Source organism: Amycolatopsis sp. NPDC043885 (assembly GCF_056435685.1).
In genome coordinates this window covers 225,208-279,996 of sequence record NZ_JBWKEA010000003.1, presented here as the reverse complement: position 1 = coordinate 279,996, position 54,789 = coordinate 225,208, and the positions used below count along the sequence as shown (strand labels likewise).

The window sequence follows — 54,789 nt, the reverse complement described above, 5'->3', positions numbered from 1 at the left end:
TCACGTCGGCCTCGTCGGCGGCGAAGGCCTTTGGTGACACCTATCTCAAGGAATTCATCACCGCGCCCATGCCGCTGGTGGCGATCCTGTTCGTGATCGGCCTCGCGCTGATCAACTTCCGCGGGGTCTCCGAATCGGTGAAGACCAACGTGGTGCTGACCTGCATCGAGATCGGCGGTCTGCTGATCATCATCGGGGTCGGCGTGTGGGCGGTGCTCAACGGCAACGGGGACGCGTCGCGGCTGGTCGAGTTCGACACCGAGAACCAGACGATGCTGGTGGCGATCACGTCGGCGACGTCGCTGGCGTTCTTCGCGATGGTCGGTTTCGAGGACTCGGTGAACATGGCCGAGGAGTGCAAAGACCCGATCCGGATCTTCCCGAAGGCGATGCTGTGGGGCATGGTCATCGCCGCGACCATCTACATCCTGGTCTCCGTGACCTCTTCGCTGCTGGTGCCCGCCGACGAACTGGAGGCCGCCAAGAGCAGCGCGCTGCTGAAGGTGCTCGACGTCGGGGCTCCCGGTTTCCCGCGCGAGATCTTCTCCGCGATCGGTCTCTTCGCGGTCATCAACTCGGCGCTGATCAACATGCTGATGGCCAGCCGTCTGCTCTACGGCATGGCGAACCAGCGGATCATCCCGAAGCAGCTGGGCACCGTGCACCCGTTCCGCCGCAGCCCGTGGGTGGCGATCGTGTTCACCAGCCTGATCGCGATCGGCCTCGTGTCCTTTGTGGACATCAGTGTGCTCGGTGGTACGACGGCGTTGCTCCTGCTGGCGGTGTTCGCCATCGTCAATGTCGCGGTCCTGGTACTGCGCAAGGAGAAGGCGGCGCACCAGCATTTCCGCGCGCCGACGATCATCCCGGTGCTGGCCGCGATCTTCTGTCTCTACCTGGTGACGCCGCTGTCCGGACGACCCGCGCGCGATTACAAAGTCGCCGCGATCCTGCTCGGCGTCGGCATCGTGCTCTGGGGGATCAACTGGCTCGTCATGCGGGCCACGCACAAGGAAGAGGACCGGCAGCCCGTCGAGCCGCCGGTCGGCTAGCCGCGGCTGAGCGACTGGTACTCCACCGGGCTGTGGGCCGAGAACACGGTGACCTCGTCGGCGTGTTCTCGGCTCAGCTCCCGCAGCCGCTCGACGTTCTCCAGCCGCGGCTTGCGCAGCGTCTGCACCATGTTCTGGAAGGCGGTCATCCCCGGCGGGCAGTGCGGCTTCACGGGATCCATCTGGCCATGGAAGAAATACGCGTCGCCCGCGTGCAGCAGCCAGCCGTCGCCGGTGTCGACGGCCACCCCGGTGTGGCCCTTGGTGTGGCCCGCGAGCGGTACCAGCAGGATCTCCGGCGGCAGGCCCTTCAGCTCGCGGACGGCCTGGAAACCGAACCAGTCGTCCCCGGCCTCGTCGTACATGCTCCACAGTGGACGGTGGGCGAACTGGTTGGCGCGGAACCGCAGCTTCTCGCTCTGGTTGGCCGGTGACGTCGCCGCGTCGTGCTCCGCGGTGCGGACGTGCACGACGGCGTTCGGGAAATCCGCGAGCCCGCCCGCGTGATCGACGTCGAGGTGGGTGCAGATGATGTGCCGGACGTCTTCGAGCTTGTGGCCGAGCGCTTCGACGTGGTGCGCCGCGGTCTCCGTCTCGACCGGTTTCGCGCCGACCATGAGCGTGAACGGCGTGCCGAGCCACGCCCCGGGATTCTCGACGCCCTTGCGGCCGAAACCGGTGTCCACGAGTACGAGTCCGTCGCCGGTCTCGATGAGCAGGCAGTGCGCCACCAGCTCCGAGCGGCGCAGCAGGCCGGGCTGGCCGTCGAGCAGCCTGCCTCCCGGTGCCCGCATCGTGCCGCAGTTCAGGTGGTGCACCTTCATAGCCTGCTCCTCTGGCTGAGCCGTTCGAATGCGGTGGCGTCGTGCGCGGCGAACACCGTCACCTCGTCACCGTTGTTACTGACAAGTTCGCGCAGCCGGCGCTGGTTGTCCAGTCGTGCGGTCTTCTCCGTCTGCATGTACGACTCGAAGAAGCCCAAGGCCGGAGGGATGTGCGGATTTCGCTCCAGCTCGCCGCCGTGGAAGACGGCGTCACCGGCGTTGAGGAGCCAGCCGTCGCCGGTGTCGACCGCGACGCCGGCGTGCCCGCGGGTGTGCCCGGCGAGGGGGATGATCAGGACGTCCGGGACCCCTTCGAGTTCGCGGACGGCGTCGAAACCGAACCACGGCTCGCCGTCGGCGCGGTACGACCTCCACAGTGGACCGTGGCTGAACTGGACCTTCCGGTAGCGGCTCGCCTCCTTGCGGTCGATCGGCTTCTCCAGCGCCTGAAGCTCGCGATCGTGGACGTGGACCCGCGCCTGAGGGAAGTCGACGAGCCCGCCCGCGTGGTCGAGGTCGAGGTGGGTGAGCACGATGTCGCGCACGTCGGCCGGGTCGAAGCCGAGCTTGCGGATCTGGGTCGTGGCGCTGAGGTCGTCGTCGCTGTCGGGGTGGACCAGCCGGACGAAACCGGCGCCGAGCCATTCGACCGGGCGGGTGACGGTCGGCGTTCCGACACCGGTCTCGACGAGCACGAGCCCGGTGTCGGTCTCCAGCAGAAGACAGTGACAGATCAGTTCGGCGCGGCGGAACAGACCGGGCCTGCCGTCGATGAGCTTGCCGCCGAGCGGCCGCATGGTTCCGCAGTTCAGGTGATGGACGCGCATCAGGACAGCTCCCGTTCGAGGGTGGCACGGAGGTGAGGGGCGATCGCGCGCAGCGGCGCGGTGTCGTGCAACGTCTTGGCCAGCAGCAGACCGCCCTCGATGGCGGCGAGGACGACGGTGGCCAGGTGATCCGCCTTGTCGGTGTCGAGCGCGCCGGCGATGACGGTGTGCCAGGACGTGTAGCCATCGGCACAGGCCTGACGGATCGCCTCGCTGTCACCCGACGCGTCCAGCGCGACCGTCGCGAGCGGACAGCCGCGCTGGAAATCCGACTCCTCCAGCGAGGTCGCCAGCGCTTCGACCACGTTCTCGATCCCGGTGACGACGTCGGGCGCGTTCGTGGCGATCATGCGCAACTGGTCGCACAGCCGGTCGGCGGACTGGCGGATGGCCTCGGCGGCCAGCTGCTCCTTGCCGCCGGGGAAGTGGAAGTAGAGCGATCCCTTGGGCGCGCCGACGGCGGCGACGAGCTGGTTGAGACCGGTGGCGTGGTAACCCTGCTGGTGGAAGAGCTCGGCGGCGGAATCGAGCATGCGCTGCCGGGTGTCGGTGCGGCGGACCATGCGACCGACTGTAGCTCAAACTATGACGACCGGTCTAGTAAGATTGGTTTACACAAACCCTCTTCATTCAGAATATTTGTGTAAACTGGTCGGTGAACCGATCGGTGCTCGAAGGGAGCGGACATGGTCGACTCGGCCCAGTTGCTCCCGGTCGCGCGGGCGGCGCATGTTCTGGACATTTCACGAGAGCGTGTCCGCGAACTCGTGCACGACGGCAGGCTGGACGCGATCCGGATCGGCCGTGAGCTGCTGGTCGACGCGCGGTCGGTCGAGCACCGGAAGAGTGTGGTGAAGCCCGCTGCCGGACGGCCGCTCTCCGCTCGGATGACGTGGGGTTTCCTGTGGTCGTTGAGCGGCTATCGGCCGTCGTGGATCTCGCCGTCGGAACGCGTCCGGCTCAAGCGCTACGCGCGGGAACGCGAGCCTGTCCAATGGCCGCGCCTGCTTTCCGGCCGCGCGCGCGTCCATCGTGTGCGGATGCTGGCCGGGCCGCTCGCGCGACTCCGGGACGACCCGCACGCCGTCGTCAGCGGGCCTGTCGCCGCGGGGCGCCACGGCGCCGACCTGATGGCGGGCAGCGGCGATGAAGAGTTCTATGTGGACGCCGCCCGGTTCGACGAACTCGCGCGGTCACGCCGGCTCCGGCTGGACAGTGCGGAACCCAACGTCGTGATTCGTGTTCCTGCCCTGTCCGGTGTGCTGCGCCCGCCGGGGGCCGGAGACCTCGCGATCCCGGCGGCCGTCGCGGCGGATCTGCTCGACGCCGGGGATGAGCGTTCTGTCCTTGCGGCACAACAACTTCTCACTCGTTTGGGCGGGGTCGTGAGTGGCGATTCAGGTTAGAACCCGAATCGCCATTCACGATCACCGCGACCAGCTAGGCGGCGTCCTGTAAATCTACGCCTCCTCAAGTGTCCACAAAGGACGCTTTTGCTGGCCGAAATGTTCGCTTGATGCTCGTATGTACGGTTTTCAGGTGGAGTCGTGAGTGGCAAGGAGGGTTCTAACCCTCTTTATCACTCACGACCCCTTTGTGAAACCACTCAAATCGGCCTAATCGGGCATCTTCGCCTCGAAGAAAGGCCTTTGTGGACATCTGTGCCGCCGACGGCGTCCCGCAAGTGATCGTGCAGCCGGAGCACGTCGCGAAAGCCACGTTCGCGACGCCTGATGTCCCGAAAATGGCTTTCGCGACACCTGGGCGTGAAGACCGCGAACCAACCTGCAGGACAGCCCCTGGTCGCTAGACGCCGATCGCGGACGCTGATCCGCCGAACTGTTGCCGCAGCTCGCGTTTGAGCAGCTTCCCGGACGCGTTCTTCGGCAGTTCGCCGACGAAATGCACCGACTTCGGCACCTTGTGCGCCGCCAGCGAGTTCTTGGCGAACTCGATCAGTTCAGCTTCCTCGACGGGTTCCTTCGCCACGACGACCGCCGCGATCGCCTCGATCCAGCGTTCGTGCGGCAGACCGACGACGGCGACCTCGGCGACGGCGGGATGCGCGTACAGGGCGTCTTCCACCTCGCGCGACGCGACCAGGACGCCACCGGTGTTGACGACGTCCTTGATCCGGTCGACGACGAACAGGTAGCCCTCTTCGTCTTGCCGTACCAGGTCGCCAGAGTGGAACCAGCCGCCCGCGAACGCCTCCACCGACTCCTCGGGCTTGCCCCAGTAACCGGTGCACAGCTGGGGAGAGCGGTACACGACCTCGCCGAGTTCACCCGGCGGAAGGTCGTTCATCTCGGCGTCCACCACCCGCGTCTCGACGAAGAGGACCGGGCGGCCGACCGAATCCGGCCGGGCGTCGTGCTCTTCCGGCCGCAGGACCGTCGCGAGTGGACCGATCTCCGACTGCCCGAAGCAGTTGTAGAACCCGACTTCCGGCAGCCGTGCGCGGAGCGCGTTCAGCACCGGCACCGGCATGATCGACGCGCCGTAGTAGGCCTTGGTGAGGCAGCTCAGGTCCGCGTCCGCGAGACCGGGATGGTTCGCGAGTCCCACCCAGACGGTCGGCGGGAAGAACAGGGAAGTGATGCCCTGGCGGGGAATCCGCGCGAGGATGTCGCCGAGGTCGGGCGCCTCGACGAGGTGGTTCGTCGCGCCGACGGCCAGACCGGGCATGAGGAAGACGTGCATCTGAGCCGAGTGATACAGCGGCAGCGCGTGCAGCGGCACGTCACGGTCGCTCAAGTCGAGCGCCGCGATGCAGGACGAATACTCGTGCACCAGCGCGCGGTGGGTGAGCATCGCGCCCTTCGGCCGCGAGGTCGTCCCGGACGTGTAGAGCAACTGGACGAGGTCTTCGTCCGCGACCCCGGACTCCTCGTGCGGCTCGACGGTTCCGTCCAGTGCCCACTCCAGAACGTCCAGTGTGGACACATGTTCGACGTTGACGTGCTCGGCCAGCGCGGGGTCGACGAAGGCGACGGCGGGTTCGGACTGCGTGAGCAGATACTCGAGCTCTTCACCGCGCGCGTTGAAGTTCACCGGCACGTGCACCAGCCCGGCCCGCGCGCAACCGAGGTACAGCAACAGGTACGCGTCGGAGTTCTTGCCGAAGGCCGCGACGCGGTCACCGTGGACGAGCCCGCGGTCGAGCAGTTTCGCCGCGACCCGGCCCGCCGCGCGGTCGAGCTCCGCGTACGTCCACACGCGATCGGCGAACGTGAGCGCGACCCGGCCCGGGACGCGTCGCGCGCTCCGTTCCAGGACGCGGCCGACGGTGCTGGGGTAGCCGGGAACGGTCATCGCGGCGGTCTCCTTCGTCCGGGCGTGGCATTCCCAGACTACGTTCCCGGCGCCCGCCGGTAACCTCGTCCGCATGGCCAATCCCACCGGAGAGCAGTTCGAGATCACCCGCGGCAACGCGCGCGCCGTCGTCACCGAGATCGGTGCCGGGTTGCGCGCGTTCGAGGTCGGCGGAGTGCCCTACGTCGAGGCGTTCGCCGAGGACGAGAAGCCGCCGAAGGGCGCAGGGCAGGTGCTGCTGCCCTGGCCGAACCGCACCAAGGGCGGCCAGTGGGTGTACCAGGGTGAGAAGCAGCAACTCCCGATCACCGAGGAGGCGCGCGGCAACGCGATCCACGGCCTGACCCGGCACGAGGAGTGGGAGCTTCTCGAGCACGCGGAGTCGTCGATCACGATGGCCATCGACGTCCCGGCGCAGGAGGGCTGGCCGGTGCCGCTGCGTGCGACGATCACGTACGAGATCTCGCCGCGCGAACTGGTCGTGACGCACGAGATCCGCAACGAGGGCGAGAGCCCGATCGGCGTCGGGCTCGGCACGCACCCCTACTTCCGCATCGGCGACGTGCCCACCGACGAGCTGACCCTGACACTGCCCGCGAGCCGGGTCCGCCCGTATCTCGGCGACGAGCAGATGCCGTACGCCGACGAGCAGGACGTCGAGGGGACCGAGTACGACTTCCGGTCCGGCAAGGTGCTCGAAGGCGTCGACCTCGACACGGCGTTCGGCGGGCTGAGCGTCGCCGAGGACGGGAACCACCACCACGTCCTCTCGCACGGGGAGCAGGAGCTGCTGGTCTGGGCCGGGCCCGACTTCCGCTGGGCGCAGGTGTTCACGCCGGACGACCTGGTCGGCCGCGGCCGGGCGGTGGCGATCGAGCCGATGACCTGCCCCGCGGACGCGCTCAACACCGGCACCGACCTGATCGACCTGGAGCCCGCCACTTCGTGGACCGGGAGCTGGGGAATCCGGGTGCGCTGATGACGGCTCTGCTCCGGCTGGGCCCCGTGGACGCGGGCGAAGTGCTCACGCTGCAGCGCGCGGCGTACGTCCCGGAGGCCAGGGAGCACGAGAACCTCGACCTCCCGCCGCTGCTGGAGACCTTCGAGCAGGCCAAGGATGCCCTGGGCGACCCCGCGTGTTTCGCCTGGGGCATCAGGGAATCCGGGCGGCTGGTGGCGAGTGTCCGGATCGTCGTGGACGGCGAGGCCGGTCTCGTCGGCAGGCTCATCGTGGCCCCGGACAGGCAGGGGCACGGCCTCGGCGGCTCGTTGCTGCTCGCCGCCGAGGCCGCCGCCCCGCCTTCGGTGACCGTGTTCCGCCTGTTCACCGGGGAGCGGAGCGCGGGCCCGCTGCGGATGTACCGGAAACTCGGCTACGTCGAGACGCACCGAACGCCCGAGAAGCACTACGAACTGGTCCACTTCGAAAAGCCCCGCGTGCGGACCGGTGGCCCAGTTCGTTAGCGTGTCAAAGTATGTCTGACAAAGTACTGGTCAAGGCCATCGTCGGTGGTTACGTCGTCCCGGTCGACGGTGATCCCATCGACGGCGGCACGGTCCTCATCGAGAACGGGAAGATCGCCGCGGTCGGCACGGACGCCGACGTCGACGTCCCCGACGACGCCGAACTGATCGACGCCGCGGGCAGCTGGGTGCTGCCCGGGTTCATCGACGCGCACGCCCACCTCGGCGTCCACGAAGACGGCGAAGGCTGGTCGGGGAACGACACGAACGAGATGACCGACCCCAACGGCGCGCGGTTCCGGGCGATCGACGGGATCGACCCGTACGAGCCCGGCTTCGACGACGCGCTCGCGGGCGGCGTCACCAGCGTCGTCATCAAGCCCGGCTCCGGGAACCCCATCGGCGGGCAGACGATCGGCGTCAAGACCTGGGGCCGGACCGTGCTCGACATGATCTTCGCCGAGGGCGTCAGCGTGAAGAGCGCGCTCGGCGAGAACCCGAAACGGGTCTACGGCGAGAAGAAGCAGACGCCGTCGACCAGGCTGGGTGTCGCGTCGACCATCCGCGACGCGTTCACCTCCGCGCGCAACTACGCCGCCCAGCGCGACCACGCGGCCGGCGAGGGCAAGCCATTCGACGTCGACCTGACCAAGGAGACGCTGGCCAAGGTCCTCGACGGCGAGCTGTACTGGGACCAGCACGTCCACCGCGCCGACGACATGGTGACCGCGATCCGGCTGGCCGACGAGTTCGGCTACAAACTGGTGATCAACCACGGCACCGAAGGGCACCTGATCGCGGACCTGCTGGCCGAGCGGGACGTGCCGGTGATCCTCGGCCCGCTGTTCACCACCAAGTCCAAAGTGGAGCTGCGCAACCGCACCCTGCGTGCGCCCGGCATCCTCGCCAGGGCGGGTGTGCGGATCGCGATCACCACGGACCACCCGGTCGTGCCGATCAACTTCCTGGTCTACCAGGCCGCGCTGTCGGTGAAGGACGGCCTCGACCCGGAGACCGCGCTGAAGGCGCTGACCGTCAACCCGGCCGCGATGCTGGACCTCGACGACCAGGTCGGCTCGCTGAAGCCGGGCCTCGACGCCGACGTGGTCATCTGGTCGGGTGACCCGCTGGACGTGATGAACCGGGCCATGCGCGTGTTCGTGCGGGGGCGCGAGGTCTACCACTTCGACGAGGAGACCGGCGTCGGCGTCACCGAGGAACGCCGGTACCGCGAGGGCTGAACCGGTCTTGTCAGAACGACCGGCCCGTGCTCTCATGTGTTACACACTGGGGAGGATGTGTAACACATGAAGCGCTGGGTCTTCGTTCTGGTCGTCGGTATCGGTTTCCTGGTCGTCACCTTGTTGTTCGCCCGTGAGGATCCGAATATCGTCAAATGCGGTGGCCGGATCATGGGCCCCGGCGACGTCTGCGAAAGCACCAAGGGTGGCCGCACCGTCGACGAGGACACCTACGACGAGATGAAGGCCGCCGCCGAATCCAGGGCCGAGACGTTCCGCGACCACGGGCTCTGGATGGCCGGGGTCGGGGTGGCGCTGACCGGCTTGGGGGCGACGATGCTGATCCGCGGGAAACGGCGCAAGGATCGCGCCGTCGCCGCGGCTCGGCAGGATGCGCGGTGGCAGGCACCGCCGGGTTTCCCGCAGCAGCAGGGTTTTCAGCAACCGCCGGGGTTTCCGCAGCAGGGTTTTCAGCAGGCGCATGGCGCCCGATTCCAGTCCCCGCCTCAGCCCGTGCCGGGGCAGCAGCCTTATCCGCCGCGGACCGGATGGCCGCAGCAGCCGCCGCAGGCCGGTCCGCCGCCACAGCGGTTCGGCCCGCCGGGGCACGGAGGGTCGTGAGTGGCGTTTCGGGTTAGAACCCGAAACGCCACTCACGACCAACCCGACCCGCGACCAGAGCCGAAGGCGCCCTTCGTCGCATCAGACGCAGCGAAGGGAGCCTTCACCCCACCTGCCAACCTCACCCAAGATCAACTTAAGCTGCGTGGCATTGGGTTCCAACCGTCCTCACCACTCACGAGAGCAGTCGGTCGAGATCCAGCTTCACCGGAAACGGCTCGGCGGCGGCGAATTCGCCGGTCATGGCCGGAGCGTCCTGGTAGCCGAGTTCGCCCGCTTGGTGGCAGGCGACAAGCGAGACGGGCTCGCTGAGATCGACGATCCAGTAGTGCGGGATCCCCGCGTCGGCGTACTCGCCGTGTTTGGTCACGTAGTCGGTGCGCTTCGAGCCCGGTGACACGATCTCGACCACGACGACGACGTCGTCCGCGTGGTACATCGTGTCTTCTTCGTCGATTCGCTCGCCTGCTTCACGGAGGGCGATGATCAGATCCGGTCGCCTGGCGAAACCCGGCTCGCCAGGCGGCACCAGTCCCAGATCGACGTCGATGTCCTGGATGAACTCGAGGTGTTCGGGCAGCTGGGATTCCAGTTGCCTCGCCAAGGCGTAGAGCGCCTTGTTGTGTCTCCTCTTGAGGCTTGGCGACATGACGAGGCGGCCTTCCACGAGCTCGGTGAATCCGGAATCGGGCTCACCGAGCGCCGCGTACTCCGCGACCGACAGCAGGTGATCCGGGATGGCCCACCCCGGTCCACCGTGTGACCCGGCCGTGGAGTCGGGAAGGGCTGGCACAGCATCTCCTCACGTCTTCCACGGTGTCTCACGATCACCACGTGACCACTGGTGAGCATATCGGCGCGGAGAGTCAGCCTTTTCGGAGTTCCCGCGCGATCACCATGCGCTGGATCTGGTTCGTGCCCTCGAAGATCTGCGGCACCTTCGCCTCCCGCATGTACCGCTCCGCCGGGAAGTCCTTCGTGTACCCGGCGCCGCCGAGGACCTGCACGGCGTCGGTGGTCACCTTCATCGCGCCGTCGGTCGCGACGAGCTTCGCGATCGACGCCTGCCGCTGGAACGGCAGCCCGCGGTCGCGGCGGCGGGCGGCGTCGAGGTACATCGCGCGCGACGTCTCGACGGTCGCGGCCATGTCGGCCAGCAGGAATTCCAGTCCCTGGAACTCGATGATCGGCCGCCCGAACTGCGTGCGGCCCTTCGCGTACTCGAGCGCCTCGTCCAGCGCGGCCTGCGCGAGCCCGACGGCGCAAGCGGCGATGCCCAGCCGTCCGGAGCTGAGCGACGAAAGCGCGATCTTCAGTCCCTGGCCCTCCTCGCCGATCCGCCGGTCGGCGTCGACGGCGGCGCCCTCGAACATCAGCTGCGCCGTGGTCGACCCGGTGAGGCCCATCTTCCGCTCGGGCGGCGCGGCCGACAGGCCCGGCGTCGCCGCGTCGACGAGCAGGCAGGAGATGCCCTGGCCGCCGTCGTCGCTGGTGCGCACCATGGTCGTGTAGAAGTCGGCCTCACCCGCGTGGGTGATCCACGCCTTCGTGCCGTTCACGACGTACTGGTCGCCGTCGAGCCGCGCGCGGGTCGAGAGGGCGGCCGCGTCGGAGCCGGCGTGGGTCTCCGAGAGCGCGTACGCGCCCAGCAGGCCGCCTTCCAGCATCGAGGGCAGCCAGCGGTCTCGCTGCTCGTCGGTGCCGTGGTGCGCCAGCGCGAAGCAGGACATCGTGTGCACGGAGAGCCCGACGCCGACCGACATCCACGCGGCCGCGATTTCCTCCAGAACCTGCAGGTACACCTCGTACGGCAGCTCGCCGCCGCCCCAGCGTTCCGAGTACGGCAGGCCGAGCAGCCCGGCCTGCCCGAGCAGCCGGAACTGCTCGCGCGGGAAGTGCGCGGTCTCCTCGTACTTGCTCGCGATCGGGGCGAGTTCCTCGCGCGCGATCTCCTTGGCCAGGTCGACCAGATCCTGGGCCTCGGTGCTGGGCAGCAGACGGTCCGCCGGCATGGCTCCTCCGAGCTGAGCTGTACTAAAAACAGTACTGTGGGCTGATTCAGCGTACAGTAGACGGCGCTGGGGGTACACCGTTCGCGTAGGGGATAGTGATCCGATGACCTCGCGCCGCCAGCCCACCGCGCGTCAGAGAGCGCTGCTCTCGGAACTTGAAGCGGTCTTCCTCGCCGAAGGGTTCTCCCAGTTCACGCTGGACGACCTGGCCGCCAGGCTCCGCTGCTCGAAGTCGACCCTCTACGCGCTCGCGCCCAGCAAGGAGCAGCTCGCGGTCAAGGTCGTCACCCACTTTTTCAAGGGCGCCGCCGAACTGCTGGAAGAGCGGATCGCCGGGATCGACGACGCTCGCAAGATCCTCGGGGAGTACCTCGCCGGGATCTCCGAGTACCTGAATCGCGCTTCGGCCGCTTTCATGACCGACATCGCCGAATTCGCGCCGGCGCGGGACGCGTATCAGCTCAACAGTCGCGCCGCGGCCCGCCGGATCCGGTCGTTCATCGATCGCGGCGTCACCGACGGTGTTTTCCGCGAGGTGCACGCGCGGCTGATCGCGGAAATGGCGGGACTGATCATCGAGGGAATCCAGACCGGTGTCGTCGGTCAGCGCACCGGGGTGACCGACGCCGAAGCGTTCACCGCGTTGTCGGAGCTTTTGCTTGGCGGGATCGCGACAAAAAATGTCCTGAACTGACAATTCTGGTGGTCTCACCGCCGCCTCGGCTAGCATCGCGCCCGTGATCGTCGTAGGTGGAGAGGCGCTGGTCGACCTCGTTCCCGGTGAACCGTTGGATTCCACTGTGGACGGTGGGTTGCGCGCGCTGCTGCCCCGGATGGGTGGTGGTCCCTACAACGTCGCGCTCGCCGCCGGGCGGCTCGGCGTCCCGACAGGCTTCCTGTCGCGCGTCTCTAACGACCGCTTCGGCGTCGCGCTGGTGGACCGGCTGCACGCCTCCGGCGTCGACACCGCCTTGCTGCAGCGGGGAAACGAGCCGACGACCCTCGCCGTGGTCGCGCTCGACGAGAAGGGTTCCGCCCAGTACACCTTCTACACCGAGGGCACCGCGGACCGGCTGGTCGCCGACCCCGGCCCGCTGCCGGAGGATGTGACGGCGCTCTCGCTCGGCACCCTCGGCATGGTCCTGGAGCCGGGCGCGAGCACGTACGAAACCGTGTTGCGCCGCGAATCCGACCGCGGCGTCCTGACCGTGCTCGATCCGAACATCCGTGCGGCGCTGATCGCCGACCCGGCGGCGTACCGGGCGAGGTTCGATTCCTGGCTGCCGCATATCCGCCTGCTCAAGATCTCCGACGACGACACGGAATGGCTCGCCGAGGGCGCCGACCCGGTCGACGCGGCAAAGGTCTGGACCTCTTGTGGAGTCGATGCCGTCGTGCTCACCCGGGGCGCGCAAGGGCTGTCCGTCATCACACGAGCGGGCGAAATCGCCCAGGTCCCCTCACGCCGGGTCGACGTCGTCGACACGATCGGCGCCGGTGACACCGTGCAGGGCGCCCTGCTGGCGTGGCTGTACTCGAACGGCGTCCGTGACTTGTCCACTCTCGACGCCGACGGCTGGCGTACGGCGCTCGAATTCGCGGCGAAAGCGGCGTCGATCACCGTCTCGCGGAGCGGGGCCGAACCGCCGACGGCGGGCGATATGGCATCCGCCGTGTGAACCTGGTCCCAAAGGGGCTGTTGTGAGCAACTCACCCGCTGCGCGTTGACCCCATTCTCGACTAGCGTAGAGGGGAATTCATACCCAGCGGGGCGGTGTGCAGCGAGGCCGTGGGTCACGCGCGTGAAAGAGGGCGTACCTGTGGAACCTACAGGCGCCGCCGGCCCGTGCTGAACGTGAGAGGGACTTACATGTCCGACGCGACGACGGCTGCGGGGCAGTCCGGCGAGACCGCGACGCTGCGCCTGCCCAACGGCGAGCACGAGTTCAAGGTGATCCACCCGGTCGAGGGCGCGCCTGGGATCGAGCTGGGGAAGCTGCTGGCGACGACCGGGTACATCACCCACGACCCGGGTTTCGTGAACACCGGTGCCGCGTCGTCGGCCATCACCTACATCGACGGTGACGCCGGCATCCTGCGCTACCGCGGGTACCCGATCGAGCAGCTGGCCGAGAAGTCGACCTTCATCGAGGTCTCGTACCTGCTCATCTACGGCGAGCTGCCGACCCAGGCGCAGCTGGAGGAGTTCACCGGGAAGATCCAGCGGCACACCCTGCTGCACGAGGACCTGAAGGCCTTCTTCAGCGGCTTCCCGCGCGACGCGCACCCGATGCCGGTGCTCTCCAGCGCCGTATCCGCGCTGTCGACCTTCTACCAGGACTCGCTCAACCCGTTCGACGAAGCGAACGTGGAGCTGTCCACCATCCGCCTGCTGGCCAAGGTCCCGACCCTGGCCGCGTACGCGTACAAGAAGTCCGTCGGCCAGCCGCTGCTGTACCCGGACAACTCGCTCGGCCTGGTCGAGAACTTCCTCCGGATGACCTTCGGTTTCCCGGCCGAGCCCTACGAGGTCGACCCGGACGTCGCCAAGGCGCTCGACCTGCTGTTCATCCTGCACGCCGACCACGAGCAGAACTGCTCGACCTCGACCGTGCGTCTCGTCGGCTCCTCCGAGGCGAACCTGTTCGCCTCGATCTCGGCCGGTATCAACGCGCTCTTCGGCCCGCTGCACGGTGGCGCCAACAGCGCGGTCCTGGACATGCTCGAGGGCATCCAGGCCGAGGGCGGCGACGTCGCGAACTTCGTCACCCGCGTGAAGAACAAGGAAAAGGGTGTCCGCCTGATGGGCTTCGGGCACCGGGTCTACAAGAACTACGACCCGCGCGCGAAGATCATCAAGAACACCGCGGACGAGATCCTCTCCAAGCTCAAGGGCGGCGACCAGCTGCTCGACATCGCGAAGAAGCTGGAAGAGACCGCGCTCTCGGACGACTACTTCATCGAGCGGAAGCTGTACCCGAACGTCGACTTCTACACCGGTCTGATCTACCGGGCGCTCGGCTTCCCGACGAAGTACTTCACCGTGCTGTTCGCGCTCGGCCGCCTGCCGGGCTGGATCGCGCACTGGCGCGAGATGATCCAGGACCCGGCCACCAAGATCGGCCGCCCGCGGCAGATCTACACCGGCTACGCGTCGCGGGACTACGCGCCCATCTCGGAGCGCTGATCCCCCTCCCGCAAGCGCTATGAAAGGTCCTTTCCTTGCAAATTTCGCAAGGAAAGGACCTTTCATTGCATCCGGGCGTGCGGGGCCACGGGAGCGGCCTTAGGGTTCCAGGGTGACCAGAGAAGCCCCGGTAGTGCTGTGGTTCCGCCGCGACCTCCGCCTCGGAGACCACGCCGCCCTCCTGGAGGCCTCGAAACACAGCAAGCACGTCCTAGCCCTGTACGTCCTCGACGACGCGCTCCTCAAACCCTCCGGTGCCCCGCGCGTCGCGTTCCTGCACGGCTGCCTGAAGGCGCTGGACGATCAGCTCGGCGGACGGCTGATGCTCGTCAAGGGCGACCCGGCCGAGCAGGTCGTCAAGGCCGCGCGCGAGATCGGCGCGGCGGCGGTGCACGTCAGCGCGGACACCGGCCCGTACGGCCGCCGCCGCGACGACGAGGTCAAGAAGGCGTTGGCGGAGCACGACATCGACTGGGTCGAGACGGGTTCCTCGTACGCGATCACGCCAGGCCGCATCACCAAACCCGACGGCGATCCCTATCGCGTGTTCACCCCGTTCTACCGCGCGTGGGTGCGCCACGGCTGGCCGCGGCCCGCGGACACCGGTAAGTCCATAGTGGACTGGGTGGAACCGCCGCGCTCCGTCAAGCTCCCGAAGTCCCCGTCGCTCAAGGGGATGGAGCTGCCGGAGCCCGGTGAGCGGGCGGCGCTCGAACGCTGGCACGAGTTCCTGGACGACGGCCTCGAAACCTACGACGAAGATCGCGACCGGCCGGATCGGCCCGGCACGACAAGGCTTTCGCCGTATCTGCGCTGGGGGTGCGTCCACCCGCGCACCCTGCTGGCGGACCTCGCCGGGAACGAGGGATCCGGCGCCAAGGCGCTGCGCGGTGAGTTCGCCTGGCGTGAGTTCCACGCCGACGTCCTGTGGCACCGTCCCGAAACCGCGCGGAAGAACTACGATTCCCGGTTCGACGCCATGGAACACGAGAGCGACGACGAGGCTTTCCGGCGGTGGTGCGAGGGACGCACCGGGTTCCCCATCATCGACGCGGGGATGCGGCAGCTGCTCGCCGAGGGCTGGATGCACAACCGTGTCCGGATGATCGTGGCGAGTTTCCTGGTCAAGGACCTGCATCTGCCGTGGTGGCTCGGCGCGCGGCATTTCATGAAGCATCTGGTCGACGGCGATCTCGCGTCGAACCAGCTGAACTGGCAGTGGGTCGCGGGCAGCGGCACCGACGCGGCGCCGTACTTCCGGATCTTCAACCCGACCACGCAAGGGGAGAAGTTCGACCCCTCCGGCGACTACGTCCGCCGCTACGTCCCCGAACTCCGCTCCGTGCAGGGCAAAGCCGTGCACAAACCCGCCGGCGTGCCCGATTACCCCGCACCCATGGTCGACCACGCCCATGAACGTCAGGTCGCGCTGGAGCGCTACGGCGCCATCAAAGGTCCGTGAAGGCCTCCTTCCCTACTCTCAGGGTAGGGAAGGAGGCCTTCACGGACTCGCGGGTCAGCCCTTCAGCGCCTCGGTCAGCTTGATCCGGCTGCCGACCCGCAGGACGCTGTTCTGGTAGATCCGCGCGCCCAGCCAGGTGAACAGGGCGATGGCGCCCACGCTCAGGCCCAGCGACAGCGCGATCTCCCACGTCTCGACGGTCCCGGCGGCGATCCGGGCGGGCATCAGGACCGGGGAAAGCAGCGGCACCAGGGAGAGCACCTTCGTGCCCGTGCCCTCCGGCGCCTGCGCCAGCAGGTTGAATCCGACGACGAAGCCGAGGATCAGCACGATGTTGACCGGGCCGATCACGGACTGGGTGTCCTCCTGCCGGGAGACCAGCGAACCCATGGCGCCGTAGACGGTGGCGTACAGCAGGAACCCGAGCAGGTACCACAGCACACCCCACAGCAGCGCGCTCGTCGCGACCCCGGACAGCGTCAGCACGTTGGTCGCCGACGCGACGACGAACCCGGCGCCGCCGATGATCACCAGCTGCGTCAGCCCGACCAGCCCGAGCCCGATCACCTTGCCCAGCAACAGATGCCACGGCCGGACCGTGGACAGCAGGATCTCCACCACCCGGCTGGACTTCTCCTCGACCACGCCCTGCGCGACCAGCGTCCCGTAGGTCACGATGCTCATGTACAGCAGCACCGCCACGATCAGCCCGATCACCATCCGCTGTGACTTCTCCGGGTCCGGCGGTTTGATCGAGTCGACCTCGACCTGGGTCTGGTGGACCGTGCGCATCACCTCGTCCGGCGACTTTTGGGCCTCGGAAAGGATGCCGTTCAGCACTTCCTGCTGGGACACGCCGTTCAGCAGGGAACGCAGCTTCGTGTCCAAATCGGACTTGACGAGCACTTTCAGCTCGGTGGCGTTGCCGGACAGCAACGCGTCCAGGTCGCCGTTCTCGACCTGAGACCGGCCTTGCGCCGGATCGGCGACGGTGACGGTCTCGATCTTCTCGCCGATCGCCTCGCCCGCGGTCTTGAGCTGCTGCGCGATCCCGGCGGTCTGGCCGGTGAGCCCGACCTTGCTTTTGTCCTCGTTGCTGATCAGCGTGGACTGCAGCAGGACGTAGCCCATCAGCATGACCAGCAGCACGGCGGTGCCGACCACGAAGGACCTGGTGCGCAGCCGGGTGTTCAGCTCGCGTTTGGCGATGAGCCAGACCGCGCGCCACGAAGATACGGTGTTCATGCGGAAACTCCCTGTGCCGCCGGCTTCTCGGCGACCGCGTCGCGGAAAAGCTCGGTCAGCGAACGCCTGCGTTTGGTGAACTCGGTGACCGGGCCGGTGGCCAGCGCCGCGGCGAGCACGGCCTGATCGTCGGCGCCCGCCTCGAGTTCGAGGATCGTCGTCGAGCCGTTCTGCTCGACCGTCCGGACACCGGGAACGGACGCGGCCCAGCCGGGCGCGGCGGCGGGCGCGGTGACGACGAGACCGTTGCCCGCACCGGCGGTCAGCTCGCCGACGGTGCCGGAGGCGACCATCCGTCCACTTCGGATGATGCCGACCCGGTCGCACAGCCGCTCGACCAGATCGAGCTGGTGGCTGGAGAACACCACCGGCACGCCGGTCGCGGCCTTCTCGCGCAGCACGCCGCTCATCACGTCCACGGCCAGCGGGTCGAGGCCGGAGAACGGCTCGTCCAGCACCAGCACCTTCGGATCGTGCACCAGCGCCGCGGCGAGTTGCACGCGTTGCTGGTTGCCGAGGCTCAGCTTCTGGACCTCGTCCTTGCGCCGTTCGGTCAGCCCGAGCCGGGCGATCCAGTTCTCGGCACTGCGGTGGGCGTCGTTGGCCGACATCCCGTGCAGCTCGGCGAGATAGACCAGCTGCTCCAGCACCTTCATCTTCGGGTACAGGCCGCGTTCCTCCGGCATGTACCCGATGTGCGTGCGGGTCTCGTGGGTGATCGGGGCGCCGCCGAAGCGCACCTGGCCGGAGTCGGCCGCGAGCACCCCGAGCACGATCCGCATCGTGGTGGTCTTTCCCGCGCCGTTGCTGCCGACGAAGCCGAACAGCTCACCGGGCTGGACCTCGAAGCTCACCTCGTCCAGCGCCACCTTCGCGCCGTAGCGCTTGGAGACCTTGTCGATCTCCAGCTTCCCCTCGCTCATTTCCACTTCCCCTCTTCGAAATACCGCACCAGCGCCGCGAATCCCCGATGGACGCCGGAAACCGTGCGGTTCCGTTCGATCAGCCCGTCCAGCTTGACGTTGCTCACCACCGAGCTGGCCCGGTACACCAGGACCGCCCGGCCCGCGCCGGCGAGGACCCCACCCGCCACCAGCACGACGGCGACCACGCCGATGGACATCTTGTGCCGCTTCTTGTCCCCGGTCATGCCGGAGCCACCCCCTCGAAGTCTTCAGGGTCATCGTCCGGCAGCCGCCAGGCGAGCCACAGCGCCGGTAGCGACGTCCCGAAGACGAACAACGCCGCTGTCATCGCGGACAGCAGCGAACCGGAATCCGGTTGCCCCGCCGCGTAAAGCCCGTACCCGAGATCCACCAGCATCAACACGCAGATCCCCTGGAACGCAGCGTAGTGCGCGCGGTTTCGCAGCAGCAGCTCGCGTTCGTCGAGATCCTTCGCCGCGGAGCCGGGTCTGCCGACGGCCTTGCGCAGCACCGCCGCGGTGCCGACGCAGAGACACAGCCCGGGCCCCATCAGGCCAACGGCGAACCACAAGGTCGGCTCGCGCAGCAGGGCGGCACCGGCGATCACGACCAGATGGCCGATCACGGCCGCGACGGCGAGACGACGGCGATCCGATCGCGTGCGGGTGGTGGTCATGCGGGGAGCACCCCTTCGAAGTCTTCAGGGTCGTCGTCCGGCAGCGACCAGCCCAGGATGACGGCGGACACCGTGGTGCCGGTGATCAACAGCGCGCAGGCCATCATCGCGCCACCGGCCTTGGGGCCGGGGGCCAAGAGGCCGTAAAGCACCGCGAACAGCATCAGGGCCACCAGGATCTGGTAGCTGACGTAGGTGACGCGGTGGCGCATTTCCCGCTCGCGTTCGTCGAGCCGCATCGAGAACCCGCCGCTCATCTTGCCGGTGAGGATCCGCAGCAGGTACTGGGCGCCGCCCGCCACGACGCCCCCGCCGAGCCAGCACACAAGGAAGGTTCCTGTCTGCCCTGCCTGATAGAAGACCGCTCCGGCGATCAGGATCAGATCGCCGGCGACCACCAGCACACTCAACGCTCGCCGCCGTTTCCGCGTGCGCCAGGTCGGCAGCTTCAGCGCTCGCTTGCGTTCCACCTCGTCCAGCCGTTCCTGCTGGCGCTCCCAGTACGCCGCGAGGCGGCCTCGCTCCTCGCTCATGTTCCCCCCTCCCGGTAGACCTGAGTGGACAGCGGCGTGAACGGTTCGCGGCTGAACACGGCCTCGACCGGGAGGTCGAACACCGCGCAGATGCGGAACGCCAGGTCCAGGCTCGGGTAGTGGTCCCCTCGTTCGAGCGCGCCGATGGTCTGCGGGTTGACCTCGACGGCCGCCGCGAGGGCGGCCCTGCTCAGTCCGCGCTCCGCCCGGAGCACGGGAAGCCGGTTGTAGATCGGCAGCTCTTTGCCGCGTCTGACCGGGCTCATGGAACATACTGTTGCAAAAACCCAACGACCCGTCAAGTTTAGGGCGCGCTTCACCGCATTCAGAGGACTAAATGCGGGAGGGTCAGGAGAGGCCGGCGAGTGATTTGTCGACAAGGTCCTGGACGCGGCCGCGGGCCGCCTCGGCGTCCGGGGTGACCAGGCCGAGCCGGGTGCGGCGCTCCAAGACGTCCTCGACGTCGAGAGCGCCCTCGTGCCGCACGGCCCAGACGACTTCCGCCGCGCTGATCTCCGTCCCGTCGAACAGGGGCAGGCCCAGTTCCGGATCGACCTCGCCGAGTGCCGCGACCCGCGGTGCTTCGGTTCCGTACTTCGCGACCAGCCGCGCTGGCGCGTCCACAGTGGACAGGCGGCTTCGCGGTGTCGCGCCGAGCAGGGGAAGCCTGGACGTGGTCGACGGCCCGGCGAGGAGCCCGGACCGTTTCAGCGCCGCGTCGACGGCGTCCTCGGCCATCTTCCGGTACGTCGTCAGCTTGCCGCCCACGACGGTGAGCACGCCGTCGGCGCCGGTCACCACCGCGTGCTTGCGCGAGAGGTCCGCGCTGCGCCCGCCGCCGCCCTCGACCAAAGGCCGCAGCCCGGCGAACGAACCCGCGACGTCGGCGCGCGTCAGCGGGCGGGTGAGCGCCATCGACGCCACTTCGAGCAGGAAGTCCACATCGGACTCCGGCACGGACGGCACCCGGGGGACCGGCCCATCGGTCGGCTCGTCCGTGACCCCGACGAACACCCGGCCGTCCGGTTGCGGCAGCAGGAAGACGAAGCGGTTGTTCTCGCCGGGAACGGGCACGTTGACCGACGTCGCGCCGATCCGCGCCGCTCCTGAGGCCAGGATGAGGTGTGAGCCGCGAGAAGGTCGCAGCCGCACCGACTCCGCCAGTTCTCCCGCCCAGACGCCCGTCGCGTTGATCACCTGACGGGCGCGGATCTCGATCTCCTGCCCGGTGAGCCTGTCCCTGGCCAGCACCGATTCCGCGTCGAGCCGGAGTGCCTCGACCTTCGTCAGGATCCTCGCGCCGCGTGACGCCGCCGTGCGGGCCAGGTTCACGACCAGGCGCGCGTCGTCGGTCAGCGCGCCGTCGTAGGCCAGCAGCGCGCCGCGCAGGCCTTGAGGGGACAGGCCGGGTGCGAGCGCCAGCGCCTCCGCGGCCGGGACCGACCTCGGCCGCGGCAGCACCGACGCCGGGGTCCCGGCCGCGCGGCGGAGGCCGTCACCGGCGACGAGGCCGGTCATGATGAACGCCTGCTGGCCGCGGGAGGTCTTGCGGTACATCGGGAAGAGCTGCGGGATCGCCCTGGTGAGATGCGGGGCGGTGCGGGTCATCAGTATCCCGCGTTCGACAGCGCTTTCGTGCGCCAGCGCCAGATCGCCCTTGGCCAGATACCGGAGGCCGCCGTGGACGAGCTTGCTGGACCAGCGTGACGTCCCGTATGCCAGGTCGTACGCCTCGATCAGGGTCACCGAGAGGCCGCGCGCGGCCGCGTCCAGCGCGATCCCCGCGCCGGTGACACCGCCGCCGACCACCACCAGATCGACCCGCTCGCCGCCGGCCAGCGCCGTGAGTTCCCGGTCGCGCCGCAGGGCGTTGAGCGAGCCCGGCGTCACGGCCGCAACGCCGCGTCGAGTACGTGGGCGAATTCCGCCATCAGCTCCTTCTCGTTCACGTCCGCGGTGGCGGGGCGGTACGAGAACGCGAAGGACTGGATGAGCAGCAGCAGGGTGCGTGCCTGCGAAGGCAGGTCGCCCTTGCGGATCGAGCCGTCTTCGTGGCCCGACTTCAGCAGGTGCAGGATCACGCCTTCGGCGAAGCGCTGGGTCTTCCCCAGCCGCTCGACGATGTAGGGCAGGACCAGTTCGGAGTCGAGGTCCAGCAGGGTGCGGAACAGCGGGTCGCCCGACAGCGCGGCGACGGCGGCGGACGAACTCTGTACGAGCTTCTCGCGGAAGTTGGCGGGCTCGACCTCCGGCTCGGCGGCGCCCTGGAGCAGGCCGCCGAACTCGCGGGTCATGAGGGTCGCGAGCACGCTGCGCACGTCCGGGAACCGGCGGTAGACGGTCATCCGGCTGACCTTCGCGGTACGGGCGATCTCGGCGAGGGTGGTCCGCCTCACGCCGACGGCGAGCACGCACTTCTTCGCGGCGTCGAGCAGAACGTCGTCGGACACACGCGTGGAGGCCTGGCGGGATCGGGTGTCCGCCAGCGCCGAAACGCCTGTTTCCGCAGGTGAGTGACGTTTTACGTCCATATGTAACACTGTAGTCGTGACGGAGCTTATTGACCACCGGTTAAGACGATCCTGGACGCCCGAAGGCGGTGACGCGGCCCACCTTCCGGCGAAGGCCTTGCGGTGGCTCGTCCAGCGTATCGGTCCGCTGGGCTCCGCGGCGCCCCTCGCGCCCGATTCGGCGCTGTCCGTTCCCGATTCGGTGCTGGGCGAACAGCCGAAACGAGACCTCGAGGAACTCGTCGGTGCCGACCAAGTCCTGCTGGCGCCGGGGGAACGGCTCGCGCGGGCGAGCGGTCTGTCCTATCTGGACCTGGTGCGGCGGCGCGGGTTCGGTGATTTTCCGGTGCCGGACGCCGTCGTCCTGCCGGAGAATCCCGCCGAAGTCCAGTCGGTACTGGAAATCTGCGCACGGCACGACGTCGGCGTCGTCCCGTTCGGCGGCGGGACGTCGGTGGTCGGCGGGGTCGCGGCGCTGCGCGGGGACAAGAGCGCGGTGATCGCGCTCGACCTCACCAGGCTCGGCGAACTGGTCTCCGTCGACCCGGTCTCCCGGATCGCGGTCCTGCAAGCGGGCGTCACCGGCCCGGAGGCGGACCGGCTGCTCGCCGCGCACGGTTTCACCCTCGGGCACGTTCCCCAGTCCTACGAACGCGCCACCATCGGCGGATTCGCCGCGACCCGGTCCGCCGGGCAGGCTTCGTCGGGTTACGGCCGGTTCGAGGACATGGTTTCGAGTGTCCGGCTCGCGACTCCGCGCGGGGAATGGAAACTCGGCGTCGCGCCGGCATCGGCCGCGGGACCCGACCTGCGGCATCTGGCCATCGGCAGCGAAGGCGCGCTCGGCGTGATCACCGAGGTCGCCCTCCGGGTCCGCCCGGTGCCGGAGGTGCGGCGCTACGAGGGCTATGTCCTCGACGGCTGGGAGAAGGGCACCGCGGCGGTCCGCGAACTCGCCCAGCGGCACGTGCTCGCGGACGTCACACGACTGTCCGATGTGGACGAGAGCGAGGTTTCCCTGGCGCTCAACGACAGCTTGAAGACCAAGGCGCTGCGCCGGTACCTCAAGGCGCGGGGAGTGCACGCGCCCTGCCTGCTGATCGTCGGCTGGGAAGGCGCGTCGAAGCGCGCGGTCGCCCGGCGTCGTCAGGAGACCACCCACGTGCTGGAGGAGTTCGACGCCGTCCGCATCGGGGCCGCGCTCGGTGAATCCTGGCGTCGCGGCCGGTTCTCCGGACCTCGGCAACGGGACGCCTTGATGGACAACGGTGTCTGCGTCGAAACCCTCGAAACCGCCGCGTACTGGACGGAACTGAGCGACCTGCGCGACGCCGTCCGTGCCGCGCTCACCGCCACGCTCGGCAACGCCATCATCATGTGCCACGTTTCGCACGCGTACGAAACGGGCGCGTCGCTGTACTTCACCGTGCTCACCGCCCGTGACGAGGCCGACCCGGTCGGCCAATGGCAGCGGGCGAAGGCGGCGGCGTCGGAGGCGATCACCGGGATCGGCACGATCTCGCATCACCACGCCGTCGGCGTCGACCACGCGCGCCATCTGGCGGCGGAGATCGGCGAGATCGGCGTCGAAGTGTTGCGAGCGGCGAAGAAAGCCGTCGACCCGACCGGGATCCTCAATCCCGGGAAGCTTCTCTGAGCCTGTCGGCGGAGCTGAGAGACTCTTTCGGAAAGTGACTCGACGCGTGAACCCGCCCGGCCGAAGGCTCCGCTATCGCGGTGGCAGGGCGCCTTCGGCACCTTCGTGAGCTGGACGATCAAGTCTCGCCCTGCCGACGTCGATCGCGGACGCGGGTTCACCACCAGATCCGCTGACCAGCGTCCCGGCCTCGACCAGCGTGCAGTCCAGACCGTGCGTTTCGGCGGGGATGCCTTGCAGTGCGGCGGCGCGGCGCTGTTCGAGGTCGGCGACGCGGATATGCCTGCCGTCCACCAGGATCGGCAGGCGGATGTCCGCGGCGCCGACGTACGCCACGACGTCGTCGAGCACGGTGCCGTCGTCAAGGGTGATGGCCGGGGCCGTCAGCCGCACCAGGTTGTAGCGCTGTCCTTTGCCCTCGCATTTGTCGAGCACGGCCAGCTGGCCGGGCGTCGCGAACCAGACGGCGTGCTCCTCGACGACGCCCGGCGCGGCGGCGAGCGTCGCGGGCCGTTGCCCGTCCCGGAACCGCAGACCGGACGCCCAGACCGCGGCGAGGTCGGTGCAGCGCGCGTGGCAGACGACGACCGGACCGGTCAGGCCCATGTTCTCCCGCAGCCAGGTGATCTTTGACGGGCACGCGTTCGAACCGTAGGCGAGCACGGCCTGGCGTTCGCGCCAGCCCTCCGGCGCGGTGTCGAGGCTGTGCCCGGCGCCGTCGAAGTGGACGAACGAATGCCCCGGCCGCGCTCCCGGATACGGATCGGCCGGGAAATCGGCGTCGGTGAAGAGCTTCACCACGTCACCACGCTGCGGAGGACGTCGCCGCGGTGCATGCGCTCGAAGGCCTGCTCGACGCCGTCGAGGGCGATCCGCTCGGTGACGAACTTGTCGAGCGGCAGCCTACCCTGGAGATAGAGGTCGATCAGCATCGGGAAGTCGCGTGAGGGCAGGCAATCGCCGTACCACGACGACTTGAGCGAGCCGCCGCGCGAGAAGAAGTCGATCAGTGCCACGTCCAGCCGCATGTCCGGGGTCGGGACGCCGACGAGCACGACCGTGCCCGCCAGATCGCGGCCGTAGAACGCCTGCCGCCACGTTTCGGGCCTGCCGACCGCGTCGATCACGACGTCCGCGCCGAACGAATCGGTGAACTCCCGGATCGCCTCGACGACCTGCTCTTCGCTCAGCCCCTTGCTGTTCAGCGTGTGCGTGGCGCCGAAGTCCTTGGCCCAGGCGAGTTTCCGGTCGTCGGTGTCGACGGCGACGATGGTCTTCGCGCCGGCCAGGTTCGCCCCGGCGATCGCGGCGTCACCGACGCCGCCGCAGCCGATGACCGCGACGGAATCACCGCGGCTCACCGCGCCGGTGTTCAGCGCCGCGCCGAGACCGGCCATCACCCCGCAGCCGAGCAGCCCGGCGACGGCCGGTTCGGCGGCGGGGTCGACCTTCGTACATTGTCCACTGTGGACCAACGTCTTCTCGATGAACGCGCCGACGCCGAGCGCGGGCGACAATGCGGTGCCGTCGGCCAGCGTCATCGGCTGGGCGGCGTTGAACGTCGAGAAGCAGTACCAGGGCTTGCCCCGGCGGCAGGCCCGGCAGCTGCCGCAGACCGCGCGCCAGTTCAGGATCACGTAGTCGCCCGGTTCGAGGCCGGTGACGCCGTCGCCGACGGCCTCCACGAAGCCCGCGGCCTCGTGGCCGAGCAGGAACGGGAACTCGTCGTTGATCCCGCCCTCACGGTAGTGCAGGTCGGTATGGCAGACGCCGCACGCCTTGACCGAGACGACGGCCTCGCCGGGCCCGGGGCCGGGCACCGTCACGGACTCCAGCGAGACCGGTTCACCCTTGGCGCGGGAAACGACGCCTGGGACCTCGTACGGCATGCCCACCTCCGAGTCATTGACTTCGCAGCTTGCCACGAAGACGACCGGGATCGCGACATCCGCTCGGGTGGGGAACCTCCATCCATGCCCCCGCCGCCGCCCTCAACGGACGCGCCGCGCGCGCAGAATCGATTTAGTGCCCGGGCGTAATGATGTAAGCGACGCCGCCGGGACCACTGGAAACGCCGCCATTCGTGTTGTACCGCTTGGTGCGTTGCCAGATCGTCTCGAACTGGTGTCGTTTGTAGACATTTCGGACCCGGTCGTTGCTGTTGGCGGCCGGGTCGTTCGCGATCACGTCACCGTCCTTCGTGAAGCCGACGACGACCATGATGTGCCCGGCGGTGCCGTAGCCCGCGCCGTCGAGTTCCTCGGCCTTGAACGACTGCGACGTGATCACCGGGATGCCGCGCGCGATGTAGTTCTCGAGTTCGTTCAAGGAGTGCAAACGGGTGATGTGCCCCCGCAGTCCGAGTGAAGCGGCGTACGCGGTGTTGAACGGCCAGTTGCCTGTTCCGTCGTAGGCGTAGTCGAACGTGTAGCGGGCGGCGTACGCGACGGTCGGATCGACGTAACCCTCCGGGATCCACTTCATGTCCTCGGGCTTGGGCCGTTTGCCCCAGTACTCGGCGACCATCTCGGTGGACGTGGGGCTGCACCAGTTCTCGCCACCCCCGCCGTACTCCGGGAACTGTCCTTTGTGGAGGTTCTGCGCGTACGTGGGCACCTTGAGCTCGATGCCGGTGGCGCGGCCCGGTTTCGTGGCCTCGACCTCGAAGCGGTCCGGGACGAGCGACGTCATCGCGCCGACTGACGTCACCGACGGCGTGGCGCGGGAGCCGGCCTCGCGGTACAGGCTGACCCGCAGCTGGTACGAGCGGAGCGCGACACCGGCCTTCATGACCAGCGTGTCGATGTCGACCGCGGCGTTGGCGTCGCTCTGGCCGTCGACGCTGGTGCGTTTGATGTCGGCGTCCCCGCTGGCCCACCGGCCCATGACGTACCAGGACGTCTCCGTGCCCGTGGCGGTGCGGCCCTTCGCCTCGACCTTGATCCATGTCTTCGCGGGCGTCTTCGCGTTCCACGAGGCGACCAGCTGCGAGGCGTCGAAGCCCTGCGTGTGACTCCTCGACGTCCACTGGCCGTATTCGTAGGTCTTCGTGGTGCCGAGCGTGGGTTCGGTGTGCTCGACCGTGCCGATCGGGCGGTCGATGCGCAGCGCGCCGTGGTCGAGGCCGAGCCCTTCGAGCCTGCCGTCACGGAAACCGTGGTGACCGGACCATTCGTGGTAGTCGATCGACTCGTCGTGCGGGCGGCCGGGTCCGGCCTCCGCCGTCTGTGCCGTCACCGCGGTCATCGTCGCGATCGTCAGCAGCGTGACCAGCCCTCGTATGCGCATCCCCGCTCCGTCCCTCGTGTCCACCCAGTAGGGAAGGGATTTTCGCCGGTCGCGCGAGGTATGTAAACAGTTACCCCCGATCGCACGAGTTCCGCCTCCAAGCACGTGCTCGCGTGATTGAAGGCGTAACTCGCGTGATCGAAGGCGGAACTCAGGCGAGCGGGTTCGGCAGGAGGAGTTCGGTGTTCTGGTCTTGGGCGGTACCGACGGCGGAAAGCGAGGCGTGGATGTCGTTGTACGAGAACTCCCGGTACAGTGACGCAAGCGCTTGCGTCGAGGTGTCCGAGTACGAAGCCTCGTATGGGGCCTCCGCCTCGATCAGGGTTGTGAACAGCGACAATGTGCCGTCGGCGTTGTCGGCGACCTCGATGATCCGCGCGTGCTGCGGGAAGTCGATGTGCGAAGCGGTGTTGATCTCCCAGAAACCCTGCTTCGCGGTCTTGCCGGCGTGCGGGGTGATCTTGTTGTGGTGCGTGTGCCCGTTCACCCACGCGAGCACGTTCGGGAACCGGTGCAGCAGCGAGACGAACGTGTCGCCGTTGAGCCGGAGCTCCAGCGGGTGGCGCGCGTCCGGCAGCACGTTGCCCATGGTGTCGCTGGTGTGGTGACTGAACAGGATGAACAGCTCGTCCGTCACGTTCTGCGTGACCTTGCGCCCGAAGAAGTCGTAGTACGTCGAGCTGTTGCGCTTGAGCGTGTTCTCCACCCAGGTGAACTGCCCGAGCCCGATCGATCCGTCGGCCAGCCCGGCCATCGTCGTGGTGTCGAGGCTGATGCCGGTGATCCCCGGCGCGATGCGGAAGGTGTAGTACACGTTCCGCCCGTCGGCGTTGTTCTCGCTGAACCCGTGGCCGACCGGGCCGGGTCCGGTGTTGGCGGAGTCGAGGTGGTGCCGCACGAACTCCGCGGTGCTGAAGGGCCGCCGTCGCTCGTCCGGGGTGACCTCGCGGATCGTGCCCGAGCCGCCGAACAGCTCCGTGACCGGGACGCCGGAGCCGGACCCGATCGCCTTGGCGAGCTTTCGCGACGTCGTCTCGTCCTTGCCGATCACCTTGAAGCGGCCGGTGTACCAGGCGTCCATCCCCGGCAGGTCCGGCACCGTGCCGACGATGCTGTCGTCGTGGTTGCCGAAGGTGCAGAACCACGGGACGTCGAGACCGGGCGAGGTGAAGGTGTTCGAGGCCGCGTCGAGCAGGCCGGGCAGCTGGGGGAAACCCTTCTTCGTGTACGCGTCGTCCAGCGTCTCGCCGGGGTTCCAGTAGTGCGAGGACCCGGACGTCTGGACGCCTTCGTGCACGTTCGGGTCGCCCGAGGTCGGGTTCACGGTGCCGCCGTTGAGCACCTTGAGGAACCATTCGAGCTCGATGAGTTCGTGGTTGTCGGTGTTGTCACCGGTGGTGACCATGAAGTCGATCGGCCGTCCGGTGAACGGCCCCGCCTTCAGGCTGTTCACCCGCTCGACCAGTGCTGTCGTCGCGACGGGGCCGAGGGTTTCCTGCGGCCGGTGCGCCGAGCCGACGAACGGGTGGAGGTACTCGAACCGCGCCGGGCTTTCGGCGTCGGTGAAGTGCAGGTCGGTGAACTGCGCGAAGGAGGCCATCGCGCGGCGACGATCGTCGCGGCCGGACTTCGGCGCGGCCAGGTCGCCTCGGACCACGAGCGGCCAGCCGGGGCCCGCGGTCAGCCGCGTGTAGCCCGGTCCGCTGGTCCGCGGGGCCGCCGCGGCTTCGAGCGTGGTGCCCGCGGTGCGCACCGCGCGGGTCGTGGTGCGCGCCAGTGCCCGGTCGAGCGCGTTGGCGGTGGGCGTGCACAGCAACAGGCCGACGCCGGCGGCGCCGGCCGCGGTGAAGGTGCGCCTCGAGATGACGGACATGGCGGTGCCCCCAGTCGTCGCGGATGGATGTCGCGGAAGGACGATGCCGGAAGACGTTAGCCGTGAGGTGAACGTCAGAAAAGGGTAATGCGAAAATTTGTCACGTTCGGCGGAATACCAAAGAAGCCAAGCGGGCTGGTTACGCTGGCCGCTTGGCGAGCGTGGGAGGTGGCCAGGTGGGTGCTTCGGCTTGGTCGGTCCGCGGCCGGTTCGACGGCGATCCGGAAGCGGCGTTGGACGCGATGAAGGCACGCGTCTTCGAGGAGGGCGACTACCTCTGGGAGGAGGACGAACTCGGCCGCCCGGACTCGATCGACGAGCTGTACGAGGTGGAGAGCGTCCAGGAGTCCGGGACCCATTCCGTGCTGGACGTCCACGAGTTCATCAGCGCCACGGGTGAGGACGACTTCGGCACGATCCGGCCCCTGACCGACGCCGAACTCGTGGCGGCCTTCGGTACCGAGGAGCCGTCCGTCGCCGACTTCGACGAACTCGACAAGGCGGGACGGCTGCCGTACGAGCGCCGCCCGCGCTGGAGCGCGAACTGTGCGCTGCTGTACGAGAACGACGTCGCCGTCGAGCTGGCGATCTGGGGTGTCTCCGGGGACTAAAGGTGAGCGCCGGCGGTTGAGGAGTTCGGTCCAGCGGGTCGTGAGTGGCGATTCGGGTTAGAACACGAATCGCCACTCACGACCCACTGGAGCCGAGCTTCGAGCCCGTCCAGGATCACCTCGACGCCCAGCTCGAACAGGTCTTCGCCGCTTTGCGTCGCGAAAGCCGGGCCGAGCCTGCTCACATGGGGATAGGCCGCCAAACGATCGAGAAACGCCTCGTCCGGCTTCCGCGCGGGGAGGGTCTCCACCGAAGTCAGCACGTGTGCCGTGAGCAGTCGCGAGATCCCCGCGGTGTCTTCTTCCGAAAAGCCCGCGTCCAGCAGGATCCGCGCGGTCGTCTCGATATGGCCAAGCCGGTGTGGCCCGGTAGGTGGCCGCTCGCGCAGCAGTGCGGCCGCGTCCCGGTGACGCAGCAGCAGGGCGCGGAACTGGCGAAGCCCGCTCGCGAGCTGTTCGCGCCACGGCAGGTCGCCGTCGATCTCGAACGCGTCGGCGCAGATCGCCTCGGCGACGAGGTCCAGCAGTTCGACGGCGGCCTCAGTGATCTCTATCACGGATAGAGAACGGGGGAAGTGATGCGCTGGACAGCGAAGATCCGCCTGGTCGCGGTGCTGTGCTCGACCGTTTTCATCGTCGGGACGACGCTGCAGAACTACGTGATCATCGATCTGGACCTGATCGAGGCGAGCATGCGGCTCAAGGTGGTGGACACCGCCGGCGCGCCCGCGTATCTCGGCGCGTTGCGGCTGGTGGGCAACGTCTTCATCGTCGGAAACGCGCTCGGCCTGCTGGTGTGGTTCCGCCGGCGGTGGCTGTTCTGGCCGGTGCTCGCGGTCGACGTCGCACAGGCGTTCGGCGTGTACGTCGTGCCGTTCGAAGTGCACCGGGCGGTGATCGCCGAACACGGCTGGCCGGGTGTGCTCCCCTCCCTGATCACCGATGGCGGCGCGGTGATCCTGTCGATCGTGCTGATCGTCGCTTACGTGCGTTCGCGGCGGCTCACGCGGACAGGCGACCCAGTTCGGCTTTGACGGCCTCGACGGCGGCCTTGGTCTCGGCGACCGGGTCGGCGCCGTCGCGGGCGATCCGGCCCAGCGCGTCGACGAGCGCGGTGTTCGCCACCGGAGTCCACAGTGGACCGGCGGCACGGCCGTTCTCCTTGACCAGCTTCGCGGCGTCGGCCGCCGCGGCGACCTTGTCGAGCACACTCAGCCGTGCGGGCAGATGGAACCCGAACCTGGTGGCGAACTCCTGCTGGAAGTCGGTGCGCTCCAGCCACAGCCATTTGACGAAGTCCTTGGCGGCGTTGGGGTTCAGGCTCTTGGAATGCACCATCGCGCTCAACCCGCTGACCGGGACGGACGGCGCGCCCGCCGCGTCGAGCCGAGGGAAGGCCAGGACACCGAAGTCGTCCTTCACCGTGTCCTGGATCTTCGGCAGGTTCCACAGCCAGGTCCACTGCATGGCCGTGAGCCCGTCGATGAACGGGAGCGGATCCGCCCAGTCCGTCGAAGCGCCCAGCAGCAGCGAACCGTTGAGCTCGTGGAGTTTCGCGAACACCGTGGCGGCACGCGGATCGTCGAAGCCGACGGATTTCCCGTCCTTGACGTAGTCGAGCCCGGCCGACCACAGCAGCGGCCCGGCGAGCACCGCCGCGCCCGCGTCGTTGCCGGCGAACAATCCTTTGACGCCGTCCTTGGACAGTTTCTTCGCCGCGTCGACGAGTTCGTCCAGCGTCTGTGGCGGCTGGACCCCGGCCTCCTGCAGGAAACTCTTGCGGTAGAAGAGGACCTGGGTGTCGAGTGCCTGTGGGATCCCGTAGACCTTGCCGTCGACCGTCTGCGCCGCCAGCACCGAGGGGTTGAAATCCCCGCGCACCGGCCCGATCACGTCGTCCAGTGGGACGAGGAGGTTCTGCCGGACGCGGTCGACGGTGACCTGGCCTTCGAAGATGTCGGGGACCGGGCCCGCCTGCAGCGCGGCGTTCAGTTTCGTCTCGTAGTCGTCGGGATTCCACTGCACCGCGACCTTGGACTTCTGGTACGCGGCCGCGTAGCGCGTGACGGCCTCCTGGACGCCGGCCTCGGGATACGGGTGGTACCACTGCGCGAGGTCCACCGGTTTCGGTTTCGGCCTGGTCACGCCGGCGGAGTAGGCCGTCGACGGCGGCGGGTTTCCCGTTTGGACGGTGTTGGATCCGCAGGCGGAGAGCACGGTCGTCCCCGCGAGCGCCAGGAACGTTCGCCTGTTTGTCTTACGCACCGACAAAACCCTTCGCCGAACGCAGTGAAGGCCATCTTCAGGGACCAGCGTCCCTCAAGATGGCCTTCACGGAAGGGCAGGCGCGCGGGAGATTAACCCGTTAGAGCTGACTGACGTCGAGTTTTCCTTCGGAGTGGAACGCCCGCAGCCGCTTCTTGTCGAACTTGCCGACACTGGTCTTCGGGACTTCGTCCACAAAGGTCCAATTCTCCGGGAGCTGCCACTTCGCGACCTTGTCGGACAAGAACTCGCGCAGTTCCTCGGCCGTGGCGCTCTGACCCTCCTTGAGCACGACGGCGACCAGCGGGCGCTCGTCCCACTTCTCGTCGGGGATGCCGACCACGGCCGCCTCGGCCACCGCGGGATGCGCCATCACCTGGTTCTCCAGATCCACCGAGGAGATCCACTCGCCGCCGGACTTGATGACGTCCTTCGCGCGGTCGGTCAGCGTGAGATAGCCGTCCGGGCTGATCTTGCCGACGTCTCCGGTGCGCAGCCAGCCGTCGTGGAACTTCTCCGGGTCGGGCTCGTCACCGCTCGTGCCGCTGTAGTACGACGCCGCGATCCACGGGCCCTGCACTTCGAGCTCGCCGACGCTTTCGTTGTCCCACGGCAGTTCCTCGCCGTTGTCGCCGATCAGCCTGGCGCTGACGGACGCCGGGAACCGGCCCTGGGTGTAGCGGTAGTCCCACGCCTTCTCGCCGGTCGCGGCGGCGGGCGGACGCGCCACGCTGCCCAGCGGTGACGTCTCGGTCATGCCCCAGGCGTGCAGGATCGGTACGCCGTAGCGGTCCTCGAACGCGTGCATCAGCGACGGCGGTGCCGCCGATCCGCCGACGACGACCTCGCGCAGATGCGAGATGTCCTGCGGGTTCGCGTCGAGGTGGGAGAGCAGGCCCTGCCAGATCGTCGGGACGGCGCCGGCGAAGGTCGGCTTCTCGGCCTCGAGCATCTGGGCGATGGGCGCGGGCTGGAGGAAGCGATCCGGCATCAGTAGCGAGGCGCCGACCATCATCGCCGCGTACGGCATGCCCCACGCCATCGCGTGGAACATCGGGACGATCGCGAGGGCCTTGTCGTGCTGGGCCAGCCGCATGCTGTCGGACATCGTGACCTGCATGGAGTGCAGCCAGATCGACCGGTGGGAGTACGCGACGCCCTTCGGGTCACCCGTGGTGCCCGACGTGTAACACATCGCGGCGGCCGAACGCTCGTCCACTTCGGGCCAGTCGAAGGTGTCCGGCTGGCCGGCCAGCAACTCGGCGTAGGAGTGCACCTGGACGCCGTCCGGCGCCCGGAGGGTGGAGGCGTCGCCGTTGGCCACGATGACGTGACGCACGGTCTTCAGCTCGGGCAGCTGCTTGGCCAGCAGCGGGACGAGCGTGCCGTCGACGATGACGACCTGGTCCTCGGCGTGGTTGGCGACGAAGACGAGCTGTTCCGGGAACAGCCGGATGTTCAGCGTGTGCAGCACCGCGCCCATGGCCGGGATGGCCAGATAGGCGGCCATGTGCTCCGCGTTGTTCCACATGAAGGTGCCGACGCGCTGGTCGCCGGTGACACCGAGGCTCCGGAGCGCGTTCGCGAGCTTCGCGGCGTGTTTGCCGAGCTCGCCATAGGTCTCGCGGCGGGCTTCTGAACCGGTCCAGGTGATGACTTCGCTCTCGGAGTGCACCGTGGTGCCGTGGCGGAGCAGCCTGCCCAGTGACAGCTGCCCGTCCTGCATCGTGCTCAACATCGCGTACTCCCGTGGTGCTCGTTCTCCGGTGAACTGGGGTTGCGCCGACTCTAATCCGGGAGGGGTGAACCGGTCAGTAACATCGCAGGCAACCGTTCGGTCACAGTGTCGCGCTAACGGGTGTTCGCCGGTTCGGGCCAAGATCCTCAATAATTCGTATTTTTCGTGCCATGAAACGAAAAATGGCCGACTGTGCGAAGTGATGACATCGCTCATAAGGGTGATGAACGCGGGCGAATCGCCGCTCGAACGGCGTGTTTCCGCAGGCTGGGGCGGGTTGCCCGCGGCGTGGTCGAGGGGTAATAAGTGCGTGTCGGTTTCACGGCCGAGGAACGGGTGGCGTTTACTGGAGCCGTGGTACAGAGACGGCTGGCCAGCGCTTGCTCTTGCAAGCATGGTTTAAAGGCCGTCGGCCGCGAAAGCGGAGACCTGAGATGAAAGGACTACTACGTTGGCTCTGCCCACGTTGACTCCGGAGCAGCGCGCCGATGCCCTCGCCAAGGCGGCTGAGGCTCGCAAAGCGCGCTCCGAGCTGCTTGCGTCGATCAAGTCCGGCAAGGAGAGCATCGACAAGGTGCTCAAGCAGGCCAAGGAGAACAAGACCATCGGCAAGACGAAGGTCACGCAGCTGCTGAAGGCCGTGCCCGGCCTGGGCGCGGTCAAGGTCGCCGCCCTGCTGGAGCAGGCCGGGATCGACCCGGACCGGCGTGCCGCCGGCCTGGGCGAGCGGCAGCGCGAGGCCCTTCTCGAGGCGCTGAAGTAACGCTTCCGCCCAGGTCACGGGCTGTCCGGGGGAAGGTGTTGCCTGAGAGGCTGTTGCCCGGGCAACACTTTCCCCTGGTCTCAGCCGGAGCCTGGGACGCTGGTGGGGTGACGACCAGTACCGCACCGGCGACCCCGGCAGACCTGGCCGCCCGCTACGAGCGGGGCGACTTCCTCCTGGCCACGGCACGGCACGCGCTCCTCGCGAGCGGGGCCGTGGCCACCGCGACCGAGACCGAGCCGTCGCGGCTGTCCCGGGTGCTCCCCGGGCTGTTCACCGACTCGGGCGCGTCGATCGCGGTCGGTGTGCTGCCGTTCGACACCACCTCGATGCCGGGGCATCTGGTCTTGCCCCGTGCGATCCATCGCGCGTCTTCCGACCACGCGACCGTCCCGCCGCGCACCGCGCTTCCCCGGCCGGTCAAGGTCTCTCCCGTGCCCGAACCCGAGGCGCATCTGGCCGCCGTCCGCGCGGCCGTCTCCGCGCTGAGCGACCGTGACCTGCGCAAAGTCGTCCTCGCCCGAGCGCTCGACCTCGACTTCGAGGAGGCCGTCCCGGTCGCCGAGGTCGTCCGGAACCTGGCGAACGGGAACCCCCGGCACACCACCTACGCCGCGCAGCTGCCCGGCGGCCGCACGCTGGTCGGCGCCACTCCCGAACTCCTGCTTTCCCGCACCGGCGGCGCCGTGGTGTCCCGCCCGCATGCCGGGTCGATGCCCCGTTCCGCGGACCCGGCGATCGACAAGGCGAACGGTGAGGCGCTGCTGGCGTCCGAAAAGGACCACGTCGAACACGCCGTCGTGGTGGAGTCCGTCGTCGAGATCCTGCGGCCGTTCTGCCGTACCCTCGACGTCCGCGGCCCGGAACTCGTCTCGACCCCGGCGATCTGGCACCTCTCGACCACCGTCACCGGCGAGCTGATCGACGAGGACGTCACCGCGCTGGACCTCGCCGCCGCGCTGCATCCGACCCCCGCGGTCTGCGGCACGCCGACCGGGGCCGCGCGCTCACTGGTCCAGGAGCTGGAGCCGTTCGATCGCGAGTACTACGCGGGTGCCGTCGGCTGGGTCGACGCGGCGGGGGACGGCGAATGGGCCGTCGGGATCCGGTGCGCGGAAATCGCCGACACCTCCATGCGGCTGTACGCCGGCGGCGGCATCGTGCCCGCCTCCGACCCCCGGACCGAGCTCGACGAGACCTCGGCGAAGTTCCGCACCCTGCTGGCCGCCATGGGCCTGGAGATCTGACGCGTTTCGTCCTCTGAATGCGGTACTTGCACGCGCAACTACCGCATTCAGAGGACGAAACGCGTGGAGTCAGAGGGGCGCGAAGTCTTCGGTTACCGCGATGTCGTCCGAGGTCAGCAGCGCGACGGCGGCCCGGTAGCCCTCGGCCGCCTTCAGGTCCGCGAGGCGGGTCCGGTCCGGGTCGAGGGCCTGATGGCTCGACCGCACCAGCCGCGCCTGCTCGCCGTGGCCGGAGAACGTGATGCTCTGCAGCGGGATCTTGAGGCCCTTCCCGGTGGCCTTCATGACGGCTTCCTTGCGCGTCCAGTAGGTGAAGAACGCCGTCGTGCGCTCGTCGTCGGACAGCCCGGAGATCGCGGCCAGCTCCGTGGGGGTCAGCGCGTACTCCATGAGCGAGTCCTCGGCCCGCCTGGTGGCCGTCTCGACGTCGAGGCCGACCGGCGTCCCCGCGGTGGCCGCGACGCCGATGAGGTCGCCGGAATGCGAGATCGACAGCATCAGCGGCGCGCCGGGGATCCGGGGTCGTCCGTGCGGTTTGCCGCAGTCGTCACAGGTCGCGTCGAAGCTCACGTCCTCGACGGCCATGCCGAGCCGCTCGGCGGCGACCGTCTTGGCCAAGACCCTGCCTGTCAGGAACCGGCGTTTGTCGATGTCCTGGCGGTAGTTTCCGTACCGGCCCTGCTCCAGCTCGTCGAGCAGGGCCAGGAACCGGGGTTCGGCGGGCAGGGGCGGGGACCAGCGGACCGCACATTCGATCACGTCTCCCTTTTTACCCGATCCCGCACCGGATCACTCGGGTGTTCGTCGAGCAGCGTCGCCTCGTCGAACGGTGATCGGCCGTTCAGGGTCCGATCCAGCTGCTCGCGGTCGATCTCATTGGTCCAAGTGCCGATCAGCACGGTCGCGACGGCGTTGCCCGCGAAGTTCGTCAGCGCGCGGGCCTCGGACATGAACCGGTCGATGCCGACGATGAACCCGACGCCGTCCACCAGCTCCGGCCGGTGCGAGGACAGCCCGCCCGCCAGCGTCGCGAGCCCCGCGCCGGTGACCCCTGCCGCGCCCTTCGACGCGATGATCATGAACACCAGCAAGGAGATCTGCTCGCCGATGGTCAGTGGTTTGTCGAGTGCGTCCGCGATGAAGATGGACGCCATCGTCAGGTAGATGGCGGTGCCGTCGAGGTTGAACGAGTACCCGGTCGGCACGGTGATTCCGACGACCGGTTTGGAGACGCCCGCGTGCTCCATCTTCGCGATCAGCCGCGGCAGCGCCGACTCCGACGACGACGTCGACAGGATCAGCAGGAACTCGCGGCCGAGGTACTTCAGCAGCTTGAAGATGTTGACCCTGGCGAGCAGGCCGAGGATCAGCCCGAGTACCACGAACACGAACAACGCGCAGGTGATGTAGAAGCCGAGCATGATCACCGCGAGACTCTGCAGCGCCTTCCAGCCGGTCTCGCCGACGACCGCGGCGATCGCGCCGAACGCGCCGACCGGGGCAGCCCACATGATCATCGCCAGGATCCGGAACACGAGCCGCTGGATGTGCTCGATGCCGCGGCGGATCGGCTCGCCCTTCGTGCCCAGTTTCTGCAGCGCGAACCCGGCGAGCAGCGCGACCAGCAGCGTCTGCAGCACCTCGCCTTCGGTGAACGCCGAGACCAGCGTCTTCGGGATGATCCCGAGCAGGAAGTCGACGGTGCCCTCGCTCTTGGCGATCTGGCCCTGTCCCTTTTCGGCGATCTCGGGGGTCAGGTGCAGTCCGGTGCCCGGCTGGAGGAGGTTGCCGACGACCAGGCCGATGACCAGCGCGACCGTCGACATGACCAGGAAGTACCCGAGCGCGAGCCCGCCGACGCGGCCGACCTTCGCGGCCTTCGCCACCGAGCCGACGCCGAGCGCGATCGTGCAGAAGATGATCGGCGAGATCATCATCTTGATCAGGTTCACGAACCCGGTCCCGAGCGGCTTCAGTTCCTTGCCGACCTCGGGGAACAGGATGCCGACCGCGATGCCGAGCGCCACCGCCGCGATGACGGCGATGTAGAGGTAATGGGTGCGGTCACGCTTCGCCGCTGGTGCTTCCGTGCTCATTGGTGCCCTTCGACGAGATGGGGACAGGTCGCGAAAACTTATGACAACTCCTCGGCGAACGACAATCGAAGCGGTACGCTTGAGCTAAGCGAGCGCTTAGTCACTGTCGAACAGGAGCGGGCTGACCATGGATTTCTCTCTGAGCGTCGAGGAACGCGAGGTGCGCGACTGGGTCCGCACGTTCGTCCAGCGCGACCTCATGCCGCGTGAGCAGGAGGTGCTGCGCCGCGAACGCGCCGGTCAGCCCGGCCTGACCGCCGACGAGCTGCGCGAACTGCAGCTGAAGGCCAAGGAATCCGGCTTCTGGGGGGTGCAGACGCCCGAGGAGTACGGCGGCATGGGCCTGTCCGCGGTGATGACCGCGCTGCTGGAGGCCGAACTCGGCCGCACGTTCGTGCCGTTCCGCTTCGGCGGCGCCGCGGACAACATCCTCTACTACGCCAACGACGAGCAGAAGGAGCGCTACCTGCTCCCGACGATCTCGGGCGAACGCAAGTCGTGCTTCGCGATCACGGAGCCGGGCGCCGGCTCGGACGCCAAGGCCATCCGGACCTCCGCCCGCAAGGACGGCACCGACTGGGTCATCAACGGCGAGAAGACGTTCATCACCGGCGGCAACGAGGCCGACTTCGTGATGGTCTTCGCGATCACCGACCCCGAGAAGGGCGCGAACGGCGGTGTCACCTGCTTTCTCGTCGACCGCGACGCCGGCTGGAAGTCCGAATACATCGACACCATGGGTGAATGGGGCCCGGCGTCGCTGGTCTTCGAGGACGTCCGCGTGCCGGAGACGCAGATCCTCGGCGAGCTCGGCCACGGTTTCGACCTGGCCATGCAGTGGATCGGCGCCGGCCGCTACCTGCTGCCCGCCCGCGCGATCGGCTCCTGCGAGCGGCTGATCTCCATGGCCATCGAGCACGCGAACACGCGGGAGACGTTCGGGCAGAAGATCGCCGAGCGCCAGGCCATCCAGTGGATGATCGCGGACTCCGGCACCGAGCTGGAGGCCCTGCGCTGGCTGGTGCTGCACGCCGCCTGGCAGGTCGACCAGAAGCTGGACTCGCGGCACGCGCAGTCGATGGCGAAGCTGTACGGCGGCGTGAAGGCGAATGAGATCGTCGACCGCGTCCTGCAGATCCACGGCGGGATGGGTTACACGCGGGAGCTGCCGGTCGAGCGGTGGTACCGCGAACTGCGGCTGCTGCGGATCTACGAGGGCACCGACGAGATCCAGCGCCGGACCATCGCGCGCAACCTGCTCAAGGGGCACGTCAAGGTCGGCGGCACCTTAGGCTGACAGTGCCTGGCACTGCCTAACGGCCGTACATGCCGTGAAGGCCTCCTTCCCTACCTTGAGCGTAGGGAAGGAGGCCTTCACGGACTTTCTCTAGTCCTCGTCCTTCTGGTTCCGCATCGCGATCGGGACCCCGGCCAGGTCCTCTTCGTTGCAGAGAAGTTTCACGTCGTAGTACGGCGAACCCTTGCGGTCGTCGTAGTCGAGATGGACGGCCAGCACATCGACCGGTTCCCCGAGCCACTCCTGAGCCTGGCGTAGCCATGTCGCGCACCGTTCGAGCGCCGTGGGCAGGTCGTCGTCGCGGAAGCCCACCGGGCGGTAGGGGACGTCCTGCACCTGATCACGGGGGTTCGAAGGCACCGGCAACGCCGGCGAGAGACCCGAGTCGTCCAGTTCGAGTTGGATCGTTTGCTCAGTCACCCTTCGAGCGTCCCCCAGAGAAGCCGTCTGAGCAAGGCGTAGGGGGTATGAGTCGCCGCTAAACGGGCACTCGCCACACTCCCGAGACCACTTCACGGCAGTTTTGCAACGCCGTGACGTCCAGCCGGCCTTCGCAGGCGAGCGCCCGCAGCGCCAGCTCCGCGTAATGCGCGGCCAGCTGATCCAGGGTGAGCGGCCCCGACGGCGAATACCAGCGCGCGACCCCGCTGCACATCTCCACCAGCGCGAGCCGGGTCACCGAAGGCTGGTCGGTGTGGAAAGCGCCCGCCGCGACACCGTCCTCGATGGCGTCCGCCCACAGTCTTTCGTAGGCGTCGCGCAGTCCCACCACTTCGGCCCTGGCACCCGCGGTGAGCGCGTGGACCTCGTTGTCCACCACGCGGGTGTCATCCGGCTGGATGGCGTGCGCGAGCACGTGCAGCGCCACCAGGGAGCCGAGCCGCGACACGGGATCGGTGAGTCCGGCGGTCGCCCGCTCGGCCGCGTCGAGCAGGCGCCGCAGCGACTCGTTCATGATGGCGACCAGCAGATCCTCTTTGGTGCCCATGTAGTGGTACAGGCTGGCGGACGACAGCTCCGCCTCCTGCGCCAGATCCCGGATGCCGGTGCCGTGGAACCCCTTGGCGGCGAACAGTTTCACCGCCGCCTGCCGGACTCTCTCCCGGGTGCTCACAACCATGTCCCGGTGGTCCTGTCCCACGAACCGGCGCGGAGGTCGCCCGCCTTCTTCAGCTCGCCCTTCGCGACCCGTTCGGACGGCGTCATCGGCAGCTCCGCCGCGATGGCCCAGAACCGGGGAACCTTGAAGTAGGCCAGTTTCGTCGAACAGAACTCCGCCAGCTCGGCAGGCTCGCACCGGTGCCGCTCGTTCTCGTCGAGGACGATGTACGCCTTGACCTCCTCGCCGCGGATGTCGTCCGGCACCGCGATGACGGCGGCGAGCTTGACCGCGGGATGCAGCTGCAGCGCCCGTTCGACCTCGTCCGCGGAGATGTTCTCGCCGCTGCGGCGGATCATGTCCTTGGTGCGGCCCACGTAGTACACGCGGCCTTCGGCGTCCATTGTGGCCAGGTCGCCGGTGTGGAACCAGCCGCCGTCGAAGGCGCGCCTGGTCGCTTCGGGATCGTCGTGGTAGCCGTGCATCAGGCCGACCCCGCGGATCAGCAGCTCACCGGTTTCCCCGCGCGGCAGCGGTTTCCCGTCCTCGCCGGCGATCATCACCTCGCGGGCGGGCGTCGGCCTGCCGAGGCAGCCGGTGCCGACGGTCTCCTCGTGATCCGCCGGGTACATCCGGATGTCGCCGCCGGTCTCGGTCATGCCGAAGGCCTCGTACCACGGCGCGCCCCAGCGTGCTTCGAGCGCGGCGTGCAGGTCGCGCGGGATGGCCGAAGCGCAGATCGCGCGCACCTGGTGTGCCTTGTCCAGCTCGCTTTCCGGCTGCCGCAGCAGGAGGGTGGGCATCAGGCCGAGGCAGTAGAACCAGGTGACGCCGTGTTCGCGGATCTTGTCCCAGAACGTCGACGGGTGGAAGCGGTCGAGCACCACCAGGGTCGCGCCGCCCGCGAGCCCCAGCGCGACGTTCCACTGTGGATCTATGTAGTGGAACGGTTGCGCGGTCAGGATGACGTCGTCCGTGCCGACCGACGGGTAGTCCGTGGCCAGGCCGATCGCGAGTGTCGTCCAATACCGGTTCGGCAGTACGCAGCCCTTGGGTGCGCCCGTGGTTCCCGAGGTGTACTGGATGTTGACCGGCCGTTCGGCTTCGCTCGTGAAGGCCGGGGCGGCACCGGAACCGGCGAGTTCGCCGGGTGTGAGCACGCGTTCCAGCGAGGTCTCCGGCGCGATCTTGTTCAGCAGCTCCAGGAATTCCTCGGCGGCCACGGCGAACCTGGCGCCCGAGTGCCGGAGCACGTGGGCGCCGTCGAACTCGCGGTACCCGGTGTTGACCGGGACGAGCACCCCGCCGATCCTGGCCAAGGCCAGCCACAGCAACGGGAACTCGGGCTGGTTGCGCAGCATCACCGCGACCCGGTCACCCGGTTCCACGCCGAGTTCCAGCAGCGCGCGGGCGAACTCGGTGCTGCGCGCGTCGACGTCGGCGAATGTGAAGCTTTCACCGGTGGAGTCGAAGATCCACGCCGTCTTGTCCGGCCAGAGCGCGGCTGCCCTGGTGGTCAGTCCGAGGAGGGTGTCGATTCCGGCGAACGAGGTCATGCCCGGCTCCGGAAAGCCTCGGCCGAGGCGGCGACCTCGGCGGAGTGCTCGGTGATCAGCGCGTGGCTGACTTCGAGTTCGAGGGCCGCGTCGAGGGAGCTGTCGATGCCGGAATCGAGGGCGCGTTTGGCCATCGTGGCCGCGGCCGCCGGATGCGCGGCGATCTTGGCCGCCCAGGCGAGGGCGGTGTCCATCAGATCGTCGACGGGCAGGGCGGCGTTGACCAGGCCGAGTCCGGCCGCTTCGGCGCCGCTCACGCGCTCGCCCAGCAGCAGGAGTTCCTTGGCCTTCAGCGGGCCGACCAGCAGTGGCAGCAACCGCGAGGCCGCGCCCGTGACGCTCAGGCCCAAGGAGACCTCGGGGAAGGCGAACACCGCGTCTTCGGCGGCGAGGATCAGGTCGCAGCCCATCGCGAACTCGGCGCCCGCGCCGATCGCGTAGCCGTGGACCGCGGCGATGACGGGCTGGCGCAGTCCGCGAAGACGGCGCGTCACGTCCTGTAGCCGGTCGAGTCGCGGGCGTGAATCACCCGGCGGGGTGGGCTCCTTGAGGTCGTGACCGGCGCAGAACGCCCTTCCCCGGCCGGCCAGCACGACGGCGCGCGCGTCCGATTTGGCGGCCGCGTCGAGCGCCTCCAGCAGGTCGTCGACCAGTTCGGCGACCACCGCGTTGAGCCGCTCCGGGCGGTTCAGCCAGATCACGGCGATGCCGTCGTCGAGTGCGTAGTCCACGGTGCTCATGACGCCGAGCCTAGACGACCGATCGATCGATCGATAGAGTCGAATCCATGCGGGTCGACACGGTCTACGAGAACGCCCGGTTCCTCACCGGAACAGAGGAATCCGCATCGCTTGCGGTGCTGAACGGGCGGATTGTCGCGTCGGGCGACGACGCCGCCGCGCTTTCCGCGAAACGTCGCGTGGATCTCGGCGGGTCGGTGGTCGTGCCCGGATTCCACGACGCGCACAACCACATGGCCTGGTTCGGCATGGCCCTCGACGACGTCGCGCTTTCGGATTGCCGCAGTGTCGACGAGGTGTACGACGCCGTCGCGCGGCGCGCGGCCGAGACGCCGCCGGGCGGCTGGATCATCGGCAGCGGTTACGACCAGAACAAGCTCGTGGGCGGCCATCCGACGAGGCAGGGGCTCGATCGCGCCGCCCCTGGCCACCTCGTGCGGCTCAAGCACACTTCCGGGCATATGACCGTGGTCAACTCCGCGGTACTGGAGCGCCTGGACCTGGGGAACGTGCCCGTGGGCGGCGACGTCGTCCGCGACGAGGACGGTTCGCCGACCGGTCTCCTGCGGGAGCAGGCCCAGCTCATGCTGCGGCCGCTGACCTACCCGACGCCGGTGGAGCGGGTCGTCCGCGGGCTGGACAGGGCGGGCGAGCGGTATCTGGCCGAGGGGATCACGAGTGTCCAGGAGGCCGGGATCGGCGGGGGTCTCGTGGGGGAGACCCCCGCCGAACTCGCCGCGTACCAGCTGGCGCGCGAACGCGGGGTGTTGCGCGTGCGGAGCACGGTGATGGTCGCGGCGAGCGTGCTCCACGACCTCGATGCGGGTGCGGGCTTCGGTCTGGACCTGGGGATGCGCACCGGGTTCGGCGACGAATGGCTGCGGATCGGCGCGATGAAGCTGTTCGCCGACGGATCACTGATCGGCCGGACCTGCGCGATGCACGAGCCGTTCGCGGGCGAGCCGGACAACGTCGGCTACTTCCAGGTGCCCGAGGACGAGATCGCGCGGACGATCGCAGCCGCGCACAAGGCGGGCTGGCAGATCGCGACGCACGCCATCGGCGACCGCGCGATCACCGTCGTCCTCGACGCCTACGAAGCCGCGCTCAAGGCCGACCCGCGGCCCGACCACCGGCACCGCATCGAGCACTGCGCGGTGCTGCGGCCCGGGGAGCTGAAGCGGCTGGCGTCGCTGGGGCTGGTCGCGTCGCCGCAGGGCCGGTTCGTCAACGAGATCGGCGACGGCATGCGGGCCGCGCTGGGACCCGAGCGCGAACCGTGGTGCTACCGGCTCAAGAGCCTGCTCGACGCGGGCTGCGTGCTCCCGGCCAGCTCGGACCGCCCCGTCGTCGAGGGCGCGCCGCTGCTCGCGCTGGCCGACATGGTGCGGCGGAAGACCGCGTCCGGTGTCGTGCTGGGTCCCGATGAGCGGCTCACGCCGGCCGAAGCCCTGCGCGCGTACACGTACGGATCCGCGTACGCGGCTTTCGCCGAGAAGGACCTGGGCACGCTGGAGGTCGGCAAGCTCGCGGACTTCGCCGTCCTCTCGGCCGACCCGACCGACGAGTCCACTTTGGATTCGATCCACGTCGTCGCCACCGCCGTCGGCGGCGACATCGTCTACGAACGGAGCTGAGACCCATGCCGGTACGGGACGCGGTCGCGGACGACATCGAGGAGATCTGCGCGCTCATCGAGGAGCACGCGGTCTACGAGGACAAACACGATCTGAAGCTCGACAGGCAGGAGATGGCCGGGTTCCTCTTCGGACCCGACCCGAAGGCCTGGGTGCTGCTGGCCACCCCTCCGGGTGAACCGGGCAAGATCGCGGGCTTCGCCTTCTGCAGCTGGAACTTCTCCACCTGGGAGGCCCGGCCGGGGATCTGGCTCGACGACCTCTTCGTGCGCCCGGAACACCGCCGCTTCGGCCTCGGGCGGGAGCTGCTCGACGAGCTGAGCGCGCGGACGCCCGGCCGGGTCGAATGGGACATGCAGGAGGGCAACGAGAAGGGCGAGGCGTTCTACGCCCAGCTCGGCGCCGAACCCGTCCCCGGCTGGATCCGGTACCGCTGGCGACCCCACGCTGGGTGAGTCGCACGGGAGCGGCAAGCCGTAAACTCGCACCCATGGGTGAAGGGGCAAGCCGCAGGTCGTCGTCCGTGGAGGACTACGTCCGGGTGATCTACGGGCTGGTGGAACGCGGCGAGGCCGTCACCAACACGTCGCTGGCCGGACGGCTGGAGGTCAGCCCGTCGTCGGCGTCCGGCATGGTCACCAAGCTGTCCCAGCTCGGGCTGGTCGCGCACGTCCCGTACCGGGGGATCGAGCTGACCACAGACGGCAGGCTGCTCGCCCGCTCCGTGCTCCGCCGCCACCGGCTGATCGAGACCTACCTGGTGTCCGAACTCGGCTACACCTGGGACGAGGTCCACGCCGAGGCCGACGCGCTCGAACACGCGGTGTCGGACAGGCTCGTCGAGCGGATCGCCGCGAAGCTCGGCAACCCGGTGCGCGACCCGCACGGCGACCCCATCCCCGCGCCCGACGGCAGCGTCGAGGAGATGCCGATGCGCATCCTCGACGACCTCCCGCCCGGCGCGGTCGGCGAGATCGTCCGCGTCTGGGACACCGATCCGGAGCTCCTGCGCTACCTCACCGAGCACTCCATCGGCCTCGGCGAGCGGATCGAGGTCGTCGAGCGCCAGCCGTTCGGCGGCCCGATGGTGGTCAAGGTCGGCTCGCCCCCGGACGCGGCGACACACGCCATCGGCAAGGAGATCGCGCAGGCGCTGTCGGTCGCGCTGCGCTGAGCCCGTGTCCACTGTGGACGCGTATCGGCGGGGCGCATGTAGGGAATTTTCCCTACGTCTCTGCATAATTACGTCACCCGCCTGCCACGCCGATAGGTGATCCAAGACCCTTCCGATCATGTGATCCCGCGCCTAGGCTGCGCTATTCCGGGTGGCTAGCGAGCGTGCGAAGGCGATGAAGATGACCGGTCAGCGGACACACACCATCGACCGGGGGGTGGCGGAAGGACGTGAACTCAGGCGGCTGCTGGAGACGGGGCCGTTCGCGGACGCCCTCAGGGCGGCGATCAGGGCGCGGGGGCTCGGTCTCGATCGGATCCGGTACCGGCTCAGAGGGCGGGGGTGCTCGGTCAGTCTCGCGACACTGAGCCACTGGCAGTCCGGCCGCTGCCGTCCGGAACGGCCGGAATCCCTGCTGGTGCTCAAGAATCTCGAGGAGGTCCTCGGGGTGCCGCCGGAGTCCCTGTCACGGCTTCTGGGGCCGCCGCGAGGGCGGGCGGCCCGGTGTACGGTGCCCGGCGAGGGCATCGTGATGCGGCGAGGCCGGGACACGTAGGGAGTGCGGGTGCGGGCGGTCGTCTTCGAGGAGTTCGGGGTGCTGCCCGAGGTACGCGAGGTGCCGGATCCGGTCGCGCCGCCGGGCGGGGTGGTGATCGCCGTCGAGGCGACCGGGGTGTGCCGCAGCGACTGGCACTCCTGGCAGGGGCACGACACGTCGGTGAAGCTGCCGCACGTCGCCGGGCACGAACTCGCCGGCCGGATCGCGTCGCTCGGCGAGGGCGTACGCGGCTGGTCGGAGGGCGACCGGGTGACGGTGCCGTTCGTCTGCGCCTGTGGCACCTGCGCCCAGTGCGCGGCCGGTGACCAGCAGATCTGCGACCGCGAGTTCCAGCCGGGCGCGACCCACTGGGGCTCGTTCGCCGAGTACGTCGCCATCGAAAACGCCGAGGTCAACCTCGTGGCACTGCCCGACTCGCTGACGTGCGCAGAAGCGGCGGCGCTGGGCTGCCGGTTCGGGACGGCGTTCCGGGCCGTGCTGCGCCAGGGCGGGGTCCGGCCGGGTCAGCGGGTCGCGGTCTACGGCTGCGGCGGGGTCGGCGTCTCGGCGATCCTGCTGGCCGTCGCGGCCGGTGCGTCGGTCGTCGCTGTCGACCCGTCTCCGCAGGCCAGGGCGCTGGCTGTGCGGATGGGGGCTTCTTCGGCCGTCGATCCGTCCGCGTTCGAAGGCCATGAAGCCGTCGCCGCGCACGTCCGCGACCTGACCGGCGGCGGCGCGCACGTCTCCCTCGACTGCCTCGGTTCGCCGACCACCTGTGCCGCCTCGATCGGCAGCCTCCGGAAGCGGGGACGGCACGTTCAGGCAGGGCTGATGCCGCCCGCGCAGGGCGTCGCGCCGATCCCGATGCACCGGGTGATCGGCGGGGAGCTGGAGATCGTCGGCATCCACGGGCTGCAAGCGCACGAGTACCCCGAGATGCTGCGAGTCGTGGAGACGGCCGGGATCGACCTCGAGGGCATGATCGGCAATCGGGTCGGCCTCGACGACGTCCCCGCCGTGCTGGCGGAGATGAACGACCCGGTGCCCGCGCGAGCTGGGGTGACGGTGGTCGAATTCACACGGTGACCGGGTGAACACACTGCGGTCAACCGGCCGATCGGAGTAGTCCGAAAGGTGGCTTCTCCCGGCCCTTTGTGGCAGCTTCCTTGGCCGTGACAGTCATGGGTGCTCCGTCCCTGCCGCGGTTCGGCCGATCCGTGCTGCGCCGGTTCGTCGCGGCGGGTGTCCTGGTGCGGGGCCACCGGATCGTCGGCGCGCGCCCTGGCAAACTCGACGCGTGGACGCGCTGATCCCTCGCCCGCGTACCGAAGTCGCGCCCGGTGCGGTGCATGTTCCCGACTGGCTCGACCTCGACGAGCAACGCCGCCTGGTCGAAGCGTGCCGGGGCTGGCGTGGCTACCGCCGGACGCGGCTGCCGAACGGCGGCGTCATGTCGGTGCGGACGGTCTGCCTCGGCTGGCACTGGCACCCGTACCGGTATTCGAAGGTGACCGCGGACGGCTCCCCGGTGCTGCCGTTTCCTTCGTGGCTGGGCGATCTCGGGCGGCGGGCCGTTTCGTCCGCTTATGGTCCGTCGTCGTACGAGCCGGACATCGCGCTGGTGAACTTCTACGACTCCGCCGCGAAGATGGGGCTGCACCAGGACAAGGACGAGGCGTCGTTGGAGCCCGTCGTTTCGCTGAGCCTCGGGGACGCTTGTGTCTTCCGGTTCGGGAACACGGTCGACCGTGGGCGGCCGTATACGGACGTGGATCTGCGGTCGGGGGACCTGTTCGTGTTCGGCGGGGAGTCGCGGCTGGCCTTCCACGGGGTGCCTCGGATCTTGCCGGGGACCGCTGATCCGGCGCTGGGGCTGGTGGGGCGGTTGAACATCACTTTGCGGGTTTCAGGACTCGGGAGTGGTAAGGACGGTCCGTGAAGGCCTCCTTGCCTACCTTGAGGGTAGGCAAGGAGGCCTTCACGGACCTTGGTGACCTCCACGCGCAGGGGGCCTCAGGAGGGCAAGCGCTGGTACCGAGCCGGTCAAGCCTCGTGAGTGGTAAGGACGGTTCTAACCGTCCTTACCACTCACGAGAGCCGGAACCGCACCCGCTGCCCCGGCCGCACCTGCGCGGCCAGATCCAGATCCGCTTCCTCCACCACCGCGATCACCGGGTAGCCCCCGGTCACCGGATGGTCGGCCAGGAACAGGATCGGCTGCCCCGAAGGAGGGACCTGCAACGCGCCCGGCACAGCCGCCTCGGGCGGCAGCTCGCCACTTCGCGCCCGCGACAGCACGGGACCCTCGAGCCGTACGCCCACCCGATCGACGTCGGACGTGGCGACGTAACCGGAAGAGACCAAAGTGGACAGTGCGGCGGGGGTGAACCAGGAAACCCGAGGGCCGGCGCTGATCCGCAGAACCGGGACGTCGGGCAAGGGAGCGCGAGGGGCGAGATCCACCCCGGGATGGGCCTGTACCTCCTGGCCCACCGGCAAGGTCATCCCCGACGAAAGCACGGGCGGGCCGAGTCTGCCCAGGGTGTCGGTCGCCCGCGCGCCCAGTACCGGAGGGACGTCGATGCCGCCACGCACCGCGACATAGCAACGCAAACCGTGAGAAGCCATGCCGAGCACGAGTTCGTCGCCGGGGCCGACCGGGATCGGCGAGTCCGAGCCGAAAGCCCGTCCGCCGACGGTGACCGAGCAGGGCGCGCCGGTGACGGCGATGGTCGCCGGAGCCGGGAACCGCAGGACGAGACCGCCCAGAACGCACTCCAGGGCCGCGTGGCTCTCGGGGTTGCCGACCAGCCGGTTCGCCAGCCGCAGCGAACCGCGGTCGGCGGCGCCGGACCGGCCGACGCCGATCGCGGCCAGGCCGGGCCGCCCGAGATCCTGCACGGTGGCGAAAACCCCGGGCCGGACCACTTCGATCTTCGCGGTCATGAAGTGAACCGGATCCTGGTTCCGGGCGCCAGCAGGTTCGGCGGCTCCCGCTCGACGTCCCACACCGGCAGCGTGGTCCGCCCGATCAGCTGCCAGCCGCCGGGCGAGGCGTTCGGGTACACCGCCGTGTATTCGCCCGCGATCGCGACCGACCCGGCGGGGACCCGCGTGCGCGGGCTCGTCCGGCGCGGCAGGTGCAGCGCCGGGTCGAGCCCGGTCAGGTAGGCGAATCCGGGAGCGAAGCCGCAGAACGCCGAGACGTACGTCCCGTCCTCGTGCCGCCGGACCACCGCTTCCGCCGACATGCCGGCGGCGGCCGCGACGTCGGCGAGGTCCGGGCCGTCGTAGCGCACCGGCACGACGATCTCGGCGGCCTCGCGCGGTTCGACGTCCACTCCTGCCCGGCCGAGGACGTCGCCGGCGAGCCGGTCGTGATGGGTCCGGCCGGGGTCGAACCGGATGAGCAGGGTCCGCGCGGCGGGGACCAGCTCGACGACGCCGTCCGGCGGGTCCTGCTCCAGAGACGCGTGCAGCCCGAGCACCTCCGACGGATCGTCGAAGTCGACCATGGCCGCACGCGCCCCATAGGGCAGCAGTCGCATCAGGCGGCCTCGATGAAGGGTCCGATGTGGACACCGGAGGCGTTGAGCCCCGCGCGGATCCGCCGCGCCAGTTCGACGGCGCCGGGCGTGTCGCCGTGCACGCACAGCGAATGCGGCTGAAGAGCCAGCTCGGTCCCGTCGGCGGCGACGACCTTGCCGGTGGTCGCCATCGCGACCGCGCGTTCGGCCACCTCGTCGGCGTCGTGGAGAACGGCGCCGGGCAGTTTCCGCGAGACCAGAAGGCCTTCGGGCGTGTACGCGCGGTCCGCGAACGCCTCGGCGTACGCGGGGGGCCCGGCCTGTTCGGCCTGCTTGGCCATTTCCGATTCAGGCGGGCACAGCAGCGCGAGCTCGGGGTGGAATCGCCGGATCCCTTCGACCACCGCGGCCGCCTGCTCCGGATCCACCGCGGCCGTGTTGTACAACGCCCCGTGCGGTTTGACGTACCGCACCCGCGAGCCCGCCGCGCGGGCGAACGCGTCCAGCGCGCCGATCTGGTAGAGCACGTCGTCAGCCAGGTCGGCGGGGGCGACGTCCATCGCCCGCCGCCCGAATCCGGCGAGATCGCGGTAGGCGACGTGGGCGCCGATGACGACACCGCGCTCCGCCGCGCGCTCGCAGACGCGCCGCATCACCGACGGGTCGCCGGCGTGGAAGCCGCAGGCGACGTTCGCGCTGGTGACGATGTCGAGCATGGCGTCGTCGTCGCCCATCTTCCAGGCGCCGAAACCTTCGCCGAGATCACTGTTGAGGTCCATCAGGCCACCCTGAACTCACTGTCGAGCTTGTCGGTCACGAACATGTAGCCCGGCGCGTGCGTGATCGCGAACGGCGGCCGCGAGGCCATCAGCGCCGCCTGCGGGGTCACACCGCACGCCCAGAACACCGGCACGTCACCGGGTTCCGCGTCGACCGGGTCGCCGAAGTCGGGCTTGCCGAGATCGGCGATACCGAGCGCGGCCGGGTCGCCGATGTGCACCGGCGCACCGTGGACGGCGGGCATCCCGCGGGTGATCCGCACGGCGTCGTCGACGCGGTCTTCGGGGATCTGCCGCATCGAGACGACCATGGGCCCGTGCAGGCGTCCGGCCGGGACGCACTCGCGGTTCGTCACGTACATCGCCACGTTGCGGCCCTGGTCGACGTGCCGCAGCGGGATGCCCTCCGCGGCCAGCGCCGATTCGAAGGTGAAACTGCACCCGATCGAGAACGCGACCATGTCGCTGCGCCACAACCCGCTCGCGTCGGTGAGCTCGCCGGACAGCGCGCCGTTCTGCCAGACGCGGTACCGCGGCAGGTCGGTGCGCAGATCCGCGCCGGGCGCCAGCCGGGTCGACGGGTCGCCGGGGTCGCTGACGTCGAGTACCGGACAGGGCTGCGGGTTCCGCTGGCAGAACAGCAGGACGTCGTAGGCCCAGTCCTCGGGGACGGCGATCAGGTTGGTCTGGGTGAACCCGTTCGCCCAGCCGGTGGTCGGGCGGGCCGTGCCCGCGCGGAACAGGGCGCGGGCCTCGCCGGGGGACAAGGTCGCCGGTTCGTCGAAGGTGGTCATCGCGGTGCCTCCTCTTCCGATTCTGGTCACAGAAGTTCGCGGCCGCGAGTCTCGGGCAGGCCGAGCAGCGCCAGCACGGCGATGCCGTAGCCGACCGCGCCGAACACCATCGCGCCGCCCGCGCCGAGGAAGCCGACCACGGCGGGGAACGTGGCGCCGATGGCCCGGCCGAGGTTGTAGGTGAAGCCCTGCCCGGTCCCGCGCAGCGCCGACGGGTACAGCTCGGCGAGGAACGCGCCGAATCCGCTGAAGATCGCGGACATCGAGAACCCGAGCGGGAAACCGAGGAACAGCACGAGCGTGTTCGCGCCCGCCGGGATCTGCGTGTAGGCGACGATGAGACCCGCCGACAGCACCGAGAACAGCAGGAAGGTCTTCTTGCGGCCCAAGAGATCCGTCAGATAGCCACCGGTGACGTACCCGATGAAGGCACCGGAGATCAGGAACGCGAGATAGCCGCCGGTCCCGATGACGGTGAGGCCGCGGGTGGTCTTGAGGTAGCTCGGCAGCCAGGTCGCCAGCGTGTAGTAGCCGCCCTGGACTCCGGTGGCGAGAAGCGCGGCGAAGAACGTCGTGCGCAGCAGGTCCGGCTTGAAGATGCCCGCCAGCGAACCGCGTTCCTTCTTCGTGGCGCGGGCCGCTTCGGCGACGGGCGCGTCTTGGACGTTGCGGCGGACCCACAGCACCAGCAGCGCGGGGATGACGCCGGTCCAGAACATCACGCGCCAGGCGATGTCCGGGCTGAACAGGCTGAAGACGACGGTATAGACGACGACCGAGAGCGCCCAGCCGACGGCCCACGCACTCTGCACGAAGGCGACCGTGCGGCCGCGATACTTCGCCTGCGAGTACTCCGCCACCAGTGCGGCGCCGGCGGCCCATTCGCCACCGAAGCCCAGACCTTGCAGGGCGCGGAACACCAGCAGCGTCTCGAAGTTCGGCGCGAACCCGCAGAGCACGGTGAAGATCGTGTACATCGCGATGGTGATCTGGAGGGTGCGGACCCGGCCGATGCGGTCGGCCAGGATGCCCGCGCCGATCCCGCCGATCGCCGAAACCACCAGCGTCGTGGTGCCGAGCAGACCCGCCTCGCCGCCCGAGAGGCCGTAGTAGGCGGTGATCGCGGCCAGGCCCAGCGGCAGGGTCTGGTAGTCGAACGAATCGAGCCCGTATCCGCCGAACGCGCCGACGAAGGCCCGGCGGCCTCGCGAACCGAGCGTGCGGAACCAGGCGAAGGGGCGTGTGTCTTCGGTAGTGGCTGTCGCGTTCATCGGCACCTCCAGAGGGTGAATCTCAGGGTGGCACGGGTCACATGCTTTGCCACTGTAGGTATTGTTCAACAATTCCACAAGAGGATTCTTGGCTGGGCCTCTTGTGGCTAGGTAGGATCGGTCACGTGACGATCGCGGAGGGTGGTCCTGCCTCGGTAGAAGGACTCGAGGCGGATCGCGGCATGATCAGCCGCACCAGCACGGCCGAAAGGGTCGCGGGCGTCCTCCGCACGCGTATCGCGGAAGGCTTCTTCCTGCCCGGCGTCCGGCTGTCGGAGCAGGACATCGGCTCGGCGCTCGGCGTCTCCCGCAACACACTGCGCGAAGCGTTCCGGCTGCTCACGCACGAACGCCTGCTGACCCACGAGCTCAACCGCGGTGTCTTCGTGCGGGTGCTGCCGGTCGAGGACGTCGTCGACCTCTACAAGGTCCGCAAGGTCGTCGAGTGTTCCGCGGTGCGGGCGGTGACGGAGAAGCCACCGACGTTCGGGAAGCTCGCGCGCCTGGTCGAGGACGGCAGGGTCGCCGAGCGGAGTGAGCGCTGGCAGGACCTCGGCACCGCGAACATCCGGTTCCATTCGGCGATCGCCGAGCTGAGCGGCAGCGAACGGATCGACGAGCTGATGCGCGGCATCCTCGCCGAGCTGCGGCTGGTGTTCCACATGATGGCCGACCCGCGGCGCTTCCACGAGCCGTATCTCAAGCGCAACGCGGAGATCCTCGAGCGCATCGAGGCAGGCGACGGCCTTGGCGCCGAAAAGCTCCTCGCGCAGTACCTCACCGACGCCGAAAACCAGCTCGTCGAGGCCTACGCCGAACGCTCCCCCTGACGCAATCCGTCCTCTGAACGCGGTGGTTCGGGATGCGAACCACCGCGTTCAGAGGACGAAACGCGAGATCGGGCTAGGGGGTGACCCACTTCTGGTTCGCGCCGCCTCCGCAGGTCCAGATCTGGAGTCGCGTCCCGTTCGCGGAGCTGTTCCCGGTGGCGTCGAGACACTTGTTCGCCTGCGGGTTCACGATGTCGCGCGCGCCGCTGACCGCCCATTTCTGCGCGCCGGATCCGTTGCAGTCCCACAGTTGCACGGCCGTGCCGTCCGCGGTCCCGCCGCCGGAGACGTCCATGCACTTGCCGAGCGCGCGGATCGTGCCGTCGCCGCCGATGGTCCAGTTCTGCGCCGCGTTCCCGTTGCAGTCGGTGATCTGGATCGGGGTGCCGTTGGCGGTGTTCGCGCCGGCGACGTCGACGCATTTCCCGCCGATCCCGGTGATCCGGCCGGTCCGCCCGGCCGTGTCGCTGGAAGTGACGTGCACGTAGTCGACGACGAGACGCTGCGGGAACACCGTGCCGGAGTTCGGGTCGCCAGGCCAGTAGCCGCCGACGGCGAGGTTCAGGATCAGGTAGAAGGGGTGGTCGAAGACCCAGCGGTTGCCGTTGAGGTCGGCGGGGGTGCGGGTCTGATAGAGGTTCCCGTCCACGTACCACTTGATCTGGTTCGGTGCCCAGTCGACGGCGTAGGTGTGGAAGTCGTCGGAGAAGTTCGGGCCGTTGTAGGCCGCGCCGATGCCGCCCGCGCCGGAGTAACCGGGGCCGTGGAGGGTGCCGTGCACCGTGTTCGGCTCGAAGCCGACGTTCTCCATGATGTCGATCTCGCCGCTGTTGGGCCAGCCGACGTTGCCGATGTCGGCGCCGAGCATCCAGAACGCGGGCCACATCCCCTGCCCGCGCGGCAGTTTCATCCGCGCTTCGAACCGGCCGTAGGTCTGGGTGAACTGGCCCTGCGTGGACAGACGCGCCGAGGTGTACTCGCAGCGCCCGTACCAGCAGTTGTAGTTGCCCGGATTCTCCTTCTTCGCGGTGATGACGAGATTGCCCTGGCCGTCGAGCGCGGCGTTGTTCGTCCCGGACGTGTACCACTGCCGCTCGTGGTTGTTGACGTTGTCACCGGTCTCGAAATGCCACTTCGAGGTGTCGATACCCGCGCCGGCGGGGCCGTTGAAGTCGTCGGTGAAGGTCGCGGCCATGACCGCGGCCTCGGAGGCCGGAGCCTGGGCTGTGGCCGGGAGTGAACCGAGCAGGACGCCGGCGGCGAGGAGCGCCGCCCAGCGGAACCGAGCTGAGATGGACATCGTTGTCGCCTCTCTGACCGTTGGGGACCCCGCGCGGCAGGGAACGCGCGAGAGAACGGAAAGCGCTGGCAGAACCTACTTTGTTGTGCCTGACAACAAAGTATGCATGGTCTCTACCACTGCGACAAGACGTATTTTTCGGCCTCGAATTAAGGTCAGGCGGCCGTGCCGCGCTTCGACCCGGCCGTGCGCGGGTCCGCGCCCTGCTCCAGGAGGGCGGCGACCGGGAGGGTGGCGGCTCCTATGGCGACGGCGTCCGGGCCGAGCTGCCCGAGCTCGATCTCGGTCTGGTCGAACACGTGCGCCAGCGCGTGCTCGCCCGCCACGCGCCGGATCTCGGGCAGGTAGTGCTCGCCGAGCGCCAGCCCGGCCCAGCCGCCCAGCACGATCCGCTCCGGGTTGAACAGGTTGATCAGGTCGCCGATCCCGGCGCCGAGATAGCCCGCGGTCTCTTCCAGTACCTTGGCCGCGACCTTGGACCTGCCCGCCGACTCCAGCAGGGCGGCGAACTGCGTCTGCTCGTCCTCGTCCGACGCCTTTCCGCCGCGCGCCTTGCGATAGCGGGCGAGGACGCCCTCCGCGCCGACGTAGGACTCCAGGCAGCCGCGCGATCCGCAGCGGCATTCCTGCCCGCCGTAGACGATCGTCGTGTGGCCCCATTCTCCCGCGCTGCTGGTGGAGCCCCGGTAGGTGGTGCCGTCGGTGACCACGGCCGCGCCGACGCCGGACCCGATCAGGGCGATCACCGCGTGTCGCGCGCCGCGGCCGGCGCCGAACCACATTTCGCCCTGTCCCTGGGTTTTCGCGCCGTTGT

At 68.8% G+C, this 54,789-nt stretch carries 58 protein-coding genes (2 of these 58 cut by a window edge); 24 read left to right on the top strand and 34 right to left on the bottom strand.

Going from position 1 to position 54,789, the window contains the following annotated elements; all coding sequences use genetic code 11:
- A protein-coding gene (locus AC069I_RS14260; protein WP_340686630.1) for an APC family permease crosses the window boundary here: on the top strand, positions 1 to 1,052 show its 3' portion. Its footprint begins 334 nt before the window's first position; 1,052 of the gene's 1,386 nt are visible here — the last part of the coding sequence; the start codon falls outside the window, past its left edge; it ends in the stop codon at positions 1,050 to 1,052.
- On the opposite strand, the gene AC069I_RS14255 is transcribed toward AC069I_RS14260, so the two are convergent.
- Genes AC069I_RS14255 through AC069I_RS14245 form a run of 3 tightly spaced genes read right to left on the bottom strand, consistent with a single transcriptional unit; the run spans position 1,049 to position 3,266 of the window.
- Positions 1,049 to 1,876 carry an MBL fold metallo-hydrolase gene (locus AC069I_RS14255; RefSeq protein ID WP_478225320.1) on the bottom strand — a complete coding sequence of 276 codons (828 nt, stop codon included), beginning with the start codon at positions 1,874 to 1,876 and terminating at the stop codon, positions 1,049 to 1,051. The genes AC069I_RS14260 and AC069I_RS14255 overlap by 4 nt on opposite strands.
- Complete coding sequence (locus tag AC069I_RS14250) at positions 1,873 to 2,703, bottom strand: MBL fold metallo-hydrolase (protein WP_478265588.1); 831 nt, start codon at positions 2,701 to 2,703, stop codon at positions 1,873 to 1,875. The genes AC069I_RS14255 and AC069I_RS14250 overlap by 4 nt, the downstream gene beginning before the upstream one ends.
- On the bottom strand, positions 2,703 to 3,266 hold the full coding sequence (locus AC069I_RS14245; protein WP_478225322.1) for a TetR/AcrR family transcriptional regulator: 564 nt from the start codon (positions 3,264 to 3,266) through the stop codon (positions 2,703 to 2,705). The genes AC069I_RS14250 and AC069I_RS14245 overlap by 1 nt, the downstream gene beginning before the upstream one ends.
- Before the next feature lie 123 nt (positions 3,267 to 3,389).
- Between AC069I_RS14245 and AC069I_RS14240 the strand changes: the two genes are divergently transcribed.
- Positions 3,390 to 4,109, top strand: coding sequence for a helix-turn-helix domain-containing protein (locus tag AC069I_RS14240; RefSeq protein ID WP_478265587.1), 720 nt, complete (start codon positions 3,390 to 3,392; stop codon positions 4,107 to 4,109).
- A 400-nt stretch (positions 4,110 to 4,509) separates the two neighbouring features.
- Here AC069I_RS14240 and AC069I_RS14235 read toward each other — a convergent pair whose 3' ends face one another.
- A complete protein-coding gene (locus AC069I_RS14235) occupies positions 4,510 to 6,018 on the bottom strand; it encodes a fatty acyl-CoA synthetase (RefSeq protein ID WP_478265667.1) in 1,509 nt (502 codons plus the stop codon).
- Positions 6,019 to 6,091: 73 nt separating this feature from the next.
- On the opposite strand from AC069I_RS14235, the gene AC069I_RS14230 reads away from it, so the two are divergent.
- The 4 genes from AC069I_RS14230 to AC069I_RS14215 all read left to right on the top strand — a co-directional run bounded on the left by AC069I_RS14230 (position 6,092) and on the right by AC069I_RS14215 (position 9,344).
- On the top strand, positions 6,092 to 6,997 hold the full coding sequence (locus AC069I_RS14230; protein WP_478225324.1) for an aldose 1-epimerase family protein: 906 nt from the start codon (positions 6,092 to 6,094) through the stop codon (positions 6,995 to 6,997).
- Positions 6,997 to 7,482: a GNAT family N-acetyltransferase gene (locus AC069I_RS14225; RefSeq protein WP_478225325.1), complete on the top strand. Its 486-nt coding sequence runs from the start codon at positions 6,997 to 6,999 to the stop codon at positions 7,480 to 7,482. Before AC069I_RS14230 ends, AC069I_RS14225 begins: the two co-directional genes overlap by 1 nt.
- A gap of 11 nt (positions 7,483 to 7,493) precedes the next feature.
- Entirely contained in the window at positions 7,494 to 8,723 is a 1,230-nt protein-coding gene (locus AC069I_RS14220; RefSeq protein WP_478265586.1) for an amidohydrolase, read from the top strand.
- Positions 8,724 to 8,789: 66 nt separating this feature from the next.
- Complete coding sequence (locus AC069I_RS14215; protein ID WP_478265585.1) at positions 8,790 to 9,344, top strand: hypothetical protein; 555 nt, start codon at positions 8,790 to 8,792, stop codon at positions 9,342 to 9,344.
- 175 nt (positions 9,345 to 9,519) lie between these two features.
- Here the strand turns inward: AC069I_RS14215 and AC069I_RS14210 are convergent, their stop codons facing one another.
- Both AC069I_RS14210 and AC069I_RS14205 read right to left on the bottom strand, forming a co-directional pair.
- Complete coding sequence (locus AC069I_RS14210; RefSeq protein WP_478265584.1) at positions 9,520 to 10,137, bottom strand: Uma2 family endonuclease; 618 nt, start codon at positions 10,135 to 10,137, stop codon at positions 9,520 to 9,522.
- Between the two features lie 73 nt (positions 10,138 to 10,210).
- Complete coding sequence (locus tag AC069I_RS14205; protein WP_478225329.1) at positions 10,211 to 11,356, bottom strand: acyl-CoA dehydrogenase family protein; 1,146 nt, start codon at positions 11,354 to 11,356, stop codon at positions 10,211 to 10,213.
- 103 nt (positions 11,357 to 11,459) lie between these two features.
- Between AC069I_RS14205 and AC069I_RS14200 the strand changes: the two genes are divergently transcribed.
- The 4 genes from AC069I_RS14200 (at position 11,460) to AC069I_RS14185 (ending at position 16,005) form a co-directional block, all read left to right on the top strand.
- Positions 11,460 to 12,050, top strand: coding sequence for a TetR/AcrR family transcriptional regulator (locus AC069I_RS14200; RefSeq protein ID WP_478225330.1), 591 nt, complete (start codon positions 11,460 to 11,462; stop codon positions 12,048 to 12,050).
- A gap of 43 nt (positions 12,051 to 12,093) precedes the next feature.
- Positions 12,094 to 13,035 carry a carbohydrate kinase family protein gene (locus AC069I_RS14195; protein WP_478235459.1) on the top strand — a complete coding sequence of 314 codons (942 nt, stop codon included), beginning with the start codon at positions 12,094 to 12,096 and terminating at the stop codon, positions 13,033 to 13,035.
- Between the two features lie 191 nt (positions 13,036 to 13,226).
- Positions 13,227 to 14,543 carry a citrate synthase gene (locus tag AC069I_RS14190; protein ID WP_091598543.1) on the top strand — a complete coding sequence of 439 codons (1,317 nt, stop codon included), beginning with the start codon at positions 13,227 to 13,229 and terminating at the stop codon, positions 14,541 to 14,543.
- Between the two features lie 112 nt (positions 14,544 to 14,655).
- Entirely contained in the window at positions 14,656 to 16,005 is a 1,350-nt protein-coding gene (locus tag AC069I_RS14185) for a cryptochrome/photolyase family protein (protein ID WP_478235458.1), read from the top strand.
- Between the two features lie 54 nt (positions 16,006 to 16,059).
- Here AC069I_RS14185 and AC069I_RS14180 read toward each other — a convergent pair whose 3' ends face one another.
- The 8 genes from AC069I_RS14180 to AC069I_RS14145 form a co-directional block, all read right to left on the bottom strand.
- Positions 16,060 to 17,250: an ABC transporter permease gene (locus AC069I_RS14180; RefSeq protein WP_478225333.1), complete on the bottom strand. Its 1,191-nt coding sequence runs from the start codon at positions 17,248 to 17,250 to the stop codon at positions 16,060 to 16,062.
- On the bottom strand, positions 17,247 to 18,173 hold the full coding sequence (locus AC069I_RS14175; protein ID WP_478225334.1) for an ABC transporter ATP-binding protein: 927 nt from the start codon (positions 18,171 to 18,173) through the stop codon (positions 17,247 to 17,249). The genes AC069I_RS14180 and AC069I_RS14175 overlap by 4 nt, the downstream gene beginning before the upstream one ends.
- Positions 18,170 to 18,400, bottom strand: a complete 231-nt coding sequence (locus AC069I_RS14170; protein ID WP_478225335.1) for a hypothetical protein — start codon at positions 18,398 to 18,400, stop codon at positions 18,170 to 18,172. Before AC069I_RS14170 ends, AC069I_RS14175 begins: the two co-directional genes overlap by 4 nt.
- Positions 18,397 to 18,852, bottom strand: a complete 456-nt coding sequence (locus AC069I_RS14165) for a hypothetical protein (RefSeq protein ID WP_340686646.1) — start codon at positions 18,850 to 18,852, stop codon at positions 18,397 to 18,399. Before AC069I_RS14165 ends, AC069I_RS14170 begins: the two co-directional genes overlap by 4 nt.
- Positions 18,849 to 19,385 (bottom strand): hypothetical protein, encoded by a 537-nt coding sequence (locus tag AC069I_RS14160; RefSeq protein WP_478225337.1) that lies wholly within the window; start codon positions 19,383 to 19,385, stop codon positions 18,849 to 18,851. Before AC069I_RS14160 ends, AC069I_RS14165 begins: the two co-directional genes overlap by 4 nt.
- Positions 19,382 to 19,651, bottom strand: a complete 270-nt coding sequence (locus tag AC069I_RS14155; RefSeq protein ID WP_034308595.1) for a helix-turn-helix transcriptional regulator — start codon at positions 19,649 to 19,651, stop codon at positions 19,382 to 19,384. The genes AC069I_RS14160 and AC069I_RS14155 overlap by 4 nt, the downstream gene beginning before the upstream one ends.
- Positions 19,652 to 19,733: 82 nt before the next feature.
- Positions 19,734 to 21,275, bottom strand: coding sequence for a glycerol-3-phosphate dehydrogenase/oxidase (locus AC069I_RS14150; RefSeq protein WP_478225338.1), 1,542 nt, complete (start codon positions 21,273 to 21,275; stop codon positions 19,734 to 19,736).
- Positions 21,272 to 21,835 (bottom strand): TetR/AcrR family transcriptional regulator, encoded by a 564-nt coding sequence (locus AC069I_RS14145; protein WP_478225544.1) that lies wholly within the window; start codon positions 21,833 to 21,835, stop codon positions 21,272 to 21,274. Before AC069I_RS14145 ends, AC069I_RS14150 begins: the two co-directional genes overlap by 4 nt.
- A 97-nt stretch (positions 21,836 to 21,932) precedes the next feature.
- On the opposite strand from AC069I_RS14145, the gene AC069I_RS14140 reads away from it, so the two are divergent.
- On the top strand, positions 21,933 to 23,552 hold the full coding sequence (locus tag AC069I_RS14140) for an FAD-binding oxidoreductase (RefSeq protein WP_478235453.1): 1,620 nt from the start codon (positions 21,933 to 21,935) through the stop codon (positions 23,550 to 23,552).
- A 72-nt stretch (positions 23,553 to 23,624) separates the two neighbouring features.
- Here AC069I_RS14140 and AC069I_RS14135 read toward each other — a convergent pair whose 3' ends face one another.
- The 4 genes from AC069I_RS14135 to AC069I_RS14120 form a co-directional block, all read right to left on the bottom strand.
- Positions 23,625 to 24,353 carry a gamma-glutamylcyclotransferase gene (locus AC069I_RS14135; RefSeq protein ID WP_425341993.1) on the bottom strand — a complete coding sequence of 243 codons (729 nt, stop codon included), beginning with the start codon at positions 24,351 to 24,353 and terminating at the stop codon, positions 23,625 to 23,627.
- Positions 24,347 to 25,441, bottom strand: a complete 1,095-nt coding sequence (locus AC069I_RS14130) for an S-(hydroxymethyl)mycothiol dehydrogenase (protein ID WP_478225341.1) — start codon at positions 25,439 to 25,441, stop codon at positions 24,347 to 24,349. Before AC069I_RS14130 ends, AC069I_RS14135 begins: the two co-directional genes overlap by 7 nt.
- 133 nt (positions 25,442 to 25,574) lie before the next feature.
- Positions 25,575 to 26,840, bottom strand: coding sequence for a peptidase C39 family protein (locus tag AC069I_RS14125; protein ID WP_478265583.1), 1,266 nt, complete (start codon positions 26,838 to 26,840; stop codon positions 25,575 to 25,577).
- 151 nt (positions 26,841 to 26,991) lie between these two features.
- Complete coding sequence (locus AC069I_RS14120) at positions 26,992 to 28,713, bottom strand: TIGR03767 family metallophosphoesterase (protein ID WP_478265582.1); 1,722 nt, start codon at positions 28,711 to 28,713, stop codon at positions 26,992 to 26,994.
- Between the two features lie 161 nt (positions 28,714 to 28,874).
- On the opposite strand from AC069I_RS14120, the gene AC069I_RS14115 reads away from it, so the two are divergent.
- Positions 28,875 to 29,324 (top strand): hypothetical protein, encoded by a 450-nt coding sequence (locus AC069I_RS14115; protein ID WP_233621852.1) that lies wholly within the window; start codon positions 28,875 to 28,877, stop codon positions 29,322 to 29,324.
- Here AC069I_RS14115 and AC069I_RS14110 read toward each other — a convergent pair.
- On the bottom strand, positions 29,321 to 29,881 hold the full coding sequence (locus AC069I_RS14110; protein ID WP_478265581.1) for a TetR/AcrR family transcriptional regulator C-terminal domain-containing protein: 561 nt from the start codon (positions 29,879 to 29,881) through the stop codon (positions 29,321 to 29,323). The genes AC069I_RS14115 and AC069I_RS14110 overlap by 4 nt on opposite strands.
- 21 nt (positions 29,882 to 29,902) lie before the next feature.
- On the opposite strand from AC069I_RS14110, the gene AC069I_RS14105 reads away from it, so the two are divergent.
- Positions 29,903 to 30,358, top strand: coding sequence for a hypothetical protein (locus AC069I_RS14105; RefSeq protein ID WP_478265580.1), 456 nt, complete (start codon positions 29,903 to 29,905; stop codon positions 30,356 to 30,358).
- On the opposite strand, the gene AC069I_RS14100 is transcribed toward AC069I_RS14105, so the two are convergent.
- Both AC069I_RS14100 and AC069I_RS14095 read right to left on the bottom strand, forming a co-directional pair.
- A complete protein-coding gene (locus AC069I_RS14100; protein WP_478265579.1) occupies positions 30,327 to 31,589 on the bottom strand; it encodes an ABC transporter substrate-binding protein in 1,263 nt (420 codons plus the stop codon). The two genes, AC069I_RS14105 and AC069I_RS14100, sit on opposite strands and share 32 nt — an antisense overlap.
- 100 nt (positions 31,590 to 31,689) lie before the next feature.
- Positions 31,690 to 33,327, bottom strand: a complete 1,638-nt coding sequence (locus tag AC069I_RS14095; RefSeq protein ID WP_478265578.1) for a long-chain fatty acid--CoA ligase — start codon at positions 33,325 to 33,327, stop codon at positions 31,690 to 31,692.
- A 451-nt stretch (positions 33,328 to 33,778) separates the two neighbouring features.
- Between AC069I_RS14095 and mihF the strand changes: the two genes are divergently transcribed.
- Together mihF and AC069I_RS14085 are read left to right on the top strand one after the other, a co-directional pair.
- Positions 33,779 to 34,090 carry an integration host factor, actinobacterial type gene (gene mihF, locus AC069I_RS14090; RefSeq protein ID WP_005155963.1) on the top strand — a complete coding sequence of 104 codons (312 nt, stop codon included), beginning with the start codon at positions 33,779 to 33,781 and terminating at the stop codon, positions 34,088 to 34,090.
- Positions 34,091 to 34,197: 107 nt separating this feature from the next.
- Entirely contained in the window at positions 34,198 to 35,337 is a 1,140-nt protein-coding gene (locus tag AC069I_RS14085; protein ID WP_478265577.1) for an isochorismate synthase, read from the top strand.
- 69 nt (positions 35,338 to 35,406) lie between these two features.
- On the opposite strand, the gene AC069I_RS14080 is transcribed toward AC069I_RS14085, so the two are convergent.
- Complete coding sequence (locus tag AC069I_RS14080; protein WP_478235445.1) at positions 35,407 to 36,096, bottom strand: 4'-phosphopantetheinyl transferase family protein; 690 nt, start codon at positions 36,094 to 36,096, stop codon at positions 35,407 to 35,409.
- Complete coding sequence (locus tag AC069I_RS14075) at positions 36,093 to 37,433, bottom strand: cation:dicarboxylate symporter family transporter (protein WP_478265576.1); 1,341 nt, start codon at positions 37,431 to 37,433, stop codon at positions 36,093 to 36,095. Before AC069I_RS14075 ends, AC069I_RS14080 begins: the two co-directional genes overlap by 4 nt.
- Before the next feature lie 127 nt (positions 37,434 to 37,560).
- On the opposite strand from AC069I_RS14075, the gene AC069I_RS14070 reads away from it, so the two are divergent.
- Complete coding sequence (locus AC069I_RS14070; RefSeq protein WP_034308631.1) at positions 37,561 to 38,730, top strand: acyl-CoA dehydrogenase family protein; 1,170 nt, start codon at positions 37,561 to 37,563, stop codon at positions 38,728 to 38,730.
- A 90-nt stretch (positions 38,731 to 38,820) separates the two neighbouring features.
- On the opposite strand, the gene AC069I_RS14065 is transcribed toward AC069I_RS14070, so the two are convergent.
- From AC069I_RS14065 to AC069I_RS14050, 4 genes are read right to left on the bottom strand one after another with little or no spacing between them, the layout of a single operon-like run.
- Complete coding sequence (locus AC069I_RS14065) at positions 38,821 to 39,150, bottom strand: hypothetical protein (protein WP_016337451.1); 330 nt, start codon at positions 39,148 to 39,150, stop codon at positions 38,821 to 38,823.
- A gap of 58 nt (positions 39,151 to 39,208) precedes the next feature.
- Positions 39,209 to 39,850 (bottom strand): TetR/AcrR family transcriptional regulator, encoded by a 642-nt coding sequence (locus AC069I_RS14060; RefSeq protein ID WP_478265575.1) that lies wholly within the window; start codon positions 39,848 to 39,850, stop codon positions 39,209 to 39,211.
- Positions 39,841 to 41,385, bottom strand: coding sequence for an ATP-dependent acyl-CoA ligase (locus AC069I_RS14055; RefSeq protein WP_478225354.1), 1,545 nt, complete (start codon positions 41,383 to 41,385; stop codon positions 39,841 to 39,843). Before AC069I_RS14055 ends, AC069I_RS14060 begins: the two co-directional genes overlap by 10 nt.
- On the bottom strand, positions 41,382 to 42,125 hold the full coding sequence (locus AC069I_RS14050) for an enoyl-CoA hydratase/isomerase family protein (protein WP_478225355.1): 744 nt from the start codon (positions 42,123 to 42,125) through the stop codon (positions 41,382 to 41,384). The genes AC069I_RS14055 and AC069I_RS14050 overlap by 4 nt, the downstream gene beginning before the upstream one ends.
- Positions 42,126 to 42,172: 47 nt before the next feature.
- Between AC069I_RS14050 and AC069I_RS14045 the strand changes: the two genes are divergently transcribed.
- The 7 genes from AC069I_RS14045 (at position 42,173) to AC069I_RS14015 (ending at position 47,413) form a co-directional block, all read left to right on the top strand.
- On the top strand, positions 42,173 to 43,762 hold the full coding sequence (locus AC069I_RS14045; protein WP_478265574.1) for an amidohydrolase: 1,590 nt from the start codon (positions 42,173 to 42,175) through the stop codon (positions 43,760 to 43,762).
- A 5-nt stretch (positions 43,763 to 43,767) separates the two neighbouring features.
- Positions 43,768 to 44,217: an N-acetyltransferase family protein gene (locus AC069I_RS14040; RefSeq protein WP_478225357.1), complete on the top strand. Its 450-nt coding sequence runs from the start codon at positions 43,768 to 43,770 to the stop codon at positions 44,215 to 44,217.
- A 35-nt stretch (positions 44,218 to 44,252) separates the two neighbouring features.
- On the top strand, positions 44,253 to 44,936 hold the full coding sequence (locus tag AC069I_RS14035) for a metal-dependent transcriptional regulator (RefSeq protein ID WP_192743702.1): 684 nt from the start codon (positions 44,253 to 44,255) through the stop codon (positions 44,934 to 44,936).
- 175 nt (positions 44,937 to 45,111) lie between these two features.
- Entirely contained in the window at positions 45,112 to 45,492 is a 381-nt protein-coding gene (locus AC069I_RS14030; RefSeq protein ID WP_478225545.1) for a transcriptional regulator, read from the top strand.
- A gap of 9 nt (positions 45,493 to 45,501) precedes the next feature.
- Positions 45,502 to 46,560 (top strand): zinc-dependent alcohol dehydrogenase family protein, encoded by a 1,059-nt coding sequence (locus AC069I_RS14025; RefSeq protein WP_478265573.1) that lies wholly within the window; start codon positions 45,502 to 45,504, stop codon positions 46,558 to 46,560.
- 95 nt (positions 46,561 to 46,655) lie between these two features.
- On the top strand, positions 46,656 to 46,784 hold the full coding sequence (locus tag AC069I_RS14020) for a hypothetical protein (RefSeq protein WP_478225359.1): 129 nt from the start codon (positions 46,656 to 46,658) through the stop codon (positions 46,782 to 46,784).
- Entirely contained in the window at positions 46,772 to 47,413 is a 642-nt protein-coding gene (locus AC069I_RS14015; protein ID WP_478235438.1) for an alpha-ketoglutarate-dependent dioxygenase AlkB family protein, read from the top strand. The genes AC069I_RS14020 and AC069I_RS14015 overlap by 13 nt, the downstream gene beginning before the upstream one ends.
- Before the next feature lie 149 nt (positions 47,414 to 47,562).
- Here the strand turns inward: AC069I_RS14015 and AC069I_RS14010 are convergent, their stop codons facing one another.
- From AC069I_RS14010 to AC069I_RS13990, 5 genes are read right to left on the bottom strand one after another with little or no spacing between them, the layout of a single operon-like run.
- Positions 47,563 to 48,420 (bottom strand): 5-oxoprolinase subunit C family protein, encoded by an 858-nt coding sequence (locus tag AC069I_RS14010; RefSeq protein WP_478265572.1) that lies wholly within the window; start codon positions 48,418 to 48,420, stop codon positions 47,563 to 47,565.
- Positions 48,417 to 49,022 (bottom strand): 5-oxoprolinase subunit B family protein, encoded by a 606-nt coding sequence (locus tag AC069I_RS14005; protein WP_478225362.1) that lies wholly within the window; start codon positions 49,020 to 49,022, stop codon positions 48,417 to 48,419. The genes AC069I_RS14010 and AC069I_RS14005 overlap by 4 nt, the downstream gene beginning before the upstream one ends.
- Entirely contained in the window at positions 49,022 to 49,780 is a 759-nt protein-coding gene (locus tag AC069I_RS14000; protein WP_478265571.1) for a LamB/YcsF family protein, read from the bottom strand. The genes AC069I_RS14005 and AC069I_RS14000 overlap by 1 nt, the downstream gene beginning before the upstream one ends.
- Positions 49,780 to 50,574: a putative hydro-lyase gene (locus AC069I_RS13995; protein ID WP_478265570.1), complete on the bottom strand. Its 795-nt coding sequence runs from the start codon at positions 50,572 to 50,574 to the stop codon at positions 49,780 to 49,782. Before AC069I_RS13995 ends, AC069I_RS14000 begins: the two co-directional genes overlap by 1 nt.
- 26 nt (positions 50,575 to 50,600) lie before the next feature.
- On the bottom strand, positions 50,601 to 51,845 hold the full coding sequence (locus tag AC069I_RS13990) for an MFS transporter (protein ID WP_125674250.1): 1,245 nt from the start codon (positions 51,843 to 51,845) through the stop codon (positions 50,601 to 50,603).
- A gap of 182 nt (positions 51,846 to 52,027) precedes the next feature.
- Between AC069I_RS13990 and AC069I_RS13985 the strand changes: the two genes are divergently transcribed.
- On the top strand, positions 52,028 to 52,675 hold the full coding sequence (locus AC069I_RS13985; RefSeq protein WP_125674432.1) for a GntR family transcriptional regulator: 648 nt from the start codon (positions 52,028 to 52,030) through the stop codon (positions 52,673 to 52,675).
- A gap of 73 nt (positions 52,676 to 52,748) precedes the next feature.
- On the opposite strand, the gene AC069I_RS13980 is transcribed toward AC069I_RS13985, so the two are convergent.
- Positions 52,749 to 53,975 (bottom strand): family 16 glycosylhydrolase, encoded by a 1,227-nt coding sequence (locus AC069I_RS13980; RefSeq protein ID WP_478225364.1) that lies wholly within the window; start codon positions 53,973 to 53,975, stop codon positions 52,749 to 52,751.
- Between the two features lie 155 nt (positions 53,976 to 54,130).
- Positions 54,131 to 54,789: the 3' portion of an ROK family protein gene (locus tag AC069I_RS13975; RefSeq protein WP_478235475.1), read on the bottom strand. The gene runs 586 nt beyond the window's last position; the window shows 659 of its 1,245 coding nt (coding positions 587–1,245); the start codon falls outside the window, past its right edge; the stop codon is at positions 54,131 to 54,133.

Excerpts from the sequence above, each read along its gene's own strand:
- AC069I_RS14255 (WP_478225320.1), bottom strand. The coding sequence starts at position 1,876 with ATGAAGGTGCACCACCTGAACTGCGGCACGATGCGGGCACCGGGAGGC.
- AC069I_RS14250 (WP_478265588.1), bottom strand. The coding sequence starts at position 2,703 with ATGCGCGTCCATCACCTGAACTGCGGAACCATGCGGCCGCTCGGCGGC.
- AC069I_RS14245 (WP_478225322.1), bottom strand. The coding sequence starts at position 3,266 with ATGGTCCGCCGCACCGACACCCGGCAGCGCATGCTCGATTCCGCCGCC.
- AC069I_RS14240 (WP_478265587.1), top strand. The coding sequence starts at position 3,390 with ATGGTCGACTCGGCCCAGTTGCTCCCGGTCGCGCGGGCGGCGCATGTT.
- AC069I_RS14235 (WP_478265667.1), bottom strand. The coding sequence starts at position 6,018 with ATGACCGTTCCCGGCTACCCCAGCACCGTCGGCCGCGTCCTGGAACGG.
- AC069I_RS14230 (WP_478225324.1), top strand. The coding sequence starts at position 6,092 with ATGGCCAATCCCACCGGAGAGCAGTTCGAGATCACCCGCGGCAACGCG.
- AC069I_RS14225 (WP_478225325.1), top strand. The coding sequence starts at position 6,997 with ATGACGGCTCTGCTCCGGCTGGGCCCCGTGGACGCGGGCGAAGTGCTC.
- AC069I_RS14220 (WP_478265586.1), top strand. The coding sequence starts at position 7,494 with ATGTCTGACAAAGTACTGGTCAAGGCCATCGTCGGTGGTTACGTCGTC.
- AC069I_RS14215 (WP_478265585.1), top strand. The coding sequence starts at position 8,790 with ATGAAGCGCTGGGTCTTCGTTCTGGTCGTCGGTATCGGTTTCCTGGTC.
- AC069I_RS14205 (WP_478225329.1), bottom strand. The coding sequence starts at position 11,356 with ATGCCGGCGGACCGTCTGCTGCCCAGCACCGAGGCCCAGGATCTGGTC.
- AC069I_RS14200 (WP_478225330.1), top strand. The coding sequence starts at position 11,460 with ATGACCTCGCGCCGCCAGCCCACCGCGCGTCAGAGAGCGCTGCTCTCG.
- AC069I_RS14190 (WP_091598543.1), top strand. The coding sequence starts at position 13,227 with ATGTCCGACGCGACGACGGCTGCGGGGCAGTCCGGCGAGACCGCGACG.
- AC069I_RS14180 (WP_478225333.1), bottom strand. The coding sequence starts at position 17,250 with ATGAACACCGTATCTTCGTGGCGCGCGGTCTGGCTCATCGCCAAACGC.
- AC069I_RS14175 (WP_478225334.1), bottom strand. The coding sequence starts at position 18,173 with ATGAGCGAGGGGAAGCTGGAGATCGACAAGGTCTCCAAGCGCTACGGC.
- AC069I_RS14170 (WP_478225335.1), bottom strand. The coding sequence starts at position 18,400 with ATGACCGGGGACAAGAAGCGGCACAAGATGTCCATCGGCGTGGTCGCC.
- AC069I_RS14165 (WP_340686646.1), bottom strand. The coding sequence starts at position 18,852 with ATGACCACCACCCGCACGCGATCGGATCGCCGTCGTCTCGCCGTCGCG.
- AC069I_RS14160 (WP_478225337.1), bottom strand. The coding sequence starts at position 19,385 with ATGAGCGAGGAGCGAGGCCGCCTCGCGGCGTACTGGGAGCGCCAGCAG.
- AC069I_RS14155 (WP_034308595.1), bottom strand. The coding sequence starts at position 19,651 with ATGAGCCCGGTCAGACGCGGCAAAGAGCTGCCGATCTACAACCGGCTT.
- AC069I_RS14130 (WP_478225341.1), bottom strand. The coding sequence starts at position 25,441 with ATGCCGTACGAGGTCCCAGGCGTCGTTTCCCGCGCCAAGGGTGAACCG.
- AC069I_RS14125 (WP_478265583.1), bottom strand. The coding sequence starts at position 26,840 with ATGCGCATACGAGGGCTGGTCACGCTGCTGACGATCGCGACGATGACC.
- AC069I_RS14120 (WP_478265582.1), bottom strand. The coding sequence starts at position 28,713 with ATGTCCGTCATCTCGAGGCGCACCTTCACCGCGGCCGGCGCCGCCGGC.
- AC069I_RS14105 (WP_478265580.1), top strand. The coding sequence starts at position 29,903 with ATGCGCTGGACAGCGAAGATCCGCCTGGTCGCGGTGCTGTGCTCGACC.
- AC069I_RS14095 (WP_478265578.1), bottom strand. The coding sequence starts at position 33,327 with ATGTTGAGCACGATGCAGGACGGGCAGCTGTCACTGGGCAGGCTGCTC.
- AC069I_RS14075 (WP_478265576.1), bottom strand. The coding sequence starts at position 37,433 with ATGAGCACGGAAGCACCAGCGGCGAAGCGTGACCGCACCCATTACCTC.
- AC069I_RS14070 (WP_034308631.1), top strand. The coding sequence starts at position 37,561 with ATGGATTTCTCTCTGAGCGTCGAGGAACGCGAGGTGCGCGACTGGGTC.
- AC069I_RS14060 (WP_478265575.1), bottom strand. The coding sequence starts at position 39,850 with ATGGTTGTGAGCACCCGGGAGAGAGTCCGGCAGGCGGCGGTGAAACTG.
- AC069I_RS14055 (WP_478225354.1), bottom strand. The coding sequence starts at position 41,385 with ATGACCTCGTTCGCCGGAATCGACACCCTCCTCGGACTGACCACCAGG.
- AC069I_RS14050 (WP_478225355.1), bottom strand. The coding sequence starts at position 42,125 with ATGAGCACCGTGGACTACGCACTCGACGACGGCATCGCCGTGATCTGG.
- AC069I_RS14045 (WP_478265574.1), top strand. The coding sequence starts at position 42,173 with ATGCGGGTCGACACGGTCTACGAGAACGCCCGGTTCCTCACCGGAACA.
- AC069I_RS14040 (WP_478225357.1), top strand. The coding sequence starts at position 43,768 with ATGCCGGTACGGGACGCGGTCGCGGACGACATCGAGGAGATCTGCGCG.
- AC069I_RS14035 (WP_192743702.1), top strand. The coding sequence starts at position 44,253 with ATGGGTGAAGGGGCAAGCCGCAGGTCGTCGTCCGTGGAGGACTACGTC.
- AC069I_RS14030 (WP_478225545.1), top strand. The coding sequence starts at position 45,112 with ATGAAGATGACCGGTCAGCGGACACACACCATCGACCGGGGGGTGGCG.
- AC069I_RS14020 (WP_478225359.1), top strand. The coding sequence starts at position 46,656 with ATGGGTGCTCCGTCCCTGCCGCGGTTCGGCCGATCCGTGCTGCGCCGG.
- AC069I_RS14010 (WP_478265572.1), bottom strand. The coding sequence starts at position 48,420 with ATGACCGCGAAGATCGAAGTGGTCCGGCCCGGGGTTTTCGCCACCGTG.
- AC069I_RS14005 (WP_478225362.1), bottom strand. The coding sequence starts at position 49,022 with ATGCGACTGCTGCCCTATGGGGCGCGTGCGGCCATGGTCGACTTCGAC.
- AC069I_RS14000 (WP_478265571.1), bottom strand. The coding sequence starts at position 49,780 with ATGGACCTCAACAGTGATCTCGGCGAAGGTTTCGGCGCCTGGAAGATG.
- AC069I_RS13995 (WP_478265570.1), bottom strand. The coding sequence starts at position 50,574 with ATGACCACCTTCGACGAACCGGCGACCTTGTCCCCCGGCGAGGCCCGC.
- AC069I_RS13990 (WP_125674250.1), bottom strand. The coding sequence starts at position 51,845 with ATGAACGCGACAGCCACTACCGAAGACACACGCCCCTTCGCCTGGTTC.
- AC069I_RS13985 (WP_125674432.1), top strand. The coding sequence starts at position 52,028 with ATGATCAGCCGCACCAGCACGGCCGAAAGGGTCGCGGGCGTCCTCCGC.
- AC069I_RS13980 (WP_478225364.1), bottom strand. The coding sequence starts at position 53,975 with ATGTCCATCTCAGCTCGGTTCCGCTGGGCGGCGCTCCTCGCCGCCGGC.